At 35.5% G+C, this 57671-nt stretch carries 57 protein-coding genes, 2 tRNA genes, 1 pseudogene and 1 riboswitch (2 of these 61 running past the window's edge); of the genes and pseudogenes, 43 read left to right on the top strand and 17 right to left on the bottom strand.

Annotation, left to right across the window (positions count from 1 at the left end):
• Both DOK78_RS12590 and DOK78_RS12585 read left to right on the top strand, forming a co-directional pair.
• Positions 1 to 148: the end of an iron chelate uptake ABC transporter family permease subunit gene (locus DOK78_RS12590; protein WP_243430396.1), read on the top strand. It extends 878 nt beyond the left edge of the window; 148 of the gene's 1026 nt are visible here — the last part of the coding sequence; its start codon lies beyond the left edge, outside the window; it ends in the stop codon at positions 146 to 148.
• Entirely contained in the window at positions 145 to 897 is a 753-nt protein-coding gene (locus DOK78_RS12585) for an ABC transporter ATP-binding protein (protein ID WP_207872004.1), read from the top strand. Before DOK78_RS12590 ends, DOK78_RS12585 begins: the two co-directional genes overlap by 4 nt.
• A 45-nt stretch (positions 898 to 942) precedes the next feature.
• Here DOK78_RS12585 and DOK78_RS12580 read toward each other — a convergent pair whose 3' ends face one another.
• Both DOK78_RS12580 and DOK78_RS12575 read right to left on the bottom strand, forming a co-directional pair.
• Positions 943 to 1632: a response regulator transcription factor gene (locus tag DOK78_RS12580; protein WP_207872008.1), complete on the bottom strand. Its 690-nt coding sequence runs from the start codon at positions 1630 to 1632 to the stop codon at positions 943 to 945.
• Entirely contained in the window at positions 1625 to 3100 is a 1476-nt protein-coding gene (locus tag DOK78_RS12575) for a sensor histidine kinase (protein ID WP_207872010.1), read from the bottom strand. The genes DOK78_RS12580 and DOK78_RS12575 overlap by 8 nt, the downstream gene beginning before the upstream one ends.
• A 173-nt stretch (positions 3101 to 3273) precedes the next feature.
• Here DOK78_RS12575 and DOK78_RS12570 point away from each other — a divergent pair, with 173 nt between their 5' ends.
• Positions 3274 to 4215 carry a DUF4822 domain-containing protein gene (locus tag DOK78_RS12570; RefSeq protein WP_207872013.1) on the top strand — a complete coding sequence of 314 codons (942 nt, stop codon included), beginning with the start codon at positions 3274 to 3276 and terminating at the stop codon, positions 4213 to 4215.
• 17 nt (positions 4216 to 4232) lie between these two features.
• Positions 4233 to 5003 carry an ankyrin repeat domain-containing protein gene (locus DOK78_RS12565; protein WP_207872016.1) on the top strand — a complete coding sequence of 257 codons (771 nt, stop codon included), beginning with the start codon at positions 4233 to 4235 and terminating at the stop codon, positions 5001 to 5003.
• A 104-nt stretch (positions 5004 to 5107) separates the two neighbouring features.
• Here the strand turns inward: DOK78_RS12565 and DOK78_RS12560 are convergent, their stop codons facing one another.
• On the bottom strand, positions 5108 to 5941 hold the full coding sequence (locus DOK78_RS12560) for an HAD family hydrolase (RefSeq protein ID WP_207872019.1): 834 nt from the start codon (positions 5939 to 5941) through the stop codon (positions 5108 to 5110).
• A gap of 13 nt (positions 5942 to 5954) precedes the next feature.
• On the bottom strand, positions 5955 to 6701 hold the full coding sequence (locus DOK78_RS12555) for a DeoR/GlpR family DNA-binding transcription regulator (RefSeq protein ID WP_207872022.1): 747 nt from the start codon (positions 6699 to 6701) through the stop codon (positions 5955 to 5957).
• Between the two features lie 133 nt (positions 6702 to 6834).
• Here DOK78_RS12555 and DOK78_RS12550 point away from each other — a divergent pair, with 133 nt between their 5' ends.
• A complete protein-coding gene (locus tag DOK78_RS12550; RefSeq protein WP_207872025.1) occupies positions 6835 to 7449 on the top strand; it encodes a uridine kinase family protein in 615 nt (204 codons plus the stop codon).
• Positions 7450 to 7523: 74 nt separating this feature from the next.
• On the opposite strand, the gene dapD is transcribed toward DOK78_RS12550, so the two are convergent.
• Positions 7524 to 8225, bottom strand: coding sequence for a 2,3,4,5-tetrahydropyridine-2,6-dicarboxylate N-acetyltransferase (gene dapD / locus DOK78_RS12545; RefSeq protein WP_207872027.1), 702 nt, complete (start codon positions 8223 to 8225; stop codon positions 7524 to 7526).
• Between the two features lie 238 nt (positions 8226 to 8463).
• On the opposite strand from dapD, the gene DOK78_RS12540 reads away from it, so the two are divergent.
• From DOK78_RS12540 to DOK78_RS12495, 10 genes are all read left to right on the top strand, one after another.
• Positions 8464 to 9618, top strand: a complete 1155-nt coding sequence (locus DOK78_RS12540) for a M20 metallopeptidase family protein (protein ID WP_207872029.1) — start codon at positions 8464 to 8466, stop codon at positions 9616 to 9618.
• Between the two features lie 17 nt (positions 9619 to 9635).
• Positions 9636 to 10460 carry a diaminopimelate epimerase gene (dapF, locus tag DOK78_RS12535; protein WP_207872032.1) on the top strand — a complete coding sequence of 275 codons (825 nt, stop codon included), beginning with the start codon at positions 9636 to 9638 and terminating at the stop codon, positions 10458 to 10460.
• Between the two features lie 128 nt (positions 10461 to 10588).
• Entirely contained in the window at positions 10589 to 12613 is a 2025-nt protein-coding gene (locus DOK78_RS12530; protein ID WP_207872035.1) for a putative bifunctional diguanylate cyclase/phosphodiesterase, read from the top strand.
• Between the two features lie 404 nt (positions 12614 to 13017).
• Complete coding sequence (locus DOK78_RS12525; protein WP_207872039.1) at positions 13018 to 13662, top strand: C39 family peptidase; 645 nt, start codon at positions 13018 to 13020, stop codon at positions 13660 to 13662.
• A 74-nt stretch (positions 13663 to 13736) separates the two neighbouring features.
• Complete coding sequence (gene vanR / locus DOK78_RS12520) at positions 13737 to 14435, top strand: VanR-ABDEGLN family response regulator transcription factor (protein ID WP_207872043.1); 699 nt, start codon at positions 13737 to 13739, stop codon at positions 14433 to 14435.
• Positions 14419 to 15501, top strand: coding sequence for a vancomycin resistance histidine kinase VanS (vanS, locus tag DOK78_RS12515; RefSeq protein WP_207872046.1), 1083 nt, complete (start codon positions 14419 to 14421; stop codon positions 15499 to 15501). Before vanR ends, vanS begins: the two co-directional genes overlap by 17 nt.
• Positions 15502 to 15727: 226 nt before the next feature.
• Positions 15728 to 16582 carry a helix-turn-helix domain-containing protein gene (locus DOK78_RS12510; RefSeq protein WP_207872049.1) on the top strand — a complete coding sequence of 285 codons (855 nt, stop codon included), beginning with the start codon at positions 15728 to 15730 and terminating at the stop codon, positions 16580 to 16582.
• A gap of 18 nt (positions 16583 to 16600) precedes the next feature.
• Positions 16601 to 17524, top strand: coding sequence for an FAD:protein FMN transferase (locus DOK78_RS12505; protein ID WP_207872052.1), 924 nt, complete (start codon positions 16601 to 16603; stop codon positions 17522 to 17524).
• Between the two features lie 20 nt (positions 17525 to 17544).
• Positions 17545 to 18153, top strand: coding sequence for an NADPH-dependent FMN reductase (locus DOK78_RS12500; protein ID WP_207872055.1), 609 nt, complete (start codon positions 17545 to 17547; stop codon positions 18151 to 18153).
• A 14-nt stretch (positions 18154 to 18167) separates the two neighbouring features.
• Complete coding sequence (locus DOK78_RS12495) at positions 18168 to 19358, top strand: NAD(P)H-dependent oxidoreductase (RefSeq protein WP_207872058.1); 1191 nt, start codon at positions 18168 to 18170, stop codon at positions 19356 to 19358.
• 29 nt (positions 19359 to 19387) lie between these two features.
• On the opposite strand, the gene tatC is transcribed toward DOK78_RS12495, so the two are convergent.
• Positions 19388 to 20086, bottom strand: coding sequence for a twin-arginine translocase subunit TatC (tatC, locus tag DOK78_RS12490; RefSeq protein WP_207872061.1), 699 nt, complete (start codon positions 20084 to 20086; stop codon positions 19388 to 19390).
• Between the two features lie 104 nt (positions 20087 to 20190).
• Positions 20191 to 20334: pseudogene (locus DOK78_RS12485) on the bottom strand (twin-arginine translocase TatA/TatE family subunit); the annotation flags it as partial.
• A 161-nt stretch (positions 20335 to 20495) separates the two neighbouring features.
• Here DOK78_RS12485 and DOK78_RS12480 point away from each other — a divergent pair.
• The 4 genes from DOK78_RS12480 (at position 20496) to DOK78_RS12465 (ending at position 25623) form a co-directional block, all read left to right on the top strand.
• Entirely contained in the window at positions 20496 to 21920 is a 1425-nt protein-coding gene (locus DOK78_RS12480; RefSeq protein ID WP_207872067.1) for an FTR1 family protein, read from the top strand.
• Positions 21910 to 23091: an iron uptake system protein EfeO gene (efeO, locus tag DOK78_RS12475; protein WP_207872071.1), complete on the top strand. Its 1182-nt coding sequence runs from the start codon at positions 21910 to 21912 to the stop codon at positions 23089 to 23091. Before DOK78_RS12480 ends, efeO begins: the two co-directional genes overlap by 11 nt.
• A 12-nt stretch (positions 23092 to 23103) precedes the next feature.
• A complete protein-coding gene (gene efeB / locus DOK78_RS12470; protein WP_207872074.1) occupies positions 23104 to 24339 on the top strand; it encodes an iron uptake transporter deferrochelatase/peroxidase subunit in 1236 nt (411 codons plus the stop codon).
• A gap of 78 nt (positions 24340 to 24417) precedes the next feature.
• A complete protein-coding gene (locus DOK78_RS12465) occupies positions 24418 to 25623 on the top strand; it encodes a M20 family metallo-hydrolase (protein ID WP_207872077.1) in 1206 nt (401 codons plus the stop codon).
• Positions 25624 to 25663: 40 nt separating this feature from the next.
• Here DOK78_RS12465 and DOK78_RS12460 read toward each other — a convergent pair whose 3' ends face one another.
• Positions 25664 to 26020 carry a winged helix-turn-helix transcriptional regulator gene (locus DOK78_RS12460; RefSeq protein ID WP_207872080.1) on the bottom strand — a complete coding sequence of 119 codons (357 nt, stop codon included), beginning with the start codon at positions 26018 to 26020 and terminating at the stop codon, positions 25664 to 25666.
• Between the two features lie 130 nt (positions 26021 to 26150).
• On the opposite strand from DOK78_RS12460, the gene DOK78_RS12455 reads away from it, so the two are divergent.
• Together DOK78_RS12455 and DOK78_RS12450 are read left to right on the top strand one after the other, a co-directional pair.
• Positions 26151 to 26990, top strand: coding sequence for an aldo/keto reductase (locus tag DOK78_RS12455; protein WP_207872084.1), 840 nt, complete (start codon positions 26151 to 26153; stop codon positions 26988 to 26990).
• A gap of 12 nt (positions 26991 to 27002) precedes the next feature.
• Entirely contained in the window at positions 27003 to 27797 is a 795-nt protein-coding gene (locus tag DOK78_RS12450; RefSeq protein WP_207872088.1) for an SDR family NAD(P)-dependent oxidoreductase, read from the top strand.
• 49 nt (positions 27798 to 27846) lie between these two features.
• On the opposite strand, the gene DOK78_RS12445 is transcribed toward DOK78_RS12450, so the two are convergent.
• The gene (locus DOK78_RS12445; RefSeq protein ID WP_207872091.1) at positions 27847 to 28818 is read right to left on the bottom strand and encodes a diaminopimelate dehydrogenase; all 972 of its coding nucleotides are present in this window, start codon (positions 28816 to 28818) and stop codon (positions 27847 to 27849) included.
• Positions 28819 to 29031: 213 nt separating this feature from the next.
• Between DOK78_RS12445 and DOK78_RS12440 the strand changes: the two genes are divergently transcribed.
• Both DOK78_RS12440 and DOK78_RS12435 read left to right on the top strand, forming a co-directional pair.
• Positions 29032 to 29104, top strand: a tRNA-His gene (locus DOK78_RS12440).
• A gap of 18 nt (positions 29105 to 29122) precedes the next feature.
• A tRNA-Gln gene (locus DOK78_RS12435) sits at positions 29123 to 29194 on the top strand.
• A gap of 88 nt (positions 29195 to 29282) precedes the next feature.
• Here DOK78_RS12435 and DOK78_RS12430 read toward each other — a convergent pair.
• The 4 genes from DOK78_RS12430 to DOK78_RS12415 form a co-directional block, all read right to left on the bottom strand.
• Positions 29283 to 30086, bottom strand: coding sequence for an ABC transporter ATP-binding protein (locus DOK78_RS12430; protein ID WP_207872094.1), 804 nt, complete (start codon positions 30084 to 30086; stop codon positions 29283 to 29285).
• Complete coding sequence (locus DOK78_RS12425) at positions 30083 to 30982, bottom strand: ABC transporter permease (RefSeq protein WP_422389684.1); 900 nt, start codon at positions 30980 to 30982, stop codon at positions 30083 to 30085. Before DOK78_RS12425 ends, DOK78_RS12430 begins: the two co-directional genes overlap by 4 nt.
• Before the next feature lie 63 nt (positions 30983 to 31045).
• Positions 31046 to 32026, bottom strand: a complete 981-nt coding sequence (locus tag DOK78_RS12420; RefSeq protein WP_207872100.1) for an ABC transporter substrate-binding protein — start codon at positions 32024 to 32026, stop codon at positions 31046 to 31048.
• A gap of 380 nt (positions 32027 to 32406) precedes the next feature.
• The gene (locus DOK78_RS12415; RefSeq protein WP_207872103.1) at positions 32407 to 33561 is read right to left on the bottom strand and encodes a hydroxymethylglutaryl-CoA synthase; all 1155 of its coding nucleotides are present in this window, start codon (positions 33559 to 33561) and stop codon (positions 32407 to 32409) included.
• A 179-nt stretch (positions 33562 to 33740) separates the two neighbouring features.
• Between DOK78_RS12415 and DOK78_RS12410 the strand changes: the two genes are divergently transcribed.
• Complete coding sequence (locus DOK78_RS12410; protein ID WP_207872106.1) at positions 33741 to 36149, top strand: hydroxymethylglutaryl-CoA reductase, degradative; 2409 nt, start codon at positions 33741 to 33743, stop codon at positions 36147 to 36149.
• A 151-nt stretch (positions 36150 to 36300) separates the two neighbouring features.
• Positions 36301 to 36843 (top strand): hypothetical protein, encoded by a 543-nt coding sequence (locus tag DOK78_RS12405; protein WP_207872109.1) that lies wholly within the window; start codon positions 36301 to 36303, stop codon positions 36841 to 36843.
• Between the two features lie 39 nt (positions 36844 to 36882).
• Here the strand turns inward: DOK78_RS12405 and DOK78_RS12400 are convergent, their stop codons facing one another.
• Positions 36883 to 37887 carry a nucleoid-associated protein gene (locus DOK78_RS12400; protein WP_207872112.1) on the bottom strand — a complete coding sequence of 335 codons (1005 nt, stop codon included), beginning with the start codon at positions 37885 to 37887 and terminating at the stop codon, positions 36883 to 36885.
• A gap of 116 nt (positions 37888 to 38003) precedes the next feature.
• Between DOK78_RS12400 and DOK78_RS12395 the strand changes: the two genes are divergently transcribed.
• Entirely contained in the window at positions 38004 to 38270 is a 267-nt protein-coding gene (locus DOK78_RS12395; protein ID WP_207872115.1) for a hypothetical protein, read from the top strand.
• Between the two features lie 107 nt (positions 38271 to 38377).
• Positions 38378 to 39013 carry a hypothetical protein gene (locus DOK78_RS12390; protein ID WP_207940055.1) on the top strand — a complete coding sequence of 212 codons (636 nt, stop codon included), beginning with the start codon at positions 38378 to 38380 and terminating at the stop codon, positions 39011 to 39013.
• Positions 39014 to 39123: 110 nt separating this feature from the next.
• Here the strand turns inward: DOK78_RS12390 and mprF are convergent, their stop codons facing one another.
• Complete coding sequence (gene mprF, locus DOK78_RS12385) at positions 39124 to 41661, bottom strand: bifunctional lysylphosphatidylglycerol flippase/synthetase MprF (RefSeq protein WP_207940056.1); 2538 nt, start codon at positions 41659 to 41661, stop codon at positions 39124 to 39126.
• Positions 41648 to 42382, bottom strand: a complete 735-nt coding sequence (locus tag DOK78_RS12380; protein WP_207940057.1) for an alpha/beta fold hydrolase — start codon at positions 42380 to 42382, stop codon at positions 41648 to 41650. Before DOK78_RS12380 ends, mprF begins: the two co-directional genes overlap by 14 nt.
• A 203-nt stretch (positions 42383 to 42585) precedes the next feature.
• Between DOK78_RS12380 and DOK78_RS12375 the strand changes: the two genes are divergently transcribed.
• The 14 genes from DOK78_RS12375 (at position 42586) to DOK78_RS12310 (ending at position 55825) form a co-directional block, all read left to right on the top strand.
• Positions 42586 to 43218, top strand: coding sequence for a lysozyme family protein (locus DOK78_RS12375; protein WP_207940058.1), 633 nt, complete (start codon positions 42586 to 42588; stop codon positions 43216 to 43218).
• Positions 43219 to 43245: 27 nt separating this feature from the next.
• Entirely contained in the window at positions 43246 to 44091 is an 846-nt protein-coding gene (locus tag DOK78_RS12370; RefSeq protein WP_207940059.1) for a DUF368 domain-containing protein, read from the top strand.
• Between the two features lie 218 nt (positions 44092 to 44309).
• Positions 44310 to 46139 (top strand): DNA primase, encoded by a 1830-nt coding sequence (gene dnaG, locus DOK78_RS12365; protein WP_207940060.1) that lies wholly within the window; start codon positions 44310 to 44312, stop codon positions 46137 to 46139.
• A gap of 23 nt (positions 46140 to 46162) precedes the next feature.
• Positions 46163 to 47269, top strand: coding sequence for an RNA polymerase sigma factor RpoD (gene rpoD / locus DOK78_RS12360; RefSeq protein ID WP_207940061.1), 1107 nt, complete (start codon positions 46163 to 46165; stop codon positions 47267 to 47269).
• Between the two features lie 211 nt (positions 47270 to 47480).
• Positions 47481 to 49253: a cell division site-positioning protein MapZ family protein gene (locus tag DOK78_RS12355; protein ID WP_243430397.1), complete on the top strand. Its 1773-nt coding sequence runs from the start codon at positions 47481 to 47483 to the stop codon at positions 49251 to 49253.
• A 43-nt stretch (positions 49254 to 49296) separates the two neighbouring features.
• The gene (locus DOK78_RS12350) at positions 49297 to 50040 is read left to right on the top strand and encodes an AzlC family ABC transporter permease (RefSeq protein ID WP_422389697.1); all 744 of its coding nucleotides are present in this window, start codon (positions 49297 to 49299) and stop codon (positions 50038 to 50040) included.
• Positions 50033 to 50353 (top strand): AzlD domain-containing protein, encoded by a 321-nt coding sequence (locus DOK78_RS12345; RefSeq protein WP_207940064.1) that lies wholly within the window; start codon positions 50033 to 50035, stop codon positions 50351 to 50353. The genes DOK78_RS12350 and DOK78_RS12345 overlap by 8 nt, the downstream gene beginning before the upstream one ends.
• 31 nt (positions 50354 to 50384) lie before the next feature.
• Entirely contained in the window at positions 50385 to 51248 is an 864-nt protein-coding gene (locus DOK78_RS12340) for a CvfB family protein (protein WP_207940065.1), read from the top strand.
• A 102-nt stretch (positions 51249 to 51350) separates the two neighbouring features.
• Entirely contained in the window at positions 51351 to 51812 is a 462-nt protein-coding gene (locus tag DOK78_RS12335; RefSeq protein WP_207940066.1) for a Fur family transcriptional regulator, read from the top strand.
• 109 nt (positions 51813 to 51921) lie between these two features.
• Positions 51922 to 52812 (top strand): site-specific tyrosine recombinase XerD, encoded by an 891-nt coding sequence (gene xerD / locus DOK78_RS12330; RefSeq protein WP_207940067.1) that lies wholly within the window; start codon positions 51922 to 51924, stop codon positions 52810 to 52812.
• A 13-nt stretch (positions 52813 to 52825) separates the two neighbouring features.
• Positions 52826 to 53578, top strand: a complete 753-nt coding sequence (locus tag DOK78_RS12325; RefSeq protein WP_207940068.1) for a segregation/condensation protein A — start codon at positions 52826 to 52828, stop codon at positions 53576 to 53578.
• Positions 53571 to 54152, top strand: coding sequence for an SMC-Scp complex subunit ScpB (gene scpB / locus DOK78_RS12320; protein WP_207940069.1), 582 nt, complete (start codon positions 53571 to 53573; stop codon positions 54150 to 54152). Before DOK78_RS12325 ends, scpB begins: the two co-directional genes overlap by 8 nt.
• The gene (locus tag DOK78_RS12315) at positions 54152 to 54871 is read left to right on the top strand and encodes a pseudouridine synthase (RefSeq protein ID WP_207940070.1); all 720 of its coding nucleotides are present in this window, start codon (positions 54152 to 54154) and stop codon (positions 54869 to 54871) included. The genes scpB and DOK78_RS12315 overlap by 1 nt, the downstream gene beginning before the upstream one ends.
• Positions 54872 to 54941: 70 nt before the next feature.
• Positions 54942 to 55065, top strand: a riboswitch (FMN riboswitch).
• Between the two features lie 157 nt (positions 55066 to 55222).
• Positions 55223 to 55825, top strand: a complete 603-nt coding sequence (locus DOK78_RS12310) for an ECF transporter S component (RefSeq protein WP_207940071.1) — start codon at positions 55223 to 55225, stop codon at positions 55823 to 55825.
• 72 nt (positions 55826 to 55897) lie between these two features.
• On the opposite strand, the gene DOK78_RS12305 is transcribed toward DOK78_RS12310, so the two are convergent.
• Positions 55898 to 56110, bottom strand: a complete 213-nt coding sequence (locus DOK78_RS12305; protein WP_207940072.1) for a ferredoxin — start codon at positions 56108 to 56110, stop codon at positions 55898 to 55900.
• 27 nt (positions 56111 to 56137) lie between these two features.
• On the opposite strand from DOK78_RS12305, the gene DOK78_RS12300 reads away from it, so the two are divergent.
• Both DOK78_RS12300 and DOK78_RS12295 read left to right on the top strand, forming a co-directional pair.
• Positions 56138 to 57127 (top strand): helix-turn-helix domain-containing protein, encoded by a 990-nt coding sequence (locus DOK78_RS12300; RefSeq protein WP_207940073.1) that lies wholly within the window; start codon positions 56138 to 56140, stop codon positions 57125 to 57127.
• Positions 57124 to 57671: the beginning of a RecQ family ATP-dependent DNA helicase gene (locus DOK78_RS12295; protein ID WP_207940074.1), read on the top strand. It continues 847 nt past the right edge of the window; 548 of the gene's 1395 nt are visible here — the first part of the coding sequence; its start codon is at positions 57124 to 57126; its stop codon lies off the right edge, out of view. Before DOK78_RS12300 ends, DOK78_RS12295 begins: the two co-directional genes overlap by 4 nt.

Raw genomic sequence — 57671 nt, 5'->3', positions numbered from 1 at the left:
GGCGATGGCGATTGGCTTTTTGATAATAACGAGTGCTTATTTTTTTATGTACCATATATTCAATGCTCAAGGAGTTGTTTCAGTCATTATTGAATTATTCGGGGGCATTATCTTTTTAATAGTAGTGTTAAGGAAGCGATCATTATGATAAAAATGAACAATGTAAAAAAAACATATACAGAAGAAGTGAAGATAGGACCATTAAATCTTGATATTTCTACATCTTGCTTGACGTCTTTAATAGGTCCGAATGGCGCAGGGAAATCCACGACATTATTAATGATTGGACGACTTTTAAAGATGGATGAGGGACAAATTCAAATCGCCAACATGGATATTTCTTCTTCCAATTCGAAAGATTTAGCCAAAATATTGACTATTTTGCGACAAGAAAATCACTTCATCACGCGATTAACCGTGAGACAATTAGTCAGTTTTGGACGTTTTCCTTATTCAAAAGGAAGACTAACGAAATCAGATGAACAAATCATATCTAAATATATTGATTTCTTGAACTTAACAGCGCTAGAAAATCGTTATCTTGACGAACTTTCTGGTGGGCAGAGACAAATGGCGTATGTTGCGATGGTATTATGTCAAGAAACAGAATATGTTTTACTGGATGAACCTCTCAATAATTTAGACGTTGCTCGTTCAGTACAGATGATGAATTATTTACGAGAAGTTGTGGATCAGCTAGGGCGAACGGTGTTGACAGTTATGCACGATATAAACTTTGCAGCGAAATATTCAGATCGAATTTGCGCAATGAAAAATGGTCAAATTGCCGCTAACGGAACAGTAACAGAAGTAATGAAGTCGGAAATATTAACAGATATTTTTGAAACTAAAATTGATGTTATTGAAGGTCCATATGGTCCGTTAGCTATTTATTAGTGAAATAAACCACCCAAACGATGTCTGTTTAGGTGGTTTATTTTTTTACAAATTAAAGCGATAACCGCTACCCCAAATTGTTTCAATAGGTGAATTTGCGAGATTAGCTTTCTTCAATTTCTCACGAATTCGTTTGATATGTACAACAACTGTTGCCATTTCCGTATCAAGCGAATCAAAGCCCCACAGTGTTTCAAACAATTCTTCTTTTCGCCATACGCGATTGGGATGTTCTGCTAGAAAAACGAGCAAATTAAATTCTTTATGAGTCAAAAAAACTTCCTGTTCAAGCGCCCAGACTTTATGAGCTGCTTTATCAATACGTAAATCTGGTGTTTCAATGATTAAATGATTCGCTGTTTGCGGTTGTAAGGACTGATAGCGACTGATATGGGCTTTGACACGTGCGACTAATTCATTCGGGCTGAATGGTTTAACGAGATAATCATTTGCGCCTAAGCCTAGTCCGCGTACTTTATCAAAGTCTTCTTTTTTTGCAGAAACAATCATGATTGGAATCTGGGTATTCGCCCGAATTTTTTTACAAATTTCGAAGCCATCCAAATTTGGCAACATAACGTCAACGATAATTAAGTCAAAGGAATTGGTTAAGGCAGTTTCTAAGCCAAGCTGCCCATCGTTTTCAATGGTCACGTCCATTTGATTAATTTCTAAATAATCTTTTTGTAGATTGGCAATACTAGCATCGTCTTCAATAATCAAAATTTTATTCATGGTAAAACTCCTTTGCAAACGGTAAATGAATCGTGATAGTGGTTTCTTCGTTTAGTTGACTAGTAATCCCAATGATTCCTTGGTGAGCGTCAATAATTTGTTTCACAATACTTAATCCTAAGCCACTTCCTTTAATAGAAGAACTTCGAGCTTTATCAGAGCGATACGAACGTTCAAACACGTGTGGTAAATCTTCTTGAGTGATCCCTAGACCGTTATCTGTAAAAATCAGTTGAATCCCATTGCTTTGTTGGATACGCATGGTTAGTTGTAATTGTCGTTCAGGGTGTTGAAATTTTAAACTATTTTGAATGAGATTACTAATGACGCGATTAAATTGCGTCCTATCAATCATCGCATACAAAGGATGATTAGGAAAATCCGTTACGACGATGACCTCTTCAAGTTGCCCCTCCTCTAAAAGGTGTGTCATATACGTAATTATATTTACTTTTTCAAAAGAAAATGCCAGGGCTTCCAAGTCTAATTTGGAATATAAAAAGAGTTCATCGATTAAGTCATTCAGCGTTAAGCTTTTTTCATGAATGGTTTGTAGATAATGCGCACGTTTTTCAGGCGTATTTGCCACACCGTCTAATAACCCTTCAACATATCCAATGATGGAAGTCATCGGTGTTTTTAAATCGTGTGAAATATTGGCGATAAGTTCTTTGCGATTTTCTTCAATTTTTTGCTGTTCAGTTTGTGCCGCTTGCAAATCCAGCCACATTGTCTGAAAGCTTTGTTGGAGTTGTTCGACTTCTTTGGACGATTGATGGTTCGTTAATGTATTAAATGGCGAAATTTCTTTGCCTTGTATAAGTTGTCGTGTACTTTTTTCTAATGTCATTAAGGGCTCAATGGTTGTTTTGGATAATTGTTTACTAATAAACCAAAAAGCAAAAATAGCAATGCCGAAAATAATCAAAATAACCCAGATACCCCAACGAATAAAAAATTCAAAGAGGGTACTTTCTCGTTTCAAAATAATAAAGCTGCCTTTGGAACCATCTAAATATTGGAAATCATTTTTGATATAATGGAAGAAACGTCCATTGTTATCAATTGTTCCTGTGGGTTCAAAATTGTTCAATTCAAATGCAGGCGCATGTGCGTGCAATGATTTTTCAACTAGAGGAGAAGAATAATACGTAAATGCTTGATTTTTTCGAATCACAACATTTAATTGTTTTTGTTCAATTTGTTGAATGAGTGTTTGTAACTCATTATTAAAGGGTTCTTCGAGTAATTGTGGTGATTTTTGAAGTAACTGATTCATTTTCATATAACTTTCTTTTTCTTCGGATGTCAGAGGACGTTGTGTCGTTAGAATCCGATAGATTTTTGAAATGGAAGGAACTTCTCCCAAAGTAGTATAAGAAATGAAAGAAAAAATCAGTAGTAAAGAACCTACAGTAATTAAAATTGCGCTTAAATAAGAAAATAAAAAACGTTTTTTGATGGTCATCCGTTCACCTGCTTTTTAATTAAGGTACTGTAACCATACACTGAGTAGGGAATTTAGGGAAGCAAAAGTTATAGTTATTCAGAATAGTTTATTTTTTGTTCATTTTTTGGAAAGTTGCTCGTTATCATTTCTTGTTAGGATAGAGTTACTAAAATAAAAGGAGCGACAAAAAAATGAAAACAAAAATAGTAGCGATGACACTGATTACTTTAGGAACTTTGCTGGTAGGTTGTGCACAAAATGAACAAACAACTACAGAAACAACCAGTATGAGTCAATCGTCAGAAACATTCGAAGAACAATCTTCTAAAGGTGCTAATTTAACAGCCCTTCTTACTGCCACAAATTGGGAAGGAACACGTGTCTATGATAAAGAAGGAACTGATTTAACGCAAGAAAATCAAAACTTTATTGGTTTAGCAAAATACGATGCAGAAACTGGCTTTTATGAATTTTTTACTAAAGAAAAAGAATCACGTGAAGATGAAGGAACATTTTTCATTACGAATGATGGCCAACATCGTATTCTGATTTCTGAAACATTAAATTATCAAGCCGTTGTTGAAATTACAGAGTTAACAGAGGATCTTTTCACATATAAACGCCTTGGGAAAGACAAAGAAGGTAATGATATTGAAGTTTTTGTAGAACATGTACCTGTTGCTGAGGAATTGACATTTACCAATGGACGTAAGTCGTTAACAACTACAACAGGTGAAATCGTTGAAATGCCTGGTAACGAACTGCTTAGTCAAACATTATGGAACGGCACTAAAGTTTTAGACGTGGATGGCAATGATGTGACAAATGAAAACCAAGGATTTATCAGCTTGGCTAAATTTGACGTGACTACGAATCAATATGAATTTTTTGATTTAGAAACAGGAGAAACACGTGGAGATTTTGGTTATTATGATGTATTAGCAGACAATAAGCTACGAGCGCATGTATCTATTGGTGAAAACAACTATGGTGCAGTATTAGAAATTACCGAATTAAATGATAAAAAATTTACGTATAAACGTTTAGGAAAAGATCAGGCTGGAAATGAAATTGAGATTTTTGTTGAGCATGAGCCTTATCAAGGTAACTTCACGCCAGAATTTACGTTTTAAATCAAGGAGGAAGTTTCATGCATTCTATTTATCGAAATTTGCTTTTAACGAGTATACTAGTATTAACCGGTTGCATGAATCAAACGAAACCAATGACTGAAGAAACAGACTCATCAGTTGTTGAAAGTCCAACCGTTCAGTCGACCGAAAGAGTCACAGAATCAACGACAGAAATTGAGAAAAGGAGTGTTGAAATGTATCAAGCAGGAAGTTTACTAACAGCTGTTGAAGCAAATGACAGCGAAAAAGTCAAAACAATTTTAGCAAGTGCGGATTATCCCATCAATGAGCAAAATGATCGAGGTGAAAGCCCGTTGTTGATTGCGACTCACAATAACCAAGTAGAAATTGCCAAAGCATTGATTAAAGCAGGTGCAGATGTCAATCTCCAAGACCATATTCAAGATAGCGCCTATTTATATGCAGGGGCACAAGGAAAAACAGAAATTTTGACATTTATGTTAGAAAATAGTCAGCCAAACCAGCAAATATATAATCGTTTTGGAGGGAATGCCTTAATTCCGGCTGCTGAAAAAGGGCATTTAGATAACGTCAAGCTCTTATTAGAGGATGGGGCGGTAAATATTGATCATCAAAACAATTATGGTTATACAGCATTAATTGAAGCAGTTGCTTTACGTGATGGTTCAAAAATTTATCAAGACATTGTCAAAGAACTTTTAGTTTATGGTGCTGATAAAACGCTTCGTGATAACTATGGAAAAACGGCTGAAGATTATGCCAAGGAATTAGGCTATCAAGCAATGTTAGTTGAATTACAAAAATAAAAAATTCTAATATAAATAGGATACAAAATATCCGAACGATTGAAAAAGTACTTGTTTTCATTCGTTCGGATATATTTATTTTGATTTATGTGTATCTTTGCTGTTCATTTTTTTGCCAACACGTATTTATGAATAGCATACGAAACACCATAATCATTATTACTTAAAGTTTCTATATCAGCACTATTTTTAACTTCTTGTGGTGCATTTTGCATTACTATTCCTAAGCCAGCTAGTTCTAACATTGGAATATCATTGAAATTATCCCCTAATGTCATTGTTTTTGCTAGAGGAATTTGATAATAATTTGCAATGTCAATCAAAGCTTTTTCTTTAGAGACTTCTTTTGAAGTGACTTCCAAGTAGTTGTCTTTTGAGAGATAGAATGAAGTATCATTAAGTGGCAGTTTTTGTAAAAATTTATGCAATTCTTGAATAATTGCAGATTCTTCGATTAGTAAGAGCTTATGAATAGGTTGATTATTTTCTAATAAAAACAATTGTAAATCCTGAACAGTTGGTGAATCTTTGGTGATAGCAGCTTCAATGTCTGTCCACTTATCTGTACGATCAACAAACCATTCTATCCCGGAATATAAACTAATGGAAACTTGAGGGAAATTCCTTTTAATCACATCTAGAATGAGGACGACATCATTTGATTGTAATGCGTGTTCAGTAATTGTTTGATAGTTAGTGGCGTTTCCTTCTAAAATAAGCGCACCATTGTAACAAGCAATAGGGGTATCACCTAATTGCAGTTCTTCTGCCAAGGGAAATATTCCTCGAGGAGAACGAGCGGAGGCTAAAATAAAAGGAATCTCTTGTTTTTTTAACTGTTGGATTGTTTGCGGTAATTTCTGGTCAATGCGATGTTGTTCATCCAATATAGTTCCATCAATATCACTTAAAATTAACTCAATTGTTGGGGAGTTCATGTTCACACGTCCTTTAATAAATTATTGTTATTTCTTTTGAAAATAATTGTTGAAGATGTTTTTGTGGTTTTTCATCAGTAATTAAATAATCGAAATCGTTAACTGTGCCAATTGCATAATTGGACGATTGTTGAAATTTTTTTTGTTCAGCTAATAAAATTTTTGTTTTTGCACGTGTCATTACTAATTGTTTCAAATAAGCATCTTCACTATCTTCAAAACTAACTTCACCATTTTTCAAGCCAGCTGCCCCAAAAAAAGCTACGTCAAAGTTAGTCTTTTGAAGAAGTTCTGATTCATTTAGAGAATAATAAAAACGATTTTTTGGATAAAATTTTCCTCCTAATAGATGAACAGTGTGGTTCTTAGGTTGACTTAATACAATTGCATTGTCTAATGAATGTGTATAAATGGTTATTTGCGAATCAATTAATTGAGCTACATTCAAAATAATTGTAGACACATCAAAGAAATAGATGTTATTTTCTTGGATAAAAGTCGTTGCTTTTTGAGCAATGGCTTTTTTTTCTTGTGTTAGTTCACTGATCCGATCGTTAAAGGAGGGGATTTGATTATCTTTTTCAATAGGAATAATACCTCCATGAGTTCTTCTCACTAAATTTCTTTCGCTTAAAATAGTAAAATCCCTACGAATGGTATCTCTTGAGACGTTAAAATAATGCATCATCTCTTTACTAGAAAGTTCTTTGTGTTCATCTAATAAACTTAATATTTTTGAAAGTCGCTGTTCTTGATACATGTTTTCCCTCCTTTAGTAGTAATGTAACAGGTTATAAAATTATTTACAAGCGTTTATAATTATTTATAAGTTTTTATAAGCGTTTAGTGTTTCTTTAAGAAATATGATAAAGTAAATAAAAGGAGGAATACACTTGAAAAAAAATAATCCTTTAAATTCCTCATTTAGAGCAAGTGATGCCATTGTAGAAGCAATTCGTCAATGTTTGAGCAATCAGAAAATAGTAGTGGTTTCGTTAGATGGAGGAAGCGGTGCAGGTAAAACGACCTTGGCAATAGAAGTTGCTTCTCAAGTGGATGCAACAATTATTCACTGCGATGACTTTTTTGATGCAACAATTTCTAATGCTGAATGGGAAACAGCTTCCTTAGAAAAGAGGTGCTGTCGTTGTATTGATTGGTCGCGTTTACAAAAAGAAGTTTTATATCCACTTATTAATGGAGAAACGGTCTATTATCATCCATTTTCTTTTGAAAATAGGGATGGGTTGTCTTCGGAAATCGTAGAAGTAAATCCTACTCAAGTTATTATACTTGATGGTATTTATAGTTCGCTTTTGAATTTATTTGAAGTGGGACAGTTGAAAATTCTTGTTGATGTGGTACCTGATTTGCGTTATAAGAGACATAATCAACGAGAGGGTACCGATGATTTAGAATGGCACCAACTTTGGGATTCAGTAGAAGAGTATTATTTTACCTTTTTACGTCCACCAGAAACATTTGATTTAATTGTTCAAAATGCTTGATCGAGTCAAAGAGATAAACATAAACTAAAAAAACCATGGAGAATGTTTCTGTTCTCCATGGTTTTTGATGATTGTTAACCGCGCAAATCGTCTAAAAATTCTGTTTTTGCTAAGGTCTTATCATCTTTCATTTTGATGATTTTAGCTGGTGAACCGGCAACTACAGCATTAGCTGGAACATCTTCTGTGACCACTGAACCGGCTGCAACAACCGCACCTTCACCAATTCTAACACCTTCTAAAACAACTGCATTGGCACCAATCAACACATTGTCTTCAACAATGACTGGGCTTGCTGAAGGTGGTTCTAAAACGCCAGCTAAGACAGCACCTGCTCCGATGTGTGCACGTTTTCCAACAGTTGCACGGGCACCTAAAATTGCGCCCATATCAATCATGGTTTCTTCTCCAACAACTGCCCCAATATTGATGACAGCGCCCATCATTACAACCGCATTTTTGTTAATAATCGCTTGATCGCGGATAAATGCACCAGGTTCAATACGTGCATCCACCTTAGTGATATCTAACATTGGTACGGCAGAATTGCGACGATCATTTTCTAAATAATAGTCGTTAATGACAGCTTTATTTTCGTTTAAGAACGTTTCGATGTCTGTCGCATCGCCAATTACAATATTGCCAAAAATTTTGACTGTATCGCTTGAAACATTTGTTAAATCACCATCGATGTAAGCTTTAACTGGCGTTTGTTTTGTCGCATCTTTGATGTATTTTGCTAACTGATAAGGATCTGAAAATTGTAATTCTGACATAAGTTTTTTTGCGCCTCCTTCTTAGTTAATTAGGCATACTTATAAAAAGAATGACGGATTCATTTTATAAATAGGTCTAATTATTGGTCTAGTCATAAACAAAATTTGTAGATTTGGAAATTTATGAGTAGAATATTGGAATTATATACTATATGATAAACACATATCAATTGTTATGATTTTTTTACTGAAAAATAATGAAAAAAACCACTTATTTTAATGAAAGAAGCGATTTTTTATGAAAATAACCAAAGAAATTCAAGATTTATTACCTGATGTTACGAAATTTCGCAGAGAATTGCATCAAATTCCTGAGTTAGGCTTAGAAGAGATTCAAACAGCCCATTACCTACGTGAAAAATTAGCTTCTTTTGGCATTACAGAAGTTTATCCAATGATTCATACAGGAACAGTCGCTGTTTTACGTAGCGATATCCCCGGTAAAACCATTGCTTTTCGAACAGATATCGATGCGTTACCAGTCACAGAAGAAACAGGTGTCGACTTTGTTTCAAAAACGCCTGGGAAAATGCATGCATGTGGTCATGATGGCCATATGGCGACCATGTTAGGCTTTGCGAAATATTTAAGTGAACATCCAGAAAAACGTCGAGGAACGCTTATTTTAATCTTCCAACCAGCAGAAGAGGGTCCAGGAGGCGCTCAGTTGATGATTGACGCAGGTTTAATTGAAACCTATCAGATTGATCAAATTGTAGGATTACACGTCTTTCCTGACTTTTCAGAAGGAGTGATTGCGTGTCGTCCAGGAGCGATGATGGCTCGCAATGGTGAAGTTGCGATTACAATTAAAGGTCGCAGCGCACATGGAGCGCAACCCCAACAAGGCGCAGATGCTATTTTAGCAGCAGCGGCGGTGATACAAGGCTTGCATAGTATTATTTCTCGTAATATTAGTCCGATGGAAAGTGCCGTTTTGACTTTTGGAAAAATTAGCGGCGGCGAAGCAATGAATATTATTGCTGGAAAGGTTCATTTAGAAGGCACGATGCGAGCGTTTGATGATGCAGTTTATCAGCGAATGACAGAACGAATCGAGACGCTGGCTAAAGAAATTGCTCATGGATATGATTGCGAGGCAGAAGTGATGTTTAATCATATGTATCGGGTAGTAGAAAATGACATAGCAATGGTAACTGCACTTGAAACAGTAGCCAAGGATTCGTATCAAGAAACACCTCCATATATGCTGGCAGAAGATTTTTCTATGTACCAACAAGTTGTACCAGGGCTATTTTTCTTTGTAGGAACTAGAAATGAAGAAAAAGGGTATATTCATCCATTACACAGCGGCAAAATGCAGTTTGATGAGAAAAATTTACTCAAGGGGATTGCTTGCTATGTCGATTTGATTCAAGAATTAAATAAGTAAAGAAAAGAGGAACCTTTATGAATATTCCATTTTATAAAATGCAAGGTACCGGAAATGATTTTATTGTCATCAACAACATGGAATTAAATCTTTCTGGCGAACAATTATCAGAGTTAGCTAAAAGAGTCTGTCAACATCGAATTTCTGTAGGTTCTGATGCGGTGATGGCGGTTGATTTTCCTGAAAATAGGGGCGATTTCCGCATGCGTTTTTACAATGCGGATGGCACTGAAGCTGAAATGTGTGGGAATGGCGCACGTTGTATTGCTCGATATGCTTATGAAAAAGGTCTGGCACAAGCAGAGATGACCATTGAAACCATTGCAGGCGATGTCAAAGCTTGGCGTTTGGATGAACGTTTGTATAAAGTTCAATTGAATGAACCGACAACCGTTGAATTTGATTGTGAATTTTCAGAAAATCCAGAATTAGTTATTGATTACATTGAACTTGGAAATCCGGGTATTCCACATTTAGTGGTTCATTATCCAAATTTAGGAACAACTGAATTGGCAGAACTTCGTGAATTAGCCAAAAAATTACGTTTTTGGGAAAAATTACCAAAAGGTGCCAATGTTAATTTTTACGATTTAGATAATCAAGAAGTTATCGTGCGCACATTTGAACGCGGTGTGGAAGACTTCACATTAGCTTGTGGTACTGGTTCAGGTTCCACCGCTTATGCTTTAAGAAAAAGAGAACTGATTCAACAAGATCCTGTTGTTTTACATGTGTTAGGCGGTGTCTTAAAAGTTGAAGTTTCAGATCAAGCATTGAATTTAATTGGCGATACCAACATTGTTATTGAAGGAATCATCCGTGACGAGGATTTTGTATTGTAAAATAATTATTTTTTAGGAAACTACTGGGTGATATGAATTATTTCTCAGTAGTTTTTAATATATTATGATTTATAAATTTTATTTTTGCATGTTATAATAATTAAATTATTAACTTGGAGTGTGCACAGATGAAACAAATTGTCTTTCGAATTCAAAAAGGGAATATTTATTTTTATGATAATCATTTTTTTGAATTAGTTGACGGAAAAGCTGAACAAATTCAAGGAAAAGATTATCGTTCAATTTTATCTCGTTATATTAATAATGAGGTTGCTCATTATTTTTCTAAATTAATGACAAAGAAAAAACGAGCAAGTTATAAACGAGTAGTTATCAATAGATATGATGGTAGGACAATACCTTTAATTATATTTAGTTATGGCATTGATACAAATGAAGGATGGATGATTCTTGGAACAATCATTGAAGCCGATCAATTAGACCAAGAATTATTCCATACGTTGGATGATTTATCCTATCTTCATCAAGCATTGAATAATTCAGTTATTTTAGTTATTACGGACACTGCTGGCAGAATTACTTATGCAAACAGGCATTCTTGTGAAATGTCTGGTTATGAAAAAAATGAATTGATTGGGCATACACATAGAATTCTTAATTCTAAGTATCACCCGAAAGAATTTTTTACAGAGCTGTGGGAGACGATTCTTCAAGGAAAAACTTGGCATGGCGAAATAAAAAACCGAAAAAAAGATGGTTCTTACTATTGGACAGATGCCACGATTGTTCCGATGCTTGATGAACAAGGCGAAATTTTTCAATATATGGCGATTCGCTATGATATAACTAGCCAAAAAAACAATGAGGAAAAAATTCAACAGTTAGCCAATTCGGATTCTTTAACAGGAATCCCTAATCGACGCATGTTTGACCATAAATTAACGACTTGTATTGAAGAAGCTCACAAAAATGGCCAACATTTTGGTATTTTATTTATTGATTTAGATAGTTTTAAATACATCAATGATACGAAAGGACATGCGATTGGTGATCAATTATTAATTAAAGTATCGCAACGTTTAATGGAATTTGTGGGGGATACAGGACTAGTTGCTCGTATCGGTGGCGATGAATTTGGGATGATTGTCTATCAAACAGAAAATATCGCTTCTCTAAAACAAGCGGCAGAAAAACTTCTACAACAATTTAAGGAACCTTTTGTCATTCAAAACTTAACCATTTGGATGACGTGTAGTGTGGGGGTGGCCATTTTTCCAGAGTCAGGCGAAACCAAAGATGATATGATGAAAAACGCGGATGCAGCAATGTATGAAGTGAAAAACACACGAAAAAATGCCTATCTATTTTCAACGCGTTTAATTGACAGTTCCGATCAGCGGTTATTTCAAATTCAAAACGATTTAAGAGAAGCTTCGTATGATGAACAATTTTATATTGTTTATCAACCTAAAGTTTGTCCTAAAAATGATTATGTCACCGGATTAGAAGCATTAATTCGTTGGCAGCATCCTACACTAGGATGTATTTCTCCGGGAGAATTTATTCCACTTGCTGAAGAAATTGGCATGTCTAGTGAATTGAACGAATGGGTCTTACGGCAAGTATGTAAACAAATTAAACTTTGGGTGAACAAAGGCTATACACCAATTCCTGTTTCAGTGAATTTATCGGCTTGTCAATTTGTGCAACCATGTTTTGCAGAAAAATTTTTAGACATTTTAGCTGAATTTAATGTTGAAACAACGTGGATTCAAATTGAAATTACTGAAAGCATTTTGATGACCAATGAATTACAGGTTCAAGTAGCCCTAGATATTTTGAAAAAAAATGGGATTAAAGTTGCGTTGGATGACTTTGGGACGGGCTATTCTTCACTATCGTATCTATTGAAACTAGATTTAGATATTTTGAAAATTGATAAGTCGTTAATTCAAGGGATTTCTCAAAATTTTAAAGAACAAAAGCTAGTTCATACAGTAATTCAGTTAGGAAAAGATTTAGGCTTACACGTAGTTGCAGAAGGCGTAGAAACACAAGAAGAGTTTGACAGTTTAGTTATCAATGATGTCGATGAAATTCAAGGTTTTTATTATAGTCGACCATTAGATTTAGTAGAGACAGAAAAATTATTAATAAAAAGACAGCTACCTAAAAATAACGAAGCACACTAAGCGCAAAACTTAGTGTGCTTCATTATTTTTATCATTTTTAGCAAGTCGGTCATCCAAGTTTTAGATAGTTCCCGTAGACTTCTAAATTTCATAGGCATTTTCATAATGGTTCAACTAATGAATAAAATCAGCCAGCTCATCAAGTAAATTCGCTTGTCCTACTGATTGACATAAAACTATCCTTTCTTAATGGGATTAATACTTTTGTGATTTATAAAACATCATCCGCTTGGGCTTATAAAATACAAAAATTGAGAGATAGGTTAGCTAAAAGGGTTCCATTTAGCGTATTTTTGTCATAAATTTGTAAGAATTTATCATAAAAATCGGAGAAAATCACAGCAAAACAGCAATAACTCTTCTAAAAAACTTTGTTATTCTAAAGAAGTAGAGGAGGAGCACAAATGAAAAAGAAAAAAACGCCAATCATTTGGTTAATTGTTTTAATTATTGGAGGAGCTGGTTATTTTTATTTGAAAAAGCCCACGCAACAAACGTATCAAAAAGAGGAGCTAATTGCTTTCCAAAAACAAGCCAATCAAGAATTAAACGTAAAAATACCGTTACTTTTACAAAGAGACCCACGTTGGGCCGATATTGCGTATGGTTTTGATTCAAAACAAGATGATTTAGCAACAAATGGTTGTGCAATTGTTTCGTTGGCGATGGTATTAGCTTATGTACAAGGAAAAGAGGTTTTACCGACAGATATTTTAGATTGGGCACAAAATAATTATTTCGTTGCTGGACAAGGAACATCATGGCAAATATTTGAAGATTTTAGTAGGCATTATCAAGTAAATTATCAAGCATTAGGTAATGATTTCCAAGCAGCAAAAGAACAAGCGAGTAATCATAAGGCAGTGATCGTTTCTGTTAATCCTGGAACATTTACAACAACGGGTCATATTATGGTACTTATGATGAATAATCAAGGACAAATCATAGTACTTGATCCGAATGATTCACCTGAAAAAAATCATTATCAGCAAGTATTTTCAGACGAAACGTTTCAACAAGAAGGAATTGCTTATTGGGCATTTGGCTAATGAGAAAAATCGGTACTATCAAATGAACGGCCCTCATGTATAATAGACCTAGAGAAGAAACATGAGGTGAAAAAATGACAGATAAAATAGTAGTAGTCGATGACGAGCAAGCAATTGCCAATTTATTAACCACGTTTTTACAAAATGAAGGCTATCAAGTTGTTACTTTTTATAATGGTCTGGATGCACTTGCTTATATAAAAAAATATCCTGTTTCCTTACTAGTATTAGATGTGATGTTACCAGATAAAGATGGTTTTTCGATTTTGCAAGAACTTCGTCAAGAATATTTTTTCCCAGTATTAATGCTGACGGCTAAAGGAGAAGCGATAGATACGATTACCGGCTTGAGTTTAGGGGCAGATGATTATATTACTAAACCGTTCAACCCCTTAGAAGTGGTAGCGCGTATTAAAACACAATTACGTCGTTATCAACGATACAATTCATCAAAGCAAGAATCGATCGATGAATTTGAAAAAGAAGGCTTAATCGTTTCAACAGCAAGTCATCAATGCTGGTTATATGGAGAAGAAATTAAATTAACACCCATCGAGTTTAAAATTTTAGTCTATCTTTTTGAGCAGCAAGGAAAAGTTGTGACTTCAGAAGAATTATTTGAAGTAGTTTGGCAAGAAAAATATTTAGAAAATAACAATACTGTCATGGCACATATCGCCCGACTTCGAGAAAAACTACATGAATTACCACGAAAACCAAAATTTATTAAAACGGTTTGGGGAGTAGGTTATATGATTGAAAATTCAAAGTAAATTAGCTAAAAATTTATTGACTAGGTACTTTTTAAGTTTGATAGTACTGGTCGTTCCAATGATTATCGTTCCTGTGGTTATTAAATACTTCGCTCGTTTTCGTATCTGGTATGATGGAGATCCTATTTACGAACTGTTGAAATTCATTGAAGCCATTTTGTATCCAAGTATCGTGGTGTATGGATTAGGTGCTTGGATTATCCTGACGACTTATTTTATCAAAAAAGCCCTAGGTTATCTGGACGAAACGATTCAAGCCACGAATCAATTAGTGACAGAACCAGAGCGCCCCATTCATTTATCGACGAATTTAGTTGATGTAGAAAATGAAATGAATGAAATTCGTGAACGCAATTTATTGGACCAGCGAGCAGCGAAAGAAGCTGAACAACGAAAAAATGATTTGATTGTTTATTTAGCACATGACTTACGTACACCGTTGACTAGCGTTATCGGGTATTTAACGTTATTACGTGAAGAGCCACAATTATCGACGGACTTGCGTGCCCGTTATACTAATATTGCTTTAGAAAAAGCCGAGCGCTTAGAACAATTGATTGGTGAATTTTTTGAAATTACTCGATTCAATTTAACCTCAATGACTTTGGAAAAAGAAGAAGTCGATTTGAGTGTGATGTTAGAACAATTAAGTTATGAATTTTTACCTGTGATGCAAGAAAAACAATTAACCTGGGAATTATCATTGCAAAAAGAGGTGCATTGTTTAATTGATTTAGAAAAAATGGAACGTGCATTTGATAATTTAATTCGTAATGCGATTAATTATAGTTATGAAAATACAAGATTGCACTTATCTTTAAATATTGTTGATGAGAAAATCAGTATTCAATTAACGAATCGTGGGAAAACTATCCCTAAAGAAAAGCTGACACGTATTTTTGAACCTTTTTATCGCATTGATACTGCAAGACAAACAACAACTGGGGGAACAGGACTAGGTTTACCAATTACGAAAGAAATGGTTGAACTACATGGAGGAACCATTCATGTAGAAAGTGAAGAAAATGAAATTATTTTCACAATTTATTTGGATACCATCGATTAAACGAGTAATGAGAATAAAATCATTATTCGTTTTTTATATAATAAATTATATTAAATAATAGATTTTTGTTGATACATAATGTTTTTTTACACTTTTTACTTTATAGTAATTGTTTTTTATATAAAAAATTATATGAGAACGTTGACAAATAAGTTTGTGAATAGTAGAATTTGTGATGTAATGTGAAAATATTATCAATCTTATGTTTTCTTAAAGAGGTGAGGCAATGAATATTGAACGTTTTGTTGAAGCTAGAAAAGCATTAGGGATTTCTCAAAGTGAATTAGCAGATGGTATTTGTACCCAAGCAACTTTAAGTCGTTTTGAGAATAATGGACAAATACCGACATTGAAAATTTTATTAAAATTATGCAAGCGATTGAACCTATCCTTAGGTGAGTTATTTCCGAAAGTTGAAATTCCTAATTCAGAAATTACAGAAAAAATGAATCAAGCAGAATTTTTCTTAATTACGAGTGAATATCAGCAAGCTGCTGATTTGTTAGCAAGTATTACATTGATTGAAGCCGAAGAAGCCAATGCCGTTTTACGCTATTATTATTTAAAAGGTTTTATCATGTTTTTTCAAAATGAACCAGTCATGGATATTATGTTTGTCTTTGACCAAATTTTATTAACAGAAAGCCAACCTATTTTTCGTTTATTAGCTTATACCGGAATTGGGATGATTTATTTGAGAGAAGAGCAAGAGGAAAAAGCTGAATTTTATTTCAACAAGGTTTTAGAACAAATTTATCAATACCCAATTAAAGATATGGAAGATACTTGGCGTGTTTTACACATTGTTTTTCAAAGTGGGGTATTTTATGCACACATTCAAGAGTTAGAGTTAAGTAATGCGTTATTACACTATGCTGTAACTATTTGTTCAGATAATCACGTAACTTATTATTTAGCCAGAGCTGCTGTTCAATTAGCTAAAAATGCTATTGTGACAAGTGAAGAGCAAGCCATCATTCTTGAATTAATTTACGATGCACGCGCCTATTCCAAAATCAATCGGAATCAAATTGCTTTAAATGAACTTGCACTCCTTGAAGAACAAGTGAAACAAGGCTAGATTGAAGGAGGCGAAAACATGCAGAAAACGAAAATCATTCGGCGCATGGGAACGATTATTCAATTAACAATCAATCACGCAAACCCAGAACCACTTTTAGAAGAGGCTGATCAACGACTAAAAATTTATGAAGAACGCTTTAGTGCGAATTCCATGGCTTCTGAACTAACATTTGTGAATCAATGTGCAGGTATTGAACCTGTAAAAGTTCATCCACAATTATATGAATTAATCAAAGTTGGTACGCATCATAGCTGTGCCTCCAGTAGCCGCTTAAATATTGCGATTGGTCCTTTAGTGCAAAGCTGGCGCATCGGTTTTGATGATGCACATATCCCAACAACTAATGATATTCAAGCTTTGTTACGAAAAACCAATCCGCATCATATTCAGCTTGATGAAGAACATCAAACAGTTTATTTAACAGAAAAAGGGATGGCGATTGACTTAGGGGCTTTAGCAAAAGGTTATTTTGCTGATTTATTGGTTCAATATTTTAAAGAACAAGGTGCACAATCAGGAATTATCAATCTTGGGGGAAATTTAGTCGTTTTTGGTACTTGTCCAACGAGAAGAGCAGGCTATTTTAAAATTGGCGTACAAAACCCTTTTGCAGCACGAAATCAATATGCACTGACTTTAAAAGTGAAAGATTGTTCGATTGTGACTTCAGGAATCTATGAACGGCAATTAGAGCAAGATGGCAAAACATATCATCATATTTTAGATCCCAAAACAGGTTATCCTGCTGAAACGGATGTGGTGAGTTTGACAATTGTCTCTAAGATTTCCTTGGATGGTGAAATTTGGACAACACGTTTATTCGGAAAAACAGCAGCAGACATTTTGAGTGAACTAAATCAATTACCCACTATAGATGGCATCATTATTACTAAAAATCAACACATCCTGTATTCAAACGGGATTGAAAAATATTTATAAAAAAGGAAGGAAGTTATTACATGGTTAAACTTATTGGCCTCGTTGGCACAAACTCAGAACATTCAACAAATCGTCAGTTATTACATTTTATGCAGAAACATTTTGCTGATAAAGCAGAAATTGAAATTGTCGAGATTAAAGACATTCCAATTTTTAATAAACCAGCAGAAATTCAGGTTCCTGAAACCGTGCAACAATTAGCAGATAAAATTGAAGCGGCGGATGGCGTAATTATCAGTACACCTGAATACGATCATGCAGTACCTGCATCTTTGATGAATGCATTAAGTTGGCTGTCGTATGGAATTTATCCGTTTGTCGATAAACCTGTCATGATCACAGGTGCTTCATATGGTACATTAGGTTCTTCACGCGCTCAAATGCACTTACGTCAAATTTTAGATGCTCCAGAATTAAAGGCACGTATCATGCCAAGTTCAGAATTTTTGTTAAGCCATTCTTTGCAAGCATTTGACGATGAAAACAAATTGAAAAATCCTGAACAAATTGAGCAATTAGAAGGATTATTTACTGATTTCTTAGTTTTTGTCGAAATTATGAAGCAATTAACCCATGCACATGAGATGAACAAAAAAGCAGCAGAAAACTTTTCTTGGGAAGAAGTATAAAGGAGTGAATCAATATGAAATTAGTAGGTATTGTCGGATCAAATGCGGAATTATCGTATAATCGAAAGTTATTAACGTATATCAAAAAACATTTTGGGAATCTATTTGAATTAGAAGTATTAGAAATTAAAGATATCCCATTATTTAACCAAAGTGACGATCAAACCAATAGTGCCCCAATTCAAAAACTAAGTAATAAAATTTTGCAAGCAGATGGCGTTATTATCGCGACACCAGAACATAATCATACTATTCCAGCAGCGTTGAAGAGTGTTTTAGAGTGGTTATCATTCAAAATTCATCCACTAGAAAATAAACCTGTGATGATTGTAGGAGCTTCCTATTACGATCAAGGCTCCTCTCGTGCGCAGCTTCATTTACGCCAAATTTTGGATGCACCGGGTGTGAATGCAATGGTGATGCCAGGAAATGAATTTTTATTAGGCAAAGTTAAAGAAGCTTTTGATGAAAAAGGTGAGTTAAAAGAAAAACGTACCGTTGATTTTTTACAAACAACGTTAGAAAAATTCATTCAATTTATTAATGTTGTAACAGTAGTACAAGGAGCACCAGTGGCAGAACCAGAAGATTTATTCGCTACAGGCACCGTTGATACGACGGTTGAAGGTGTCGATATGTATGCTGATGATTGGCTAGAACAAGCATCAGAAATTGTTCAACCCGCAGAAGGTAGCGAGTATGTGAAATTGAATCGTGGCTTATTAACTGTAGATCAATTAAATTATTTCCTTTCCTCTATGCCGATGGAATTGACTTATGCCGACAATAATAATCAATTCTTATATTACAATTATACAAAAGAAGCAGAAGATATGCTGGCGTCTCGTACGCCAGGCCAAGTTGGTAACCCGTTAGCTAAGTGCCATCCAGAACGTGTTTATAAAGGTGTGGAATGGGTCATCCAACAACTACGTTCAGGCGCACAAGATTGCGTAAAAGTTCATGTACCAACACATGGTCCAGATAAATATGTGGTCCACAATTACCAAGCAATTCATGATGACGAAGGGAATTATGTTGGTATCAATGAATATATTTGGGATTTAAAACCAACGATTGATTGGTATTTACAACAAACGGGTCAAAAATTAGTTGGTGATGTAGATGCTGCAACAAGCGCTACGGTTAATGATCATCAAGATGGTGACGTTGACGCAGTATCAGGAGCATCGGAAAATGCATAAATAAAAGACTCGTAGTTTCATTCACGAAACTACGAGTCTTTTTCCATTTTTTGTACAAGAATGCCACTCAATTCATATAGGCCAATGAGTGGTAAGGTCATTGCGAGGTGAGAAGTCAATTCTGGTGGTGCTAAAATACCTGCGATGACTAAAATAATAAAATAGGCATATTTTCGCTTTTTCTTCATAAATAGGGAGGTGATTAGTCCCGTTTTTGCTAGCAATACTAATAAAACTGGTAACTGAAACAAGACACCAAATGAAAATACTAGTTTCACTAGTAGTAAGACATAATCTTTTAAGGTAATCAGTGGTGTAAGTCCTAGATTAATTGAAAAATGTAACATTGCTTCAACTGTAACAGGAAAAACTACGAAATATCCAAATACAATTCCGATGATGAATAGAAACAAAATATAGGGAAAATATTTTTTGCCAAGCTGTTGTTCCTCAGGATATAAGCCAGGTTTTATATAGGCCCAAATATTCCATAAAATAATGGGAAAAATGAACATCGTGCTTAAAAGAGCCGCCAATTCAAAAGATAATTCTAACCCTTCTGTAATTCGTAGCGTATATAACGTTAAAGAAAAGGGAATTTGTGCTTTTAAATAATGAACGAGAGTTGGATTGATAAAGAAAAAAGCTCCAAAAAATCCGATAAAAAAGAAACAAGCAACTTGAATCAATCGTCCCCGTAATTCTGCGAGATGTTCAAGAATGGTCATTGTTTTAAATCATGATTCTCTGATTTTTTTACAACATAGTGGGCTGTTTTTTTCGTAGAATTTCGCTTCAATTGATATGTTTGTTTGGACGCTATTTTTTCCTCGTCACTCAACATGCCAGAAGTTGCCTTTTTAAATTCACGTAATGTTTCACCAACTGAACGACCTAAGTCAGGTAGTTTTTTTGGCCCAAAAACAATTAAACCTGCAGTGACAATCAATGCAATACTTCCTGGTCCTAATGCCATGATAATTTCCTTCTTTCTAAATGAGTATCATTCTCAACTAATGAAATTTTAATCCTAAAATACTTTGATGTCAACGATTAAAAAGTGTTGACAAATAAAATGTTAAAGGATTATCATGAGAATGATTCTCAATTAGGTGGATAGGAGGTTAGAAAATCATCGTGGACAAGAGAAGAATGCTTGTGCAAATTTTCCTTAGTGTGAGTTTGTTTTTTGCTTTTTTGACTACGACAAATCATCGTGCTGACGAAATAGCGTTCGATATTGCTCAACCGACAGCGAGTATTGAAGAAACGCTGTCTTGGGTGGATCAAGCTGATTTTGATAAAGCCGAGCAAACGTACCAGGAAGTAAAAAAGTGGTGGACTATGGAAAAGCAAGCAGCCAAAAAGAAAAATACCACTGTCGCTCAACAAATTGATTTAAAAGTTGGACAAGCATCAATTGCCTTATTGTTGGAGGATTCAACTGAAGCTAAAAAAGAGCTAATTGCTCTGGAACAAGCTATTGTGGCAATGAATCAACAAGAGCATTCGCTAGGAGCATATATCAATAAGTTGGTGCAACTAAAGACAATGGTTCAAGAGGAATCTTGGGAAGAAGTACAAGTGACAACCGAGCAATTAGCTTCCGAATGGTTATCCGTAGAAGGAGATGTAGTTAGTCGTTCACAAGCGATTTACGATCATTCAGAAAAAAATTTATTGGATTTAAAACATGCTGCTGAAACTAAAAATAAAGAAGCCATTCTAGCAACCATTGACGACATGCAAAAAGAGTTGTCATCGATTGATTCAGCTGACTATTCGATAATTGATGTAGCAATGATTCCTTTTCGCGAAGGTTTAGAAGCAATGTTGATTATCAGTTTATTGCTTTCAGTTGTTAAACAACGAGAAAACAGTAAAAAAGCAAAACGTTGGATTCTAGGAGGCAGTGTTTTAGGTGGTTTAACGAGTTTAGCGATTGGTGTATTGGTTTATTATGTTTTATCAGTGGTTGCCTTTGGGACTAATAGTCAGTTGATTAACGGCTATTCAGGTGTTTTTTCAAGTGTAATGCTAGTATTTGTTGGAATCTGGATGCACAAATCATCGGATGTACAAAAAATGACAAGCTTTTACAAAGAAAAAAGTCAAAATTCTGCGACTGGTGGAGTTGTAGGGTTGGCCGCGTTAGCCTTTCTAGCAGTGATTCGTGAAGGATTAGAAATTGTTATTTTTATTATCGGTTTAGTAGGAAAAGTTTCTATGCAACAATTGATTGCTGGATTTTTATTGGGGACATTTTTATTAGCTGTGGTTGCGATTGTTTTATTTGTTTTTGAACGTCGCTTACCGTTAAAAGCTTTCTTCACATTATCTAGTTTAGTGATTTTTTACTTAGCAATTAAATTTATGGGCTCGGGAATTCATAGTTTACAATTAGCCAACCAATTGCCAAATCAGGTAGAAACCTATTTACCAACTGTGACGGCATTGAGTATCTATCCATCATGGATTTCATTTATCCCGCAACTCTTAATTATTGGGATTATTATTGTCTATCTACTTCAAAGAAAAAAGGAGAATTCTCATGAAAAATAAAATTTTAGGTATCTTATTCGTATCAACAATGGTGTTAGGTGCATGTGGAACCACAACTAAATCTGCTGATTCAACAGAAGAACAAGCAACATCTACAACAACTAGTGAAGTTGCTGCAAACGATGTCGATGACGCAGCCTTAAAAAAAGAAATTCAAACGATGCGTGATGAATTAGCAACAGTTAAAGATGCCGTAGATAAACAAGATGCTAAAGCGTTACTTGATAATTCAAAAGCGATGCACAAACATTGGTTAGCGTTTGAAAATGATGTTCGTAAAGCCTATCCGTTAGAATACAGCACGGTCGAAAAATATGAAACACCAATCTTTTATGGTGCACAATACGATAAACCTGATTTTGAAGTGATTGCTGAAAATGTTACTGGTTTAGAAGACTCATTAACGAAATTAGAAAATGCCAAACAAACAAAAGCAAAAACATCAGAAGTTCTAGATCAAGCAGTTCAAAATTATCAAAGCTATTTGCAAGAACAAAGTGATTTATTAGTCACTGCAACAAAAAAATTCACGGATGCGGTACGCAATAATGACATTGAGGCAGCAAAAACAGAATATGTGAAATCACGTGTATTTTATGAACGAATTGAACCAGTAGCAGAAAGCTTTGGTGATTTAGATCCTGATATTGATGCACGTATTAATGATGTTGACTCTGAAGCCGATTGGACTGGTTTCCATGTAATTGAACGTGCGCTGTGGGAAAATAATACGACAGAAGGCATGAAAGAATTTGCGGATAAATTAGATGCTGATGTTAAAAAATTAGACGACCAAGTAAAAACGTTGGAAATGGAACCAACACAAATGGTTGCTGGGGCGATGGAATTACTGAATGAAGCAGCGACGACAAAAATTACTGGGGAAGAAGAAGCCTACTCACATACCGATTTATCCGATTTAGCAGCTAACGTAGAAGGCTCAAAAGTTGTTTATCAAGCAATTATTCCTGCCTTGAATGAAAATGACGAAGAATTAGCAAACCAATTAGACACGCAATTCAACACAATGGAAGAAAAATTAGCAGCCTATCAATCTGGTGATAGTTATGTGGATTATACAGAATTGAGTAAAGAACAGATTCGTGAAATCAGTACAGAATTATCAACACTAGCTGAATTGATGGCGAAAACCGGCGCAATTTTTAATTAAGGATTGAAAAAAATGAGTAAGAAAGAAGACAAGTTATTTGAAAAAAAGATTTCTCGGCGTGACATGTTAAAATTATCTGCTCTGACTGGTGTAGGAATTGTTGCGGCTACTTCTGGCGTGACAACTTCAATAGACTTGTTGCAACAAGCGACTAAACAGACAAATGCACAGCAAGTCGTTGATTTTTTTGGAACCTATCAAGCAGGGATTGTTACCCCGCAACAAGAATATGGTTATTTTGTTGCATTTGATTTGACCTTAAACACTGTGAAAGAAGTAAAACAACTATTAAGAGATTGGACCATGCTTGCACAAACCGTTACTAAAGGTGAAACCATGGAAAATCCTAACAATGAGCTATTGCCGCCGAATGACACTGGCGATAGTTTAGGCTTAAATGCACAAAATTTAACGATTACGATTGGTTATGGTCTGTCTTTGTTTGAAAAAGATGGTGTCGACCGTTTTGGCATTCGCGATAAGAAACCTATTTATCTCAATTCAATGCCTAAGATGGCGCACGATTCGTTGCAATCAGAGTTGTCGGATGGAGATATTTTATTCCAAGTTTGTTCTGATGATCGGCAAGTTGCGTTCCACGCCGTGCGTAATTTAATTCGAATGAGTTCGGGACGAGCAACAGTTCGTTTTTTAGAAAACGGATTTATCAAAGGTGGCAAAGACGAAACACCTCGTAATTTATTTGGTTTCAAAGATGGAACAGCAAATGTTGAACATGATACAAAAACAGGCTATGATGCAGTTGTGTGGGCCGATCAGACAGAACCAACGTGGTTTCAAGAAGGGACCTATCTCGGTTATCGGAAAATCAAGATGCTTTTGGAAATTTGGGATCGTTCAAGTTTATTAGATCAAGAAGATACCTTTGGACGTAAAAAAGAATCTGGGGCAGCTTATGGGCGTCAAGAAGAGTTTGAACCGGTCATTTTGTCTAAACAGCCGATTGATTCCCATGTTAAATTAGCCAAAGATGTTAAAAAGAAAATGCATCGGCGGGCGTATTCTTATCAAAATGGGATTGACGAGATAACCGGTACTATTGATGCTGGTTTGTTATTTATTGCGTTTACTCAAAATCCTGAAGAACAATATATTCCCATGCTACAACTAATGGGTAGAAAAGATAAACTAAACGAATACACAATTCCGATTGGTAATGGCTTGTATGCTTGCCAAAAAGGCTTAAAAAAAGGTGAGTACTTTGGCCAACAATTATTTGCGAATTAACGGAAAAACTCTCGAAAAGAAATTTTTGAGAGTTTTTCTTTTGTTTACGTTATACTAGTGCTAAAAGGATGTGATTAAATGGTTCAATCAGAATTAACGGTTCATGACATCATCGAAAAAATAGCAACTTTTACGAATGATCCAGTACCGCAAATCACGCGGTTGGTTTACCAAGAAAGCTGGACACAAGCGCAAGACTATCTCTTAGGACTTGCTCAAAAATTAGGTATGGATGTGGCTATTGATGAAATGGGCAATGGTATTTTAACGATTAAAGGCACAAAAGAAGGCGCTGTGACTTTAGGTAGTCATATTGATTCCGTAGTAAATGCTGGTAAATATGATGGGGTATACGGTGTCGCAGCAGCGATTGTTTCTGTAAAAGAATTGGTTGAGCAATATGGTCAACCGACATATGATTTGCAAGTATTGATCTTTTCTGAAGAAGAAGGTAGTCGTTTTCCCATGAATTTCTCAGGTTCATTGAATGTGATTGATGCCTTACCGGATATAAAACAACTGCAAGATCGAGAGGGTTTCTCTTTTATCGAGGAGCGTGAAAAGGCATTGGCACCGTTAAAAGCCAAATTTCCGATAGGGAAGGCGCAAATGCCTATCAGTTTTGCTGAAATCCATATTGAACAAGGCCCTGTATTAGAAATCAAACAAAAACAAATTGGACTTGTAACAGGAATTGTGGCTCAAAAGAAATTTACTGTAACAATTAATGGCGAAGCGAATCATGCAGGAACAACTCCTATGTCGATGCGTAAAGATGCTTTCAAACATGCGATTCAATTGATTACTTATTTAGAAAATGTTGCCCAACAAATTGGAGAGCCTTTTGTATATACCGTTGGAGAAATACAGTTAAGCCCTAATGTAGTCAATGTTATTCCCGGAAAAGCTGTTTTTTCTATTGATGTCCGTCATATCAATGCAGAGGTATTGGATGACTTTGAAGAAAAACTACAGGCGTATGTTGCAAAACAAGAAACAATGATTATCGTAGAACGCTGGTTAAATGAACCTTCTGAAAAAATGGATGAAGGTTTCTTATCATTATTAGAAGAAATTTGCCACGATAAAAATAGTAGCTACGAAAAAATGGCAAGTGGTGCTGGCCACGATACCCAGGTCATGAATCTTGTGACCAAAACAGCGTTATTATTTGTTCCAAGTCGCAATGGCATTTCACATTCTCCGTATGAGTATACCACTGCGGAAGATTTAGAACGCGGCAAAGAAATTTTGAAAGAATTTATTTATCGCCTAGCGTATTAATAAAAAACTGATTTGAGTAACAAGACTCAAATCAGTTTTTTTATTCCTCTTCCAAAAGAATAATCTGGTGTCCTTGTTTTTGTAAGGTATTGACATGTAATTTACCCCATTCGCACAAGCTATCTAACACAGTACTTAAGGTTTGACCATACTGACTTAGGGCATATTCGACTTTAGGCGGAACTTGATTGTACGATTTGCGATGAACGATATTTGATTGTTCTAATTCGCGTAATTGTTGTGTGAGCATTTTCTGACTAATACCAGGAATTTTGCGTTGAAGGTCACTTGGACGTAACGGTGCTTCACGTAAATTACATAAAATAATCGGTTTCCATTTTCCTCCAATAACGTCCATTGTTGCTTCAACACCAATATTATAAATTTTTTCTGTCATTTTTTATTCCAAACTCCTTTATTTATCCAATACATACTTTTGAGTGTGTATCATACAAAAAAGTACGTACTATACATCTAAGTATCTTCATTATATGATACACATAGAAATTTTCAAGGAGATGATACACATGATTCAATCGTTAACAGATAGAATAAAACTAAATAATGGAACATCAATACCGGGATTAGGAATAGGTGTCTTTCAAATTCCTGAAGAACAAACTGCCGAAGTTGTTAAAACTGGCATTGTGAATGGCTACCGTTTAATTGATACAGCAGAAATATATGGCAATGAAACGGCTACAGGTTTGGGAATTCAAGAAGGGCTAAAGGCAACTGGTTTACAACGTGAAGATTTATTCATTACAACTAAAGTTTGGAATAATCATTTAACAAAACAAGAAACAAAAGCAGCTTTCGAAGCAAGTTTAGCACGTTTGCAATTGGAATACGTAGATCTGTATTTGATTCATTGGCCAGGAAATAATGCATTTGAAGCAGCTTGGTCTGCATTGGAAGAATTGTATGATGAAGGAAAAATTAAAGCTATCGGTGTAAGTAATTTTCAAATTCATCATTTAGAAAGGTTATTTTCTTTTGCTAAAGTGAAACCTGTATTGAATCAAATTGAATTACATCCTAAGTTAGCACAAAACGAATTACGAGAATTTTGCCGGAAACATGACATTCATATTCAAGCTTGGTCACCATTAATGCAAGGCGAGTTGTTAACTCATCCCACGATTTTAGAAATTGCTGAAAAAGTTCATCAAACAGCAGCACAAGTTATTTTGCGTTGGGAGGTGCAACAAGATATTTTATTAGTGGTAAAGTCCATTCATTCCAATCGAATGTTGAGCAATGCTGCAATTTTTGATTTTGAATTAGCTTCGGAAGATATGGCGCGATTGAACGAATTGAACGAAAACTTACGTGTGGGACCAGATCCAGATATATTTGATTTTTAAGGAGGGGAAAACATGGAGTTATATTTAAAAAATAAGACAGTTTTAGTCACAGGGTCAACGAAAGGGATTGGGAAAGCTATTGCAATAGAATTTGCACGTGAAGGAGCTAGTGTGATTATTAATGGACGACAGACCGAAGCTGTTTCAGAGGTAGTTCACGAATTAAAACAACAATTTCCTGAAACTAATCCGCAAGCGGCACCATTTGATTTATCCAAAGACACACAAAGAGAACAACTTTTCGTTGCATTTCCAGAGGTTGATATTTTGATTAATAATATGGGGATTTTTCAGCCAATAGATTACTTTGAGATTACGGATGAAGTTTGGAAAACGTATTTTACTACAAACGTTTTAGCTGGAAATGCTCTGGCGAAATTTTATTTACCAAAGATGCTTGCCAATGATTTCGGTCGTATTTTATTTATAGCTAGTGAAGAAGCTTTGATGCCTTCTGGTGAAATGGCACAATATAGTATGACGAAGACCATGAATTTATCCTTAGCCAAAAGTTTATCGAGATTAACAAAACAGACCAATGTCACTGTGAATACAATCTTGCCAGGTTCAACCTTAACTGAAGGTGTGCACGACATGTTAGTTACCATGTATCAAGGAAGTGGTTTAGATGAAGCCGACTGGGAAGCAGATTTCATGAAAAATCATCGACCCTTATCGCAAATTCAACGTTTGATTCGTCCAGAAGAAATTGGACGCTTTGTCGTCTTCGTAGCAAGTCCGGCATCTCGTTCATTTTCAGGAGCTGCCTTGCGATTAGATGGAGGCATGATTCCTACGATTTTTTAAATAAAAAAACAAACTGGAAAACACTCGGTTTTTCCAGTTTGTTGCTATTTTATAGTAACTCTTTTCTTAATTCTTCATCTGAAATAGGTGATAAATATTTAGGTGCAATATCTAACACAGTATATGCGCCAAATGTTTGTTCATTTGCTAGACGAGCGCAAGCACGAGCATAGGCAACTAAAACACTTGCTGTAAACTCAGGATTACTGTCTAAATATAAGTTGTATTCAATCACTTGCTTAGTATTTTCATGTGTCGTTCCAGTATGCAAAACAGTACCTCCATGAGGCATTGCTTTATGGTCATGATTTAATTCTTCTTGCGAGATGAAATGAACTTCTGTATCGTAATCTGCAAAATAATTCGGCATCGTCACGATTTCTTCTTTGATTTTTTCAGCGTCCGCGTTTTCTTCTAAAACAACAAAACATTCTCTCAAGTGTTTATCACGTGTTGTTAAAGTTAGCTTTTCACCAGCTTTTAGACGTTCAATAATTTCTGTATTGGGAATAGTATATTGCGTAGCATCAGCCACACCGGCAATACGACGTAACGCGTCAGAATGTCCTTGACTCACACCTTTGCCCCAAAAAGTATAGGTTTCGCCATTTGGTAAAATACTTTGTGCGTATAAACGATTTAAACTAAAGAGACCTGGATCCCAACCTGTAGAGATAATCGAAACGGTTTGATTTTCTTTGGCAACCTTATCAACATTAGCAAAATGTTCAGGAATTTTTGCATGAGTGTCAAAGCTATCCACTGTATTAAATAAGTGTGTTAATTCTGGTGTTTGAATAGGTAGGTCAGTTGCAGAACCGCCACATAAAATACAAACATCGATTTTATCTTGATAAGCAGTTAAATCTTCCATTGTGTAAGCTGAGGCACCTTCTGTTGTAACTGTTTCTGGAGCACGTCGCGTAAATACACCTACTAATTCCATATCTTTATTTTGTTTTAACGCACGCTCCACACCGCGTCCTAAATTACCATAACCAATAATTCCAACTTTTATCATTGTGTCACACTTCCTTTTATTAAGATAAAAAAATTATAACATGTTTCATCGCCATGAGAGTAGGCGATGAAATATTTTTTTTCGTCTGTTCTGAAGAATTGAAATTCTTATGAAAAATAACAGAAAAAAGGTAGACAAATAAAGTAGGCGATGTTATAATAGTTGAGTCGTTGCGAATTTAACAGTAAATTTGTTAGATAAGATGACATGATGGCGACCGTGGCGAAGTGGTTAACGCACCGGATTGTGGCTCCGGCACTCGTGGGTTCGATTCCCATCGGTCGCCCTTTAATATATTTAATCTTGGGGTATAGCCAAGCGGTAAGGCAAGGGACTTTGACTCCCTCATGCGTTGGTTCGAATCCAGCTACCCCAGTTGTGAAGACAATTATCATTTTGGTAATTGTCTTTTTTTATAACAAATTACCCGCAGTGATGGAAAAAATCACTACGGGCAATTTTGGTTAACTTAATAATAACTGGTCATCTTTTAATTCAGTACCGCTATTTTTTTGGAACATTTCCATTAATTGTGGCACGGTTAAATGACGTTTTTCTTCTTCGGAAATATCCACTACAATTTGTCCTTGGTGGAGCATGATTAATCGAGTACCATATTTAATGGCATCTTCCATATCATGCGTAACCATGAAAGCTGTTAGTTGATGTTCTTTAATTAAACGATCCGTTAATTCCATCACTGTAATGGAGGTTTTAGGATCCAATGCAGCGGTATGTTCATCTAATAAAATTAAGTCAGGACGAACCAAAGTTGCCATTAATAGCGTGATAGCTTGACGTTGTCCACCTGAAAGTAACCCAATCTCAGCAGTTAAACGATTTTCCAATCCTAGATTTAACGTAGCAAGTTGTTCTTTGAAGAAAGGACGATTTTTCATTTTAACAGCCAAGCTAAATCCACGTTTTTTCCCACGTTTTAAAGCCAAAGCTAAATTTTCTTCCACTGTTAAACGAACCGCAGTCCCCAGTTTTGGATCTTGGAATACGCGACTAATTGATTTTGAACGTTTGATGACAGAATCTTTCGTCACATTTTTGCCATTTAGTAAAATAGTTCCTTGTTTTGGAGGAATCGCACCAGCAATACTGTTTAATAAAGTTGATTTACCAGCACCGTTTCCACCAATAATCGTAATAAATTCTCCAGGTTGAATAGTTAAATCAATGCCTTTTAAGACGTGATTTTCATTGATAGTTCCTTGTTCAAAAATTTGGTGTAAATCTTTAATTTCTAATACGGGAGTCATTTTTTCACGCCTCCTTTTGATTTATTTAGCCCTAGTTTTCCACGAATTTGTGGTAACGATAAACATAAAACTAAGACGATGGCAGAGGCAATTTTTGAATCGGCTGGTTCGACATTTAATTCGAAAACAATTGCTAAAATGAATCGGTAAATAATTGCACCAACGACAATCGTTATTAGTCTGAACAATAACGGTTGATTACGGAATAAAACTTCTGCAATGATAATCGAAGCTAACCCAATAACAATTGTCCCAACACCAGAGTTCAAATCAGCGAACCCATTATTTTGTGCAATTAACGCACCTGATAGGGCAATACAACCGTTTGAAATCATATAACCAATCATTTTCATGTTGTCGGTATTAATACCGTTTGCCTCACTCATATCAATATTATCGCCAGTTGCACGAATGGCTAGTCCAGTTTCTGTGCGGAAAAATAAAAATAGCAATAAAATAACCAGTGCAGCAATTAATGTACCAACAATAATTGTGGCATTAATTTTGTTTAAACCTAATGATTGAAACCAACTAAAAACTGTTTTTTCTCCTAATAATGCGATGTTAGGAGCTTGCATTACACGTGAAGTGACAGAATATAAGCCAGTCATTGTAATAATTCCCGCTAACAAAGCAGGGATTTTTAATTTCGTATGAAGTAATCCAGAAACCAAACCTGCTAATACACCACCAAAAAATCCTAATAAGGTGGCAATCCATGGTGAATAACCACTTGTGATACTAATTGCCGCAATCCCCGCGCCAAGTGGAAAACTTCCTTCGGCGGTTAAATCTGCAATATCTAAAATTCGAAAGGTGATAAAAACACCAATCGCTAACAATGCCCAAACGACCCCTTGGGAAGTCGCTGACTGTACTAGAATTAATATATCCATACTCATTCCTCAAATCTTATAAAATAATAACGAGGACGAGTGAGTATCGTCCTCGCAAACGCCTTATTCAGGTGCTTTAATACTTGCTGGATCAATACCTAACGCTTCTGCCATCTCTTCATTTACGACTAATTTTAATTCATTAGCGTATTCTACAGGCGTGGTGCTAGGTGTCGCATCGCCATCAAGGATTTTTGCTGCCATTAAACCAGTTTGTTTACCTAATGATTCATAATCAATACCGTATGTTGCTAAACCACCAGCTTCTACTTGTTCAATAGAAGCCGCAACGATTGGTGTTTTTGTTTCTTTCGCTACTTCACCAACCACAGTTGCAGCACTGGCAAAGGTATTGTCGGTTGGAATGTAAATGCCATCAACGTCTTTGGCTAAACTTGTAGTAACTTGTTGCACATCATTGGTAGTGTTTGCCGTTAATTCTTTGACTTCAACACCAGCTTTTTCCAAGGCTTCTTTTGCTAAGCTCGCTTGAATTTTTGAATTTGCTTCACCAGCATTGTACATGATACCAATTGTTTTTGGATTATCAATGATGCTTAATAATAGATCGGTTTGTTTGCTAATATCTGGGACCATATCGGTTGTTCCTGTCACATTACGACCTGGTTTTTCATTGGAATCAACTAATTTTGCTTCTGCTAAGTCCGTAACTGCTGTCACAACAATTGGAATATCTTGGGTTTCATTGGCTAACGATTGAGCAGCAGGAGTAGCAATCCCTAATAATAAATCGGACTTATCTTTGACTAATTTTTCACTCATACTTTTCAAATTGTCTTGATTGTTTTGAGCATTTTGATAATCAATGACTAAGTTTTCGCCTTCTTTATAGCCGCCTTCAGCTAAACCTTCTTTAAAACCTTCGTATGCTGCATCTAATGAACCATGCTGCACAATTTGTAAAACACCAACTCTTTTTGCATCGCTATCACCACTAGACTCCTCGTTAGATGTACCACAAGCAGCTAAAGCAAATACGCTCAACGCAACAAAGCTAGTTGTAACTAATTTTTTCATTTTCATTTTTTTTCCCCCTAGAATAATTTTTAAAAATAAAAAATCCATTCAGACAAGTGTCTAAATGGATGAAAAACATCTTAAAATCAACATTTTCAGCCATTTAGGAAGTGTCTACATGGCTAACAAAAGACCCTAGCCAAATAGATACGAAAATAATTTTTCCGCCTGTACCCAAATTGCCGACTACAAGCCTATCTAAAATAGCTAAAGTAAAAGTAATTCAATTGTGTTTGCGTATTTAGATTGGTCATAATAATCCCTCCACATTGAATGTATTCAGTATAAGAGAAAAAGGGGCGTTAAGTCAATCGAAAATTTCAAATCTTCAGAAATTTTCGTCAATAAAAAACATCCCCTCATATTACATGAAAGGATGTCACTGTTTATTTTGTCCGATATGAACGAATGGTATGTTGAATCTCTGAGATACTAAATAGAGTATCGTCATCAAATGTTCCATCAATAGTTGTATCTAGTTTGTCATTAAATAATTCTTCATAGGCTTCAATTGATAATTTAACACGTTGTTCTAATAGAGCAGTATGAACATCGGCCAACAAATAGTGTTCGTAGCCTTCAACTAAATGACCACTGAAAAATTCAGAAACAGCACCGGAGCCATAACTAAAAAGCCCAATTCGATCCCCAGCTTTTAAACTTGTGGCATGCTCTAAGAGTGAAATGAGGCCCAAATATAATGAACCCGTATAAAGATTCCCAATTCGGCGACTATAAGCGATACTTTCTTCATAGCGTGCAAGAATGCGCGCTTGTTCGTCTTCTGTTTCATTTTCTAAAATAGCAAGTAAGGCTTTTTTGCCCATTTTTGTGTAAGGAATATGAAAAGCTAAGGCTTGATAATCGGCTAGTGTATAACCATTTCGACGTGTATTTTCTTGCCAAACTTTTTGGAAGGCATTGATATACGTCTCGTTTGATAGTGGTCCATCAACTAGTGGATAATCATGGCCAACTGGTCGCCAGAAATCATAGATATCTTGCGTTAACATCACATTGTCATCATTCAAACTTAAAATTCTAGGATTAGCGGTAATTAACATCGCAACTGCCCCAGCACCTTGTGTTGGTTCACCACCAGAATTTAAACCATAACGCGCAATATCGGTTGCGACGACTAAGACTTTACTTTCAGGATGAAGAGTCACATGGTTTTTTGCAAATTGCAAACCTGCCGTGCCCCCATAACAAGCTTCTTTGATTTCAAATGAGCGAGCAAAAGGTTGAATTCCTAACAAACGGTGAAGGACAACAGAAGCGGCTTTTGATTCATCAATCCCTGATTCAGTTGCCACAATTACTGTATCAATTGTTTCTAAATCTTCCTCTGTCAAAATATGCTTGGCTGCATTGGTCGCAAAAGTTACGATATCTTGTGTTTTGGCATTTATAGCCATTTGATCTTGGCCAATCCCAATATGGAATTTATTTGGATCAACATCACGAGCATGAGCTAAATCCGTCATGTCAATAAAATAAGGCGGAACAAAAAAACTGATTCTATCTATACCAACAGTCATAGTTAATCTCCTTTAACGATAGTTTACTTTTATAAAGTAACATATTTTTGTGAAAATTAGGGAAAAAATAGCAGATAATTTAAAGATTGTTAAAGAATCTTTAGTAAAAAATGGTTATAATAAAGAGAAAGTTTTTTTTTCAACAGAAGAATGCTATAGTTCATTTTGGAGGTGGCAAAGTGGAAGAAGTTGTAATTATTGATGCCTTGAGAACGCCAATTGGAAAGTATCGAGGTCAATTTAATCAAGTTTCGGCTGTTACGTTAGGGACAACCGTCACACAGGCACTATTAAAAAGAAATCCAATGCTACAAAAAGAAGTACAACAAGTTATTTTTGGGAATGTTTTACAAGCAGGGAATGGTCAAAATCCTGCACGCCAAATTGCGTTAAATAGTGGGTTATCTTATGACATTCCAGCGTCAACAATCAATGAGGTTTGCGGATCTGGTTTGAAAGCAATCGCCTTAGCTAGACAAGCAATTCAATTAGGTGAAGCGGAGGTTGTATTAGCAGGTGGCGTTGAAAGTATGAGTCAAGCACCTTATCTGTCGCAATATGATAAACAAACAGACTCTTATAGCCAACCAAAACCAGTGATGATTAAAGATGGCTTAACAGATGCTTTTAGTGGCAAGCATATGGGCTTGACCGCTGAAAATGTAGCGGAACAATTTACTATTACACGCCAACAACAAGATACGTTTGCGTTATATTCACAGAAAAAAGCAGCAGCAGCACAAGCAAAAGGCTATTTTGTAGAAGAGATTTTACCAATAGAAGTAGAAGAGACAGTGTATGCAAAAGATGAAGGCATTCGTCCTGAAACGACTCTTGAAAAATTAGGAACACTTCGCACTGTTTTTAAAGAAGAAGGCACAGTAACTGCTGGTAATGCGTCTACATTAAACGACGGTGCAGCAGGTGTCTTACTTGCATCAAAATCATTTGCTGAAAAGCATCAATTGCCCTATCTTGCTGTGATTAAAGATATTACAGAAGTCGGCATTGATCCAAGTATTATGGGGATTTCGCCAATTAAAGCGATTCGTTCACTTCTAGAACGCAACGCTTTATCGATAGATGCAATTGATTTGTTTGAGATTAATGAGGCTTTTGCAGCATCTTCTATTGTGGTTCAACAAGAATTGGCTATTCCTGATGAAAAACTCAATATTTGTGGTGGTGGCATTTCTTTAGGTCATCCAATTGGTGCAAGTGGGACGCGTATTGTGACAACTGCGGCGCATCAATTGAATCGGATAAATGGCCACTATGCAATTGCTTCTTTATGTGTAGGTGGAGGACTAGGGTTAGCTGTTTTATTAGAAAGAGCAGGCAAATCTGAAAAAAAGTTTTATGAGCTGTCTAGAGAAGAACGCTTAGATCAATTGATTGAAAAAAAAGTGCTGACTGTCAATGAAAAACCAGAATTGATGACGATGGCATTATCAGAAGAGATTGCCAATCATTTGATTGAAAATCAAATTAGTGAAGTATCGACGCCTTTGGGAGTTGGCTTAAACTTTATCGTTAATGGAAAATCCTATGTGGTACCCATGGCAACAGAAGAACCTTCTGTGATTGCTGCATGCAGCAATGGTGCTAAAATGGCCTCTTCATTCGGTGGTTTCACAAGTGAAATGACACAAAAATTATTGCGTGGACAAATTGTATTTATGAATGTTCACGATGCACAAATGATTCGCCAAACAATTGAGAACAAGCAAGCGGTCTTATTTGAAACAGCTCAAACAGTCTATCCTTCTATCGTTAAACGTGGCGGAGGATTACGAGAAATTCTTATTCGTGATTTTCCAGAAAATGAAAGTTTTCTATCCGTGGATTTACTTGTGGATACACAAGATGCGATGGGTGCTAATATAGTCAATACGATAGTAGAAGGTATTGCGAATGTTTTTCGTGAATGGTTTGATGAAGAAATTTTATTCAGTATTTTGAGTAATTACCCAACAGAAGCAGTAGTTAATGCTTCTTGTGCTATTTCTTTTGATGCTTTGGGCAAAAATGGTTGGGAAGTCGCTAAAAAAATTGCAGCCGCATCAACGTTTGCCCAACTAGATACTTATCGTGCTGCCACTCACAATAAAGGCATTATGAATGGCGTAGAAGCAGTGATTTTAGCGACAGGTAATGATACACGTGCGGCATCAGCTGCTATTCATGCATATGCGGCGCGTGATGGACAGTACCGAGGGTTGAGTCAATGGACAATGACGGATACTCATTTGCATGGGGCGATTCAACTTCCCTTAGCCTTAGGAACTGTAGGTGGCGCAACAAAAGTTTTGCCTAAAGCACAAATTGCATTGCAACTATTGGCAGTAGATCAGGCCAAAGAGTTAGCAGAAGTGATTGCTGCAGTAGGTTTAGCACAAAATTTAGCGGCCTTACGTGCTTTAGTATCAGAAGGAATTCAAAAAGGGCATATGTCATTACAAGCTCGCTCTTTAGCATTAAGCGTTGGCGCAAAAGGTGAAGACATTCAAAAAGTTGCTGACGAATTAAAGAAAACGACAATGAATGAAGCAACTGCACGGAGGATTCTCGCATCCATTCAAAAATAAACGCTAACGATTGGCAAATTCCTTGAGAAATTGTCAATCGTTTTTTTGATTTCGACGTTCAGGCATGAATTTCTAACGTTTGGGGCAAAAACGGTTCTAAAAAATTTCAGATGATATAATAAGAAATTATCGGGAGAAGGGCGGGAACAATATGAAAAAGAGAAAACCAGAATGCTTACTTGCTACGCTTGTTTTATTAATTGCGTTTGCTTTCTTTTTTATCATAAATAATAATCGTCATTCGAACAGTGCAGAATCGACTATTGTTAAGCCGATTCCTAGTAATGAGGAGAAAGTTGTTACCTATGAAATTGTTGAACCAAAAGAAAAAAGTATTTATTTAATTAATATTAATCTTGCTAATCGAGAGTTAGAGCAAGAAGTGTTCAACACAACCAATTTAACTCGACCTATTGAAAAAACGTATTATTTAGAATATAAATCCGATGTAGGCTATTACTCTGTACGCTTATACGATGCCAAAGAAACTGTTCAAATCGGAACTGAAAAACAAGCGACTGATCGCATGACAGCCTTTATCCCTTATGAAAAAATCAATGATGGTGTAGTGGGGATTGTTTTGACAACGACAGATGAAGAAATCTTAAATAAAGTTAAACAGGATCCTGAAAATGCTGAAAAATATATCAGCACTGAAGATACGATTCAAAAACAAAAAATAGTAATTAAGTAAAAAGACTGACGCTAAATTTTTTGCGTCAGTCTTTCTTTTTTATAGACGATTAATCACTTCATCGACATTTTTAATTGTGACGGAAATTGTTCCATCAGGATTATTGACGAATTCGATTAAATCAGGATTACGGTAAACATCTAAAGGGACAATTAATTCAATACCGTTAGACAATTTCAGTTTTTGTTTGCCATATTTTTTTTCAGAGATTTCTTTCACTTCTCGTAACATGGGCGCGCGATTAACAAACCCTTTATCCACGACTTCTTCTTGGAATGCCATTTGTGCCGTAATATTATCTTTGAACACTTTTTCGGCAATTTCTTTCGCGTCAATTTGTCCCGTTTCTTCAATCGTATCAAAGACCGCTTCTTTTACATCCGCTATAATATCATAAGAAGGGGCTTCAAATTTTTGCCCAATTTTTTCCGCCACTTTTTTGATGACTTTGACATTTTCTTCTAGAGAAGGAACAGGTTGAGATTCAATAACTTTCGTCGAGAAATAGAAACCTTTGTCACCTGAAAAGCTGTATTTTTTTTCGATTAGCTCATAAGCTAAAGTTGTTAGATTCAGTGTTAAGCCTTCATCTGCTTTTTGTGTTTTTCCACCTAAAATAGCACGGTTAATGATTAATTTGTTTTGGATGCCGGTTTCATCAGCCTCAACGAAATGCGTATAAGCATCCGTGTAATTGACTTTCAGAAAGGCAACATACATTTCTGTATCCATTTCGTATAAAACGATAAAGACGTCTGCACTAGGGGCATCTTCGCTTTGATGGTAGATGTCATACCAACGAGCAACAAAGTGTTCGCTAAATTGAGTGAAGTCTGATTCCGCCACGTTGGCTAATTGGCCAATAGTAGAGTCCTCAACTAAAACACCTGTTTTAGTTTGTGCTGTTGATAATTTTTGAATTTTTTTTGTTAAATAATCGCGTATATATTCAGCCGTTAAATCTAATTCAACTTGCGAATAAACAGGATCACCTGCTTCACGATCAATGATGTGTAAGATGGCACGTTTTAAATAAATATCCATTTGCTTCGCTCCTTCAAAGTCTAGTGTACAAGAAAAATGGCTTTCTAGGAAGTAAAAGATGACAGTTGTCAAAAGAAGATGTGCTTGCTACACTGAATAAAAAGGAGGCCATTTACATGGACATTACAGAACGATTAGCCAATTTTCCAGAAGCAGTAACCAATGCGTTGAGTGATAATTTTATTTTCTTAGTTGACGCAAATAAAATTCAACATTATCCTGCACGTGATTGGACGAAAGAGGAAGTGTTAGCATCGTTAACAGAACGATTAGGAAGTGAGTATACGCTTAAAGAATGGCAAAACACCGTGCTGGCAATTAATAAAACACGCGACTTATTAGCGATTATTCCTAAATATCAGTACATCAATCAGTTAAAATAAACGCTTTATTTTTATATTACTCTCATTTTTTGCATTTTTTCATGAAAATCTCTGTTCAATTCATAAATTTTTTCATATAATCGAAAAGGTATTGAAAGGGGAACATCATGAAAAAGAAACAATTAGCAAAATTAAAAAAACAATTTCGTCCTTCTTTTGAAGTGGCACGTAAAATGCTCTTTGAAAGTTTAGAAGAAAAAACGGTTGAGAAATACAACTTAACAACAAAAGTGTACATTAAACCTGAAAACAAACAAGAACTAGCGATTGAACTTGTGGATGATAATGAAGCGGTAAACAATTATGTGATTACGGTACCATTAGATGAAAATTTCAATGTTGCTGTCAAACGTATTCAAAGTCAAGAAAAGGGATTTCTAGAGCGTTTCAGTAGTAATTTAGCGGATGAAGTAGCAAGCTACTGGACACCTGCAACTCCAAAAGTGGCTAAAGAAGTACCTGAATCAAATGAAGATGAAGGAAAAAAATCAACAGATGGACTAACTTTTGTTGATTTTAACGAACAAATCCAAGCGTTTCCTAAATTCCAAGTTGAGCAAGTAGCGGAAGAAATTCGTGTGATTGAAAAAACAGCCAAAGAAAATCGCTTGCTAGCAACTATTTCTGCTGTTAAAGAAAATGAATTTGTTATTGAATCTGCGTTGGAGCGCAAATACAAACTAAAATTAGACGTAATTCCGATTATTGAAGCTTTTGCGCAAACATCAATTGGCAATCGCTAATAAATTACTAAAAATATCCGAACTATCAAGAGTGGACAGTGCTAATTCTAATGAATTTGCGACAAATTTACTCTAGTAGTTCGGATATTTTTTATCATCAGAATATTGTTTTACTCGTTTTCGATAGGTTTATTATCTAAAATGAGTAACGCAATCATCACATACGCAATCCAGCTATCTCGTGAATACAACGTGTAGCGAGAAATCCATTGACTAGCATATTTTTCTTTATAGTCACGTAAACCTTGAAAAGAATAAAAGTGACTGCCAAAAGAATAGACTAATGAGGCGATGCGTTCTTGTAGAAAGCTTTTCCGTGATTGTCCCACATTAGCTAACGGTGCCATTCCTAAATCGAAATACTGAATTCTCGATTCTTTCATGTAATCAAATAAATGAATAAATAAGAAATCCATACTGCCAGAAGGGGCTTTTGTTGGATGGTGACGCATTAAATCAATCGTGCCAATTTCTTTAGTGTAGCTAGGAATAATATTGGCAAAAGAGACGATTTCATTTTCCGAATTCTTTACGACAGCAATCGGATTTCTTTGCAAATATGCTTCTGAGAAAAAGCCTAATGAAAAGCCTCGTTCTTTGCGACCATCTAACCATTCTTCAGAAATAGCTTGTAAGGCTACCATAGTTTCTTTTGAAAACGGAGGCTGTAAGACATCAAAAGAAAACCCTTCTTTGTTAATTTTATTCAATACGGCACGTGTTCCCCGCATTTTTTTGCCAGAAGTTGTAAATGTCTCTAAATCAACTAAAGCTTCTTCACCCATTTTAATAAAATCATAACCAAAATCATGTAAAATCATGACCATTTCTTCACGTGACTCGTAAAAAACAGGTAGATAGCACCAACGATCTGCTTCTTGAATAAACGCATCTACAGCATCTGCAAAATCTTCACGTTTTCCAGAAGGATCGCCCATGACGACGCATTTATTATTAATGGTACTAAATTGTAAAAAGACAGTTGGTTCGTCGTTATTTTTATAAATAAAGACTGATTTATCTTCTAAAAAGACTAACTCGCTATCGCTATTACCACCGTATGTTTCAAGAATCGTTTGCACATCGGCGTGCTGGATGTCATCGCCAATTTTTTTCTTAGGTCCTTGTAAATAGCGAACCATCAATAACATACACGCTGCGACAACGCTAATAACGACGAAGCCAGAAAGCCAAATTTTTTCAGAAGGCAATAAGAAAAAGCTCATAAAATGATGAGGACGATGAGGAATCTCAGGTAATTGAAAGACGCCAATAATTAAATATAAAACAGTTAATACGCCAAAGACAAACCCATCAATCGTTAACCATTCCCAAGAATACACAAATTGTTCTCGAGTTAATTCTGATTTTGAAACCATTACAATTAGCAATAAACAAATCAGATAAAAGATAGTAATAAAACTAAAATCGATCACAAATGAATACACAATAGCGGCACTAATTAATAAAATAGTTGGCCAATATGCACGTTTAACCTGAGCAGCAATTCCTCGTCCCATAATTAAAAGCGTAAATCCGATTAAAATGCTCGGAAATTGGACAACAAAATGAAAGCGGAAAGGATTTAAGTGACTTAACCATGGAAAATCAGTAAAGGCTTGCGGAATAGTTGCTAAAAGTACCATCATAATTCCAGAAAAATACAGTAAACCAGTTTCTATTTTATGGAAAATTTCTAAGGTCAGTTGTTTAGGAATGCCTTCGTATTTTTCATCAAAATTTTTGAAAATATGTTTAAAGAAGAGAACCATACCGATCCCAACTGGAATTCCGTAATAACACACACGGAATAATAAGAGCCATAAAACGACCATCTCACGTTCAATTCCTAATGACGAGAGACCTAAAATCATCATGACATCAAAACTACCTAATGCTCCCGGAATCATCGATACAATTCCGATAATAATTGCAGAAATAAATAATGGTAAGACTTCCCATATTGAAAAATGAACACCTAACAAATAACCAATACTTAAGAAACTAACGACAACTCCAGTCCATTCTAAAAAAGAAGAGGCTAATAATGCCAAGCGGAATTTTCGCTCGAGACCACCAAGCAAGCCTTCTCTTTTTAAACTGGTAACAAAGTACACAATTGGGAAATATAAGCTTCCACCTACCAACCAAGGCCAATATTGTTTGAGATAGTCATTAGTATGGAATAAATGGATAGCAGCAAATGAAAAGAAACTGTAAATCGAGAGTCCCGATAAAACAAACAATAAAATTTTAGTTAAGGCGCTAAAAATTTCTTTACTCGCTTTTTTTCCATAAAATTCAGAGCGCAAGCCCATGCTAACTAGACCACCAAAACCAGCAATATTATTAATGGTATTAATCACCCAGCTTGTTTCTAAAATGTAACTCGCTTTGTAATCTAATTGCAGCATTCTTTTTAAGGTAAAATCATACCCAGACATTGGTAAAATAGCGAGCAGACTAATCAAAATCATCGCACCAATTCGCCAAAAGGGTATTTCTTTAAATAATGTCGTTAGTTGTTCAAATGAAATTGTTTTGGCAATTGATAACAGCTCGGCACTGACAATAATTGATAAAATTGCAACAAATAAAGTTTTTAATAAGGTCTTATGTTGAACGACCCATTGACTAATTTTTTTCAATTTCTTCTCCTCCTAAAAATGAAAGAACTTCTTGATTGAAATTATTGGCGTCTTTCCTTGCCAATGTGTGACCTTGCTTTGGCACTAAAACAAATTTAGCTTGCGGGAGATGATTGACAATCATTAGCGTGTGTTTCAGTTTAATGTCATCCTGTTTACCTACGATGACCAAAGTTGGAGCGATAATTTCTGTTAAATCCTTTTGACTTAATCCAATATCATGGGTCATCAGCCCAATAATTGGTCGTTTTTCACGTGCACGTTCAAAGAAAAAAGCAAGGAACCAGTAGGCAAAATACTGTAAATAAGTCAAAATAACCCAATAATTTTTTAACCCAGTTACTTTCGTATTACCTGCATTTAAAACCATTCGATTTACTTTTTCAGGATGAGTATGTGCGAAAACCATTGCAATGTTAGCTCCATCACTAAAGCCTAAAATATTAGCACGAGTGATATTTTCATGTTCCATAATGGCATTTAAATCATCAGCCATTTGTTGGAAAGAAATTTTTCTAGCAGTGTTAGTTGAATGCCCTTGACCACGACTATCTAAGACAAACACTTGAAACTCTTTCATAAAACTTTGAATTTGGTAATGGAAATAGGTTCCATCGTTGTTATTACCGTGTAGTAAAAAAAGTGGGAAACCTTGTCCATAAATTTCATAAAAGAGGAGACTACCATCAGCTACCTCTAAATATCTTTTTTTACTTTCCATGTTAATCACCTGTTTTCTTTTCCACTTAGAGTAAAGTATAGCGATTTTTTTATTTTTTTGATACTGAAAACCAGCGAACAATTCTGTAAGTTAGAGAAAGGTTGTGTTTTTTTTAAATTTTGTAAATTTCTTTAATGGAGATGGACATCTTTACTGAGACATAGTAGTCTGAAATCTGATATTAAAAAGTTTGGATGATTAGTATGAAATTAAAAAAGAAATCTTGGATTCGTTATTTATTTCAAATTGTGCTCCTCTTATTATTAGTAATAGGTAGCTATTTAGCGTATCGTAATTATCGAATTCTAAAACAGATTCATCAGTATGATGCACAAGTAGAAGCAGCAGTAAAAGAGCAAGGAATTCCTGAATATAAAGATTTAGCTTTAAGTATTATTTTTACTGAAACTAAAGGAGTGGGCGATGATCCTATGCAAAGTTCTGAAAGTGCCCATGGACAACCCAACCAAATTACAGAATCAGATCGTAGTATTGAACAAGGTGTAAGTTATTTATCTGAAGCTATTGCAAAGTCCAACGCAGCAAACACTGATTTATGGACAGCTGTTCAAGCTTATAATTTCGGTTTAGAATACATTGATTATGTTGCGGATAATGGTGGGAAAAACACACTCGAATTAGCTGAAAAATATTCTCGAGATATTTTATCACCGCTATTAGGAAATGACGATCAAACCAAATACCGCTATATTGGTCTGCATTCTTTTATTTACAATGGTGGTTATTTATATCATAATGGGGGCAACCTGTTTTATGCAGAATTAGTGAAATTAAACGAACAGAAAATTAAATGGACCAATTTTTTGTTTGAATAAAAACAAATGTAGGAGAGTATATCATTTATGGAAAACAAAAGTCACAACACAAAAAGCGGTGGAGCAGACTGGATTTTGCGCTTTGTGAAAGGAATGTTCATTGGCTCAGGATTTATTTTACCAGGAGTTAGTGGAGGAGCCTTAGCAGCTATCTTCGGAATTTATGAACGAATCATTTCGTTTTTGGCCCATATTACAAAAAACTTTAAAGAAAATGTCTTATATTTTATTCCCGTTGGTTTAGGCGGAATTACTGGCGTTTTCTTATTATCTTTTGCGGTAAGCTTTCTATTAGGTGCATATGAAACAATTATTTTATGGTTTTTTGTCGGTTGTATTATTGGAACAGTTCCTGCTCTTTGGAAAGAAGCCGGAAAAAAAGGGCGTTCAACCCGTGATATAGTCATTATGATTGTTAGTTTCATTGCTGGTTTTCTTTTCTTATGGCAAGGATCAAGCCTTTTCTCTGAAGTGCCGCAAAACTTTTGGACATGGATTATTGCAGGTGGTTTAATTGGATTGGGAATGATTGTTCCGGGCCTAAGTCCTTCAAATTTCTTAGTTTATATGGGCATGTATAAAGCGATGTCTGATGGTATAAAAAATGTCGATTTCAGTGTAATTATTCCGATTGCAATTGGTGGGATTGTTACCGTATTAGGTTTATCTCGAGTAATGGATTATATCTTTAGTAAAGCTTACGCGCAATTATTTCATTTCATTTTAGGTATTGTTTTTGCCTCAACTGTAATGATTATACCAACAAACTATACTGGTTTTACTGCGATGAATTTTGTGATGTGTGGTGTCTTGTGTTTAGCAGGTATCGTATTAGGTGCTTGGATGAGTCGTTTAGAAGAACAATACAAATAAGACAAACAGGAAATGCTTTAGGGTATTTCCTGTTTTTTAGTTATCTAGAGTTAATTTATTTTCTATAGATAGAAACAAATAACTTGAAAAGAACTGAGAATGTGATAGAATGAATGATGTGAAAAACTGTCTATTTTAGAATCGCGCTGATTTCGATTAGTGCGATTTTTTACCGATAGATAAGCTCATCTTACAGTAAATACAGGAGGTGAGTGTCAGTGGCAAGAATTCCACAGCACGTGATTGATGATGTCCGTAGTCGAACGAATATCGTTGAAGTAATTGGACAATATGTTCAGTTAAAAAAGTCTGGTAGTAAAAATTACACTGGTTTATGTCCGTTTCATAATGAAAAAACACCGTCGTTTTCAGTCGCTGAAGATAAACAATTTTATTATTGTTTTGGTTGTGGACGTGGTGGCAATGTCTTTAGTTTTGTTCAAGAGCTAGAGGGCATTTCGTTTAGTGAAGCAGTCGTCAAAGTTGCGGAGATTGAAGACATTCCCGTTGCTGAAAATTACCGACAAGCGCCACAAACCAATCCAGAATCATCCAAAACACAGCAACTGATTAAATTGCATGAAAAAGCTAGTGAAGTTTATCATCATATGCTCGTCCATACGACAGCTGGTCAAGAAGCATTGGATTATTTATTGCAGCGTGGTTTGACAGAAGAATTGATTGAAGAATTTCAAATCGGATTTGCGCCAAATCAACGAGAGTTTTTGGAACGAATTTTTCATAATGAATCCTTGGATCCTCAGTATTTTGCTGAATCGGGATTATTTGTTGAAAGAGATGCTGGTTTAGCTGATCGTTTCTATCAGCGAATTATGTTTCCTATTCGTAATTTTCAAGGGAAAATTATTGGCTTTTCAGGACGATGGTTACAAACAGACGCTTTTCCAGGTGAAGACCAACCCAAATATTTAAACAGTCCAGAAACAAGTTTATTTAATAAACGTGAAGTATTGTTTAACTTTGATAAAGCACGTAGTACCATTCGTAAAGAAGGTTCTGTCTTTTTATTTGAAGGGTTTATGGATGTTTTGGCTGCTTGGCAATCAGGTATTCAAAATGGTATTGCTTCAATGGGAACAAGTTTAACAAATCAACAAATTGCTGCGATTGAACGTGTTTCAAAAGAATTAATTCTTTGCTATGATGGTGATAAAGCTGGAATCGAAGCGACCAATCGAGGCATTGAACTTTTACAAGAGCATAGCCATCTTAATTTAACTATTGTGAGTGTTCCAGAGCGTTTAGACCCGGATGATTACGTCCGAAAGTATGGTAGTGAAGCTTTTCGTGAGTTAGCTTACCATGGTCGTGAGACGGTTTTTTCATTTAAAATGAAATATCGCAAGTTAAATCGTAATCTTGCAAATGAAAAAGAACAGTTAGAATACGTGCAAGAACTTTTACAAGATTTGTTACAAGTAGATTCACTGCTTGAACAAGATCGTTACTTAACACAACTATCAACTGAATTTCAAATTAGCCGGGAAACCTTGCAACAACAATTACGTCAGCTTAAACAAGCACGGCGCAATGAAGCAAGAACACCTACGCATGTTGAACCAGAACAAATTCCACTTCCACCACCAAGTGTGGTTCGCAAAACTCAGTTGGAAAAGGCGGAAGAACTTCTTTTGTATCGATTATTTAATGAAGACTCATTGAATCGTCGTTTCAAAACATTACAATTAACCTTTGCTCATGAGAAATATCAAGAATTATATGTCCTTTTCGACGCTTATGTTGAAACGGAAGGAGAATTTATTGTTTCAAAATTTCTCGATTTTCTCAAAGATGAGCAAATGAAACATCTAGTCATTACAATTGCCAGGCTCAATGTTCCGGAAGAAAGTACGGAACAGGAGTTTCAAGACCTTGTACGCATTATCCAAACGTCTAGCATTGTTGAAGAAATAAATAAAAAACGAATTCAGCAACAAGAAGCTAGTCAAAAAGGGAATCAACAATTGGAATTGGAATTGGCAGTTGAAATAATAAATCTTACTAAGCAATTGAAACAAGCCAAATAGCACATTGAAGGGGGACTTCTTTCATGGCAGAAGAAACAAACAAAACATATGAAAAAGCAGTTGCCGAATTTATCCGCGCAAACAAACCTAAAGGACAAGTTATCTATGATGAATTGTCAAATCAATTAGCAACACCTTACTCGTTAGATGCAGATGGAATGGACAAATTAATCCAAAAAGTTGAGGATGCTGGAATTAGCGTCGTTGATGAAAATGGTGAACCATCAATTCATAGTCTAAAGACAACTGAGAAAAAAGCACCAGAACATACCCAAGAAGATTTATCTGCGCCAACAGGTGTGAAAATTAACGATCCGGTTCGTATGTATTTAAAAGAAATCGGACGTGTGCCATTATTGACTGCTGAAGAAGAAGTCGACTTAGCCCTAAAAATCGAAGAAGGCGATCAAGAAGCAAAACAACGTCTAGCAGAAGCTAACTTACGTTTGGTAGTAAGTATCGCTAAACGCTATGTTGGACGTGGTATGCAATTCCTTGATTTAATTCAAGAAGGAAATATGGGTTTGATGAAAGCTGTTGAAAAATTTGATTACCGTAAAGGATTCAAATTCTCTACTTATGCTACATGGTGGATTCGTCAGGCGATTACGCGTGCGATTGCTGACCAAGCGAGAACGATTCGTATTCCAGTTCATATGGTGGAAACAATTAATAAATTGATTCGTATCCAACGTCAATTATTGCAAGACTTAGGAAGAGAACCAACGCCAGAAGAAATTGGTGCTGAAATGGATTTACCTACTGAAAAAGTTCGTGAGATTCTAAAAATTGCTCAAGAGCCAGTTTCCTTAGAAACGCCAATTGGTGAAGAAGATGATTCTCATTTAGGTGATTTTATTGAAGACCAAGAAGCAACAAGTCCAGCTGAACATGCTGCTTATGAATTGTTGAAAGAACAATTAGAAGATGTGCTAGATACGTTAACTGATCGTGAAGAAAACGTGCTACGTTTACGCTTTGGAATCGATGATGGTCGTACCCGCACATTAGAAGAAGTAGGCAAAGTATTTGGGGTAACTAGAGAACGTATTCGTCAAATTGAAGCAAAAGCATTACGAAAATTACGCCACCCATCTCGTTCAAAACAATTGAAAGACTTTTTAGAATAAACACACATACGAAGACTTTTAAAAGCTCCTTAGACTTTTAAAAGTCTTTTTGTTAAAAAAATAGATAATTTCCTAAAAATCAGGAGTAATTTTTCGCTTTTTAGGAAATTTCAATATGAACTTAACAAAAACGTAATGTGAGGGGTATTGGCTAACTTTTCAATATATGGTAGATTATTTTTGAGAAAGTAAAAGGAGCAAAAATAGATTGATGAAAAAATGTCCACATTGCGAATTTGAATTAATTGCTGATCAGAAGTTTTGTCCCAATTGCGGCGCTAAATTGATTGATGATATCGCAATAAAACCAGAAAATGATAATATTAAATGGTCAGAATATCAAGATGTACCAATTGAATCCGTTATTGAGCATTTTTCTGAATTGCATGATGGAAATGATGACGAAGAGGCAGAAACGGATGAATTTGCGGATAACCCAATTTTAGCTGAGTATATTCGTAAACATAAAGATGGTTATAAAGAAGCAGCTGCAGAAGAACTGCAAGAACCCGTTGGAGAATCAGCAGAAGTTGTAGAAGAACCAGAACCTGTTGAAGAGCAACCAACCGAAGAACCAGAAATACCTGTTGTACCAGTAACGGAAGATTCTGATGAAGTTGCAGAGACACCAGCAGAGGAACCAGAAGAAGTAAAAGAAATTTCTGAAGAAAACATAGCAGCAGTCCCTGTTATAGATCCGATTCCTGAACCAATCAAAGCATCTGAACCAGAAGTGAAACCGGAGCAAAATATTGAACCGCAACCTGAAAAACAACCAACAACACCAAAAAAGTCTAAGAAAAAATATTGGTTAACTGCTGCAGCATTAGTAGTTGTTGCAGGTGGAGCGTGGATGTATTACGATAATCAGCAAAAAGAAAAAGCTGAAGCGGCTCGTCAAGAACAATTGCGTGTCGATACAGCAGTTGCTCGTATTGAAACAGAATTAGGGAACTTTTATTTGGATCAAGAGGAACAATTCGTAGTTCCAGGCAAAACAGCAGCAGATGTTGAGAAACTAATGCAAGAATTAGAAGAATATTCTTCAGAGCCGAAATATGAGGAATTGAAGGATAAAGGTCAAAAATTACAAGTTAAAATTGCTGTTCTTGATCAAATTAATAGTCATTTTGCAGAACCAATTGTTGTTGGCGATGAACTAAAAGAAAATGTTCATGTCAAAGACGGAGATTCAGTAGATATGGCATTATTAACCGAAGATACACCGTTTGCTAAGTTAATTAATCAAGCAATCAAACAAGGCAAGGAAGAATTTAAAGAATTACAAGCAACAAATGCTGCTGTTGAATCTTTAACATCAAACTATAAAGAGGAACAGTTAAGCGATTCAGTAACCCGTAAAGACTATGAAGACACAAAAGAAAAAGTTGATAAACTATTTGATGGCGAAGAGAAAAAAGCTTATTTGGCACAATTAGCAACTATTGAGAAGGCACTCGATAAACGTGAAGCAGAAGCTCAAGAATTAGCTGAACAGCAAGCACAAGCAGCGGCAGAAGCAGCACAAAATGAAGCTTCATCAAATCAACAGACTGAGCAACCTGCCCAAACTGAACAACCGCAAGCTGAACCAGAAGCGCCTGTTCAAGAGCAAACACCAACTACACCACAAACCAATGCTGGTTCAGAAATTTTAGGCCCAAATACACCGAAAAATAGTAACAATGAACCAATTATCTCTTCCCGTCAAAGTGATATTGATGATGCGAATAATCCTGCATGGAATTGGGCGCCAGGTGTATATGACAAAGTAATTAACGAATCGATTAAACGAGGTTATATTGTTGAAGGTGATTTCTATGTTGAACGTGTCCGAATTGAAAATGGTGAAGGCTATTACAATCTATACGCAACATCAAATAAATCGTCCTTACTAAAAGGAACCTCAGAATCAGCTTTACCAATGTATCTATTTACTATTAACGCGAAAACAGGTTTCTTCCGAGGAAATGGAAGCAACTAAAAAAAGAAGCAAGCAACTCTTGTCTCGCCCCCTTATTTTCGATATGATAGAAAAATATCAATCGAAAAAAGGGGGATTCTTTTTGCAAGAAGTAAAATATGAAAGTTTTTTAGATGGTGTCAAGGCGTGCGTGCCCACAATTTTAGGTTATGTCGGCATTGGATTTGCAATGGGAGTCGTTGGAAAAGGGATTGGCTTAAGTGTTTTTGAAATTTTTTTAATGTCTCTTTTGATTTATGCAGGAAGCGCCCAATTTATTATATGTGGATTATTAGCAATCAGCGCACCGGTTTCATCAATTATTGTCACCGTATTTTTAGTTAATTTACGCCATTTTTTGATGAGTTTATCAGTAGCACCAGCCTTCCGTAAAGAAAGTATGCTTGGTAATGTTGGCATTGGAACATTATTGACAGATGAATCTTATGGTGTTTTAACGACTGCTTTACAAAATGGCAAACAACCTTCGTTAAGCTGGATGAATGGGTTAAATGTTTGTGCTTATATTTCTTGGATTATTGCGACTGTTTTAGGGGCATTATTAGGTAAATTTATTCCTAATCCAGAAGTATTTGGCTTAGATTTTGCCTTAGTTGCGATGTTTTTAGGTCTATTTTTATTTCAAGCAGAATTACCATTAAAAAGACGAACGAAACAAACAATTCTGGTTTTGGCTAGTGTTGTTATCAGTTTGTATTTATTTATGTGGTGGACAACGCCTGAAATTGCGGTTATTGTAGCGACTTTAATTGGTTGTTTTGTAGGGGTGGTGACGCACAATGAGTAGTAGCTTTTTATTATTATTGGTGGGTTGTTGTATTGTAACCTGGATTCCACGCATCTTGCCATTTGTTTTTGCAAAGAAATTAGAGTTTCCAGAGAAGTTGCATTTGTTTTTAAGTTATTTACCTTTATGTATTTTAGCAGCGTTACTTGTCCAAAGCTTATTGGTCGTCCCAACAGGAAAAGCGCCTGTCTTAAAATTTGAAGAAACTTTGGCATGTATTCCCACATTAATTGTTGGTTATTATACGAAAGATTTGATGAAGATTGTGATTACAGGTATTATTACCATAGCGGTTATTCGCTTAATTTTATGAATAAAAATGAGCACTTCTAAAGGAGAAAAATATGAACGAGTTATTAGCATCTGTGTTTAGCGGATTAATTATTGATGAAAATGATACCCATTATTTTGTTCAAAAAAATGGTTTAACGTTTAAATTAGCAAAATCAGAAGGCGAACATCGTCTAGGCGAAGGTGTCGAAGGATTTGGTTATCAAAATCAAAAACAAGAATTATGTTTTACAACGGAAATTCCCAAAAGTCGTAAAGGACATTACGCATTCGGTGAAGTAACCGATAGTCGTCGTGATTTAGGTGTTTTTGTAAACATCGGGTTGCCAGATAAAGACATCGCTGTGTCTTTGGATGAGTTGCCAACAATGCGCGAATTATGGCCTAAAAAAGGTGATCGCATTATGATTTCTTTACGAGTGGATCATAAAGACCGTATTTGGGGAACGCTTGCAGATGAGAAAATCTTCCAAGCATTAAGTAAACGTGGAAGTGAAGCTTTGAAAAATCAAGATATTTCAGGAACGGTTTATCGTTTGAAATTAGCAGGAACATATCTTTTAACAGATGATTTTTATATTGGTTTTATCCATCCTTCTGAACGTTTTCAAGAACCACGCTTAGGTGAACGTGTGAATGGACGTGTGATTGGGGTTCGTCCAGATGGCGCTCTAAATTTATCATTGAAACCACGTGCGCATGAAGCAATTAGTGATGATGCGGCGATGATTATTGCCTTTTTAGAACGTGCACCTGAGAATCAAATGAATTATACTGATAAATCGTCACCAGAAGAAATTCAACAAATGTTTGGTATCAGTAAAGGCCAATTTAAACGTGCTTTAGGAAATCTAATGAAACAGCGTCGTATCACACAAAAAGATGGTATTACTAAATTAATCAAGGAATCTAATTGAGAATACTTGTATAATTTTGATTTCTAATTTATAATTATTTTAATGTTTAAGGGATTTGAAATTCTTTAGATTAGAATAATTATAATTAAGATGGAGGATTGTATGAATACAGTTGAAGCTTTGAAAAAAACGAAAAAACAACTCCATGAATCTGGATTTAAATTAACACCACAAAGAGAAGCAACCTTGTTAGTGTTATTAGAAAATGAGAAAGACCATTTATCTGCAGAAGAAATTTACTTTTTTGTAAAGCGAAAAAATTCAGACATTGGTTTAGCGACGGTTTATCGAACGTTAGAGATTTTAACCGAATTAAAAATTGTTGATAAAATTAGTTTCGATGACGGCGTGGCACGTTATGATTTACGTAAAGAAGGCGCTAAACATTTTCATCATCATTTATTATGTTTAGAATGTGGTAGTATTGAAGAAATTGAAGAAGATTTGTTGGGTAGCGTGGAAGAAATCGTCGAGCAACGTTTTCACTTTTTAGTGAAAGATCATCGCTTAACGTTCCATGGTATCTGTCAAGCTTGTCAAAACAAAGAGCAAACCGAGGCGTAAGTCTCGGTTTTTTATTTGCGAGAAAATTTTTATGTAAACTAAAGGAGATTTTCTGTTCTTACTTAACGGAATTTGTTATGATAGATAAGGCGAAAGTGAGGAGAAGAAAATGGAAGAACAAGTGGTTGATTATTTACATTTTTTGACGATTGAACGTGGACTTGCGCAAAATACTAGAAAAAGTTACCAACGGGATTTAGAACGTTATTTAGTTTTTCTAAACATACAAAAAATTGATGACTGGAACAAGGTAGACCGTTTTACGGTTGTGCAATTTTTACAAGAATTACAAGAAGAAAAAAAATCACCAGCTACGATTACACGCATGGTAACTAGCTTACGTCGATTTCATCAATTTCTTCGTCAAGAACGTTTCACTGACCATGATCCAATGCAACATATTGATTCTCCTAAAAAAGCCCAAAAGCTACCTGATACATTGAGTTTAAATGAAATTGAACGTTTAATTGAAACACCAGATACCAACGAAATATTGGGCATTCGTGACCGAGCGATTTTAGAAGTAATGTATGCGACAGGTTTACGTGTCAGTGAATTAATTGGGTTAAAATTAAACGATTTGCATTTAAGTATGGGCTTATTGCATACTATCGGCAAAGGGGATAAAGAGCGAATTGTTCCACTTGGTGATTTAGCGATTCAATGGATTGAATGTTATTTAGAAGAAGCACGTCCCCTCTTAACAGCCAAACATCCAGAAGAACCACATCTTTTTGTAAATAGTCATGGAACAGGTTTGTCTAGACAAGGTATTTGGAAAAATTTAAAAGCTTTAGTGCGTAAAGCTGGAATTACTAAAAATGTCACGCCTCATACGCTTCGACATAGTTTTGCGACACATTTGTTAGAAAATGGTGCGGATTTGCGGACAGTGCAGGAATTATTAGGACATGCGGATATTTCAACGACACAAATTTATACACACATTACAAAAAAACGAATGACGGATGTCTATAAACAACATTTCCCTCGAGCATAAAGGAAGGAAGTCTATGCAAGAAATTAAAATAAAATTGGATGTTTTTGAAGGACCATTAGATTTGTTGCTGCATTTAATCAAATCATTGGAATTAGATATTTACGATATTCCGATTGCAAATGTGACCGAACAATATATGAATTACATCCATGCGATGAAAACACTTGAATTGGAAGTTGCAGGCGAATATTTAGTGATGGCGGCGACTTTAATGGCCATTAAAAGTCAAATGCTTCTGCCAAAAGCCGAACTGGAAGAAGAATACGATGATGTATATGAAGAAGATCCAAGAGATGCTTTAGTTGCGCAATTATTAGAGTATCGCAAATATAAATATGCAGCAGAATGTTTGTCCGAAAAAGCAGAAGAACGTAGTCAATATTTTACAAAAGATCCAATGGACGTGGATGACTATAAAGAAACTGAGCAAGAATTAGATGGAAATCACTTAAACACGATTGACTTATTTTTAGCATTTCATAGTATGTTAGAAAAAAAGAAAAAACGTCAAACGTTTGAAACGACGATTCGTGCAGATGAGAGTAGTATCGAAGAAAAAATGGCATTTATTGAAAAGAAAATGTTAGAAGATATCAATCATTCTGGTCAGGCATTAGATTCATTTTTCGTTTCTTTTAATAAACCAGAAATTGTTATTACGTTTATGGCATTATTGGAATTAATGAAGAATGGAAAAATTAAAGTCGAGCAGACTGGTAATTATGAAACCATTTTGTTATACCCAGTAGGAGAGAAACATGAGTAAATTAAGTCAATTAGAAGCGATTTTATTTATCGTTGGCGACGAAGGCATCGGATTAGAGGAACTAAGCTATTTGTTAGAAGAAGCTACGCCTAAAATTTATCAATATATTCAAACGTTAAATCAAAGATATCAAGAGAATAACGATGCAGCCTTAAATATTTTAGAAGTAGGAAATCATTTTATTTTAACCACAAAAAAAGAATTTGCCCCGCTATTAAAGAAATATGCGCAGTCACCTATGTCTAATCGCTTATCGCAAGCAGCTTTAGAAACATTAGCAATTATTGCTTACAAGCAACCCATCACACGTGTGGAAATTGATGAAATTCGTGGTGTCCAATCAGCTGGTTCTGTTCAAAAATTAGTTGCCCGCCAACTCATTGAAGAAAAAGGACGAGTAGAAGGCCCGGGACGTGCGATTTTGTACGGGACGACAACCTATTTTATGGACTTTTTTGGTTTGAAAAATTTAGATGAATTACCTGATATTCAAACAATGGAAGATGATTTAGCAGACGAAATGCCAAACGATTTGTTTTTTGATCGTTACCAAGAATTAGAAGGAGATAACTAATGGAAAGATTACAAAAAGTAATTGCTCATGCGGGGATTGCCTCACGCAGAAAAGCAGAAACATATATTTTAGACGGCCGTGTAAAAGTAAACGGTCAAATAGTGAAAGAATTAGGGACCCAAGTAAGTGCGAAAGATCGAGTTGAAGTCGATAATGTTCCTATTTATCAAGAAGAACCCGTCTATTACTTATTCTACAAACCTCGTGGGGTCATTTCAGCTGTATCTGATGATAAAAATCGCAAAGTAGTAGTTGATTATTTATCAGATGTTTCAGAACGTATTTATCCAGTAGGGCGTTTAGATTACGATACATCAGGATTATTACTATTGACAAATGATGGCAACTTCTCGCAAACTTTGACTCATCCCAAACATGAAGTTGATAAAGTATATGTTGCTAAAGTCAAAGGAATTGCTGAGAAAAAAGCGCTGCTACCTTTAACTAGAGGGATGCGTATTGAAGGTAAAAGAGTCGCACCTGCTCGATTTGAAATTTTATCAACAGATGTTAAAGCTCAAACAAGTATTGTCCAATTAACGATTCATGAAGGTCGAAACCATCAAGTAAAAAATATGCTAAAAGCAGTTGGGCTTCCCGTACAAAAGCTAAAACGCGAGCAATACGGTGATTTAACCTTAGCCGGATTACGTCCAGGTGAATATCGTGAACTAAATAAAAAAGAAGTGAGTCAGCTATTAGGAAAAGCAAAAAAATAATTTTGAGCTGAAATGGTTGAATCTACACACAAAAGATGTATAATGTATTTGTACTAATAATTTAATAAAGGTTCGTCTTCAGGGGCAGGGTGTAATTCCCGACCGGTGGTTATAGTCCACGACCCACTTTTTATAAGTGGCTGAATCGGTGAAATTCCGATACCGACAGTATAGTCTGGATAAAGAAGATAGGGCGTATTTGATTTACCTAATTTTGTTATAATCAGATACCCTATTTTTCCCCTACGGAAAAATAGGGTATTTTTTCTTATCTGGCGCCGATAAGAAAACAAAAAGGAAAATTTAATAGGTTCGTTTGAAGATGGGTCCTTACACTTAGGAGGATTTATAATGAAAAACAACAAAGTACAAAAAATGGTTTCAATTGCACTCTTTGCTTCGATGGGGCTGGTTTTACAGTATGTTGCATTTCCGGTTATACCAATGTTTAGTTTTTTAAAAATTGATTTTAGTGATATTCCGGTAATGTTAAGCATGTTCTTATTCGGTCCGTTGGCTGGTGTCACCACAGCGTTTTTACGTTCATCGTTGCACCTATTAACAACAGGAATTTCTGCACCTAATTTGGTGGGAGATGTTGCAAGTTTCCTTGCTACCACAGCTTTTACGCTACCGATGTATTATTTCTTTAAAAAAGGTAATAGCTTGATTAACAAAATTTATGGTACTTTAAGTGGTATTTTATCGATGAGTATTTTTATGAGTGTTGCAAATTATTTTGTTATTACACCACTTTACTTATTTTTCTTTGGTGTTACGGCAGATACATTCTTAGGAATGCCACTTGCAAATTATGTAGTAATGGGAATTTTGCCATTTAATTTAATTAAAGGTGGTATTGTAACTGTAGTGTTCTTAGTCCTACATGCAAAATTATTGCCGTGGTTATCCAAAAAACAAGCTTTCTCACAACATCAAACATTTTCAAAATAAAAAAATTAAGGACATTTCACAATCGTGAGATGTCCTTTACTCTTTTTTTTGCGTATAATAATGATAGAAGAATTATTTTTCTAAGATGATTGCACGTACAGGGCATTTTTGATAGGCTTTTAATACTGTGTCTTGTTCATCTTGAATAAATTGCTGATGTGCTTCTGGTTCTTGAGCAAATAGAACAATTCCTTCTTCATCATAATCAAATATATTGGGCGCATAGATTGCGCATAACCCGCAAGCGATACAGCGTTCGGGGATAATTTTACATAATTGAGACATGTTGTCACTACTTTCTGGAGGTTTATTATGGATACATTTATTTTATCGCTGTTTTCAACAGAAGACAAGCTGAAGCCTAGTACTCTTTATCAAGTGCTTAGTGGGAAACGTACGTCTTCGGTTTTGACCTATGCTTTTTTTCATAATTTATTACATCTTTCAGGCGTCTGTCCTCAATTAACTGAAACAGCATTTTATACAATCATTAATCAACTGAAAAAAGAACAACAACTAATCGAAATAGATGGTTTATTGACAGTGTCGCAAGAAATAAATTGTGAAGCAAAAAAATATTTAGCAGGAGTAGACTTTTTTAAATTTGGTCGTAAAGAGCAAGAAATCTGGCGTTCGATTCAATTTTTAGTTCAAGTAGCATCATATTTAGGGAGCAACGAAAAATATATCCCTTTGGAAAGTTCGCCTTTTTATACGGAACGTGTTCGCCAGTTCGTCTATCACTATCGAGAGGTAATGAAAGAGACAGTGTATCAAGAGTTAGTTACAGTTTTTACTAACTTACCTAAAGACAAAGCTGATTTACTTGCCCAAACATTTACAGGACTTGAGCAAAATGGTGCAGTTTTTTTTCAAATTTTACCAGAAGATGTGCAACAACCGCCTTGGTCGAATGTGGCGATGGCTAGTGCAACCCATCTATTCTTTAAAGAGATTTCACAATATCCAGACTTTTTATTGTACCAATTTATCAAACCATTATTAGCACAAAACATCAATACCAGTATGTTGAAAACACGCAAACTATTTAAGCAAGAGTATACATTTGAGCAAGTCATGGAGCTTCGTCGATTAAAACCAGGAACGATTCAAGATCATGTGATTGAATGGGCATTGGTAGATGAGCAGTTTCCTTTTGAAAAATTCATTACACATCAAGAAATATTAGCCACTTTACCTGATGATTCTTGGAAATATAGTTATAAGGATCTGGTGGAACAATATGACGTCGCCTTTTTAGAGATTCGGTTATATCAAATTTGGAGGAAGAAAAACGTATGAAGTTAGAAGCAGCTTTACAACATTATTTTCATTACGATTCTTTCCGAAAGGGGCAAAAAGAGGTCGTATCCACCTTGCTTTCAGGTCAAAATACATTGGCAGTTTTACCAACAGGGACTGGAAAAAGCTTATGTTACCAACTAACAGGCTATTTAAGAGACGGTTTGACGATTGTCATTTCGCCATTAATTTCTTTGATGGAAGATCAAGTTTTATCATTATTGCGCATCGGTGAAAAGCGTGTGATTGCTTTAAACGGGACCTTACAAGCACAAGAAAAAGAGTTTATTTTGAAGCATTTGGATAAATATAAATTTATTTTTTTAAGTCCAGAGATGTTGTTACAAGAACAAGTTTTAAGTAGCTTACAACGCCAAAAAATAGGGCTGTTTGTCGTTGATGAAGCACATTGTGTGTCACAGTGGGGCGTTGATTTTCGGCCAGAATATCGTAATTTAAGTGAAGCCCAACATCGTCTAGGAAATCCTTTAACGCTAGCTTTGACGGCTAGTGCAACAGAGAAGGTTCGTACAGAGATTAAAGA

The sequence above is a fragment of the Enterococcus sp. DIV2402 genome (genome assembly GCF_017426705.2).
GTDB lineage: Bacteria > Bacillota > Bacilli > Lactobacillales > Enterococcaceae > Enterococcus_F > Enterococcus_F lowellii.
The sequence above is the reverse complement of the archived record's forward strand: the minus strand, read 5'-3'. Positions and strand labels throughout refer to the sequence as shown.

Excerpts from the sequence above, each read along its gene's own strand:
- DOK78_RS12565 (WP_207872016.1), top strand. The coding sequence starts at position 4,233 with ATGCATTCTATTTATCGAAATTTGCTTTTAACGAGTATACTAGTATTA.
- DOK78_RS12510 (WP_207872049.1), top strand. The coding sequence starts at position 15,728 with ATGAATATTGAACGTTTTGTTGAAGCTAGAAAAGCATTAGGGATTTCT.
- DOK78_RS12335 (WP_207940066.1), top strand. The coding sequence starts at position 51,351 with ATGAATACAGTTGAAGCTTTGAAAAAAACGAAAAAACAACTCCATGAA.
- DOK78_RS12505 (WP_207872052.1), top strand. The coding sequence starts at position 16,601 with ATGCAGAAAACGAAAATCATTCGGCGCATGGGAACGATTATTCAATTA.
- DOK78_RS12430 (WP_207872094.1), bottom strand. The coding sequence starts at position 30,086 with ATGACTCCCGTATTAGAAATTAAAGATTTACACCAAATTTTTGAACAA.
- DOK78_RS12300 (WP_207940073.1), top strand. The coding sequence starts at position 56,138 with ATGGATACATTTATTTTATCGCTGTTTTCAACAGAAGACAAGCTGAAG.
- DOK78_RS12395 (WP_207872115.1), top strand. The coding sequence starts at position 38,004 with ATGGACATTACAGAACGATTAGCCAATTTTCCAGAAGCAGTAACCAAT.
- efeO (WP_207872071.1), top strand. The coding sequence starts at position 21,910 with ATGAAAAATAAAATTTTAGGTATCTTATTCGTATCAACAATGGTGTTA.
- DOK78_RS12450 (WP_207872088.1), top strand. The coding sequence starts at position 27,003 with ATGGAGTTATATTTAAAAAATAAGACAGTTTTAGTCACAGGGTCAACG.
- DOK78_RS12465 (WP_207872077.1), top strand. The coding sequence starts at position 24,418 with ATGGTTCAATCAGAATTAACGGTTCATGACATCATCGAAAAAATAGCA.
- DOK78_RS12495 (WP_207872058.1), top strand. The coding sequence starts at position 18,168 with ATGAAATTAGTAGGTATTGTCGGATCAAATGCGGAATTATCGTATAAT.
- DOK78_RS12370 (WP_207940059.1), top strand. The coding sequence starts at position 43,246 with ATGGAAAACAAAAGTCACAACACAAAAAGCGGTGGAGCAGACTGGATT.
- DOK78_RS12575 (WP_207872010.1), bottom strand. The coding sequence starts at position 3,100 with ATGACCATCAAAAAACGTTTTTTATTTTCTTATTTAAGCGCAATTTTA.
- DOK78_RS12445 (WP_207872091.1), bottom strand. The coding sequence starts at position 28,818 with ATGATAAAAGTTGGAATTATTGGTTATGGTAATTTAGGACGCGGTGTG.
- DOK78_RS12405 (WP_207872109.1), top strand. The coding sequence starts at position 36,301 with ATGAAAAAGAGAAAACCAGAATGCTTACTTGCTACGCTTGTTTTATTA.
- DOK78_RS12525 (WP_207872039.1), top strand. The coding sequence starts at position 13,018 with ATGAAAAAGAAAAAAACGCCAATCATTTGGTTAATTGTTTTAATTATT.
- DOK78_RS12560 (WP_207872019.1), bottom strand. The coding sequence starts at position 5,941 with ATGAACTCCCCAACAATTGAGTTAATTTTAAGTGATATTGATGGAACT.
- DOK78_RS12585 (WP_207872004.1), top strand. The coding sequence starts at position 145 with ATGATAAAAATGAACAATGTAAAAAAAACATATACAGAAGAAGTGAAG.
- dapD (WP_207872027.1), bottom strand. The coding sequence starts at position 8,225 with ATGTCAGAATTACAATTTTCAGATCCTTATCAGTTAGCAAAATACATC.
- DOK78_RS12350 (WP_422389697.1), top strand. The coding sequence starts at position 49,297 with ATGATAGAAAAATATCAATCGAAAAAAGGGGGATTCTTTTTGCAAGAA.
- DOK78_RS12375 (WP_207940058.1), top strand. The coding sequence starts at position 42,586 with ATGAAATTAAAAAAGAAATCTTGGATTCGTTATTTATTTCAAATTGTG.
- DOK78_RS12500 (WP_207872055.1), top strand. The coding sequence starts at position 17,545 with ATGGTTAAACTTATTGGCCTCGTTGGCACAAACTCAGAACATTCAACA.
- DOK78_RS12530 (WP_207872035.1), top strand. The coding sequence starts at position 10,589 with ATGAAACAAATTGTCTTTCGAATTCAAAAAGGGAATATTTATTTTTAT.
- efeB (WP_207872074.1), top strand. The coding sequence starts at position 23,104 with ATGAGTAAGAAAGAAGACAAGTTATTTGAAAAAAAGATTTCTCGGCGT.
- DOK78_RS12555 (WP_207872022.1), bottom strand. The coding sequence starts at position 6,701 with ATGTATCAAGAACAGCGACTTTCAAAAATATTAAGTTTATTAGATGAA.
- DOK78_RS12305 (WP_207940072.1), bottom strand. The coding sequence starts at position 56,110 with ATGTCTCAATTATGTAAAATTATCCCCGAACGCTGTATCGCTTGCGGG.
- xerD (WP_207940067.1), top strand. The coding sequence starts at position 51,922 with ATGGAAGAACAAGTGGTTGATTATTTACATTTTTTGACGATTGAACGT.
- DOK78_RS12380 (WP_207940057.1), bottom strand. The coding sequence starts at position 42,382 with ATGGAAAGTAAAAAAAGATATTTAGAGGTAGCTGATGGTAGTCTCCTC.
- scpB (WP_207940069.1), top strand. The coding sequence starts at position 53,571 with ATGAGTAAATTAAGTCAATTAGAAGCGATTTTATTTATCGTTGGCGAC.
- rpoD (WP_207940061.1), top strand. The coding sequence starts at position 46,163 with ATGGCAGAAGAAACAAACAAAACATATGAAAAAGCAGTTGCCGAATTT.
- DOK78_RS12415 (WP_207872103.1), bottom strand. The coding sequence starts at position 33,561 with ATGACTGTTGGTATAGATAGAATCAGTTTTTTTGTTCCGCCTTATTTT.
- vanR (WP_207872043.1), top strand. The coding sequence starts at position 13,737 with ATGACAGATAAAATAGTAGTAGTCGATGACGAGCAAGCAATTGCCAAT.
- DOK78_RS12420 (WP_207872100.1), bottom strand. The coding sequence starts at position 32,026 with ATGAAAATGAAAAAATTAGTTACAACTAGCTTTGTTGCGTTGAGCGTA.
- DOK78_RS12325 (WP_207940068.1), top strand. The coding sequence starts at position 52,826 with ATGCAAGAAATTAAAATAAAATTGGATGTTTTTGAAGGACCATTAGAT.
- DOK78_RS12455 (WP_207872084.1), top strand. The coding sequence starts at position 26,151 with ATGATTCAATCGTTAACAGATAGAATAAAACTAAATAATGGAACATCA.
- DOK78_RS12390 (WP_207940055.1), top strand. The coding sequence starts at position 38,378 with ATGAAAAAGAAACAATTAGCAAAATTAAAAAAACAATTTCGTCCTTCT.
- DOK78_RS12425 (WP_422389684.1), bottom strand. The coding sequence starts at position 30,982 with ATGGATATATTAATTCTAGTACAGTCAGCGACTTCCCAAGGGGTCGTT.
- DOK78_RS12540 (WP_207872029.1), top strand. The coding sequence starts at position 8,464 with ATGAAAATAACCAAAGAAATTCAAGATTTATTACCTGATGTTACGAAA.
- DOK78_RS12340 (WP_207940065.1), top strand. The coding sequence starts at position 50,385 with ATGAACGAGTTATTAGCATCTGTGTTTAGCGGATTAATTATTGATGAA.
- DOK78_RS12460 (WP_207872080.1), bottom strand. The coding sequence starts at position 26,020 with ATGACAGAAAAAATTTATAATATTGGTGTTGAAGCAACAATGGACGTT.
- DOK78_RS12580 (WP_207872008.1), bottom strand. The coding sequence starts at position 1,632 with ATGAATAAAATTTTGATTATTGAAGACGATGCTAGTATTGCCAATCTA.
- DOK78_RS12315 (WP_207940070.1), top strand. The coding sequence starts at position 54,152 with ATGGAAAGATTACAAAAAGTAATTGCTCATGCGGGGATTGCCTCACGC.
- DOK78_RS12570 (WP_207872013.1), top strand. The coding sequence starts at position 3,274 with ATGAAAACAAAAATAGTAGCGATGACACTGATTACTTTAGGAACTTTG.
- DOK78_RS12310 (WP_207940071.1), top strand. The coding sequence starts at position 55,223 with ATGAAAAACAACAAAGTACAAAAAATGGTTTCAATTGCACTCTTTGCT.
- DOK78_RS12345 (WP_207940064.1), top strand. The coding sequence starts at position 50,033 with ATGAGTAGTAGCTTTTTATTATTATTGGTGGGTTGTTGTATTGTAACC.
- dapF (WP_207872032.1), top strand. The coding sequence starts at position 9,636 with ATGAATATTCCATTTTATAAAATGCAAGGTACCGGAAATGATTTTATT.
- tatC (WP_207872061.1), bottom strand. The coding sequence starts at position 20,086 with ATGACCATTCTTGAACATCTCGCAGAATTACGGGGACGATTGATTCAA.
- DOK78_RS12355 (WP_243430397.1), top strand. The coding sequence starts at position 47,481 with ATGAAAAAATGTCCACATTGCGAATTTGAATTAATTGCTGATCAGAAG.
- DOK78_RS12400 (WP_207872112.1), bottom strand. The coding sequence starts at position 37,887 with ATGGATATTTATTTAAAACGTGCCATCTTACACATCATTGATCGTGAA.